The sequence below is a fragment of the Lapillicoccus sp. genome (assembly GCF_039935575.1).
In the GTDB taxonomy this organism is placed as follows: Bacteria; Actinomycetota; Actinomycetes; order Actinomycetales; family Dermatophilaceae; genus Lapillicoccus.
This window is the reverse complement of sequence record NZ_JBDTKA010000037.1, coordinates 1-57671: the sequence shown is the minus strand read 5'-3', so window position 1 is coordinate 57671 and position 57671 is coordinate 1. Positions and strand designations below refer to the sequence as shown.

At 69.5% G+C, this 57671-nt stretch carries 53 protein-coding genes and 2 pseudogenes (1 of these 55 running past the window's edge); 18 read left to right on the top strand and 37 right to left on the bottom strand.

All coding sequences use genetic code 11. The features are described from left to right. Positions 1-971 carry the 5' portion of a hypothetical protein gene (locus tag ABI385_RS04855; protein WP_348102612.1) on the bottom strand. 2440 nt of this gene lie to the left of the window's left edge, so 971 of the gene's 3411 nt are visible here — the first part of the coding sequence; the start codon lies at positions 969-971; its stop codon lies off the left edge, out of view. A gap of 195 nt (positions 972-1166) precedes the next feature. On the opposite strand from ABI385_RS04855, the gene ABI385_RS04850 reads away from it, so the two are divergent. The 3 genes from ABI385_RS04850 (at position 1167) to ABI385_RS04840 (ending at position 3798) form a co-directional block, all read left to right on the top strand. Further along, positions 1167-1925, top strand: coding sequence for a helix-turn-helix transcriptional regulator (locus tag ABI385_RS04850; RefSeq protein ID WP_348102611.1), 759 nt, complete (start codon positions 1167-1169; stop codon positions 1923-1925). Between the two features lie 73 nt (positions 1926-1998). Continuing rightward, the gene (locus ABI385_RS04845; RefSeq protein ID WP_348102610.1) at positions 1999-3330 is read left to right on the top strand and encodes a serine hydrolase domain-containing protein; all 1332 of its coding nucleotides are present in this window, start codon (positions 1999-2001) and stop codon (positions 3328-3330) included. A 6-nt stretch (positions 3331-3336) separates the two neighbouring features. After that, positions 3337-3798: a PPOX class F420-dependent oxidoreductase gene (locus ABI385_RS04840; protein WP_348102609.1), complete on the top strand. Its 462-nt coding sequence runs from the start codon at positions 3337-3339 to the stop codon at positions 3796-3798. Positions 3799-4212: 414 nt separating this feature from the next. Here the strand turns inward: ABI385_RS04840 and ABI385_RS04835 are convergent, their stop codons facing one another. From ABI385_RS04835 to ABI385_RS04825, 3 genes are all read right to left on the bottom strand, one after another. Then, positions 4213-4677 carry a hotdog fold thioesterase gene (locus ABI385_RS04835; protein WP_348102608.1) on the bottom strand — a complete coding sequence of 155 codons (465 nt, stop codon included), beginning with the start codon at positions 4675-4677 and terminating at the stop codon, positions 4213-4215. A 68-nt stretch (positions 4678-4745) separates the two neighbouring features. After that, entirely contained in the window at positions 4746-5942 is a 1197-nt protein-coding gene (locus ABI385_RS04830; RefSeq protein ID WP_348102607.1) for an AI-2E family transporter, read from the bottom strand. 36 nt (positions 5943-5978) lie between these two features. Beyond that, a complete protein-coding gene (locus tag ABI385_RS04825) occupies positions 5979-6164 on the bottom strand; it encodes a BldC family transcriptional regulator (RefSeq protein ID WP_348102606.1) in 186 nt (61 codons plus the stop codon). Positions 6165-6399: 235 nt separating this feature from the next. Here ABI385_RS04825 and ABI385_RS04820 point away from each other — a divergent pair, with 235 nt between their 5' ends. Both ABI385_RS04820 and ABI385_RS04815 read left to right on the top strand, forming a co-directional pair. After that, positions 6400-7527, top strand: a complete 1128-nt coding sequence (locus ABI385_RS04820; RefSeq protein WP_348102605.1) for a Glu/Leu/Phe/Val dehydrogenase dimerization domain-containing protein — start codon at positions 6400-6402, stop codon at positions 7525-7527. 135 nt (positions 7528-7662) lie between these two features. Next, positions 7663-7869 (top strand): DUF3073 domain-containing protein, encoded by a 207-nt coding sequence (locus ABI385_RS04815; RefSeq protein ID WP_348102604.1) that lies wholly within the window; start codon positions 7663-7665, stop codon positions 7867-7869. 109 nt (positions 7870-7978) lie between these two features. Here the strand turns inward: ABI385_RS04815 and purM are convergent, their stop codons facing one another. The 5 genes from purM to ABI385_RS04790 form a co-directional block, all read right to left on the bottom strand. After that, entirely contained in the window at positions 7979-9106 is a 1128-nt protein-coding gene (gene purM / locus ABI385_RS04810) for a phosphoribosylformylglycinamidine cyclo-ligase (RefSeq protein ID WP_348102603.1), read from the bottom strand. A 22-nt stretch (positions 9107-9128) separates the two neighbouring features. Then, entirely contained in the window at positions 9129-10772 is a 1644-nt protein-coding gene (purF, locus tag ABI385_RS04805) for an amidophosphoribosyltransferase (protein ID WP_348102602.1), read from the bottom strand. 103 nt (positions 10773-10875) lie between these two features. Continuing rightward, positions 10876-11088 (bottom strand): hypothetical protein, encoded by a 213-nt coding sequence (locus ABI385_RS04800; RefSeq protein ID WP_348102601.1) that lies wholly within the window; start codon positions 11086-11088, stop codon positions 10876-10878. 60 nt (positions 11089-11148) lie between these two features. Further along, complete coding sequence (locus ABI385_RS04795) at positions 11149-11523, bottom strand: sterol carrier family protein (RefSeq protein WP_348102600.1); 375 nt, start codon at positions 11521-11523, stop codon at positions 11149-11151. 21 nt (positions 11524-11544) lie between these two features. Then, complete coding sequence (locus ABI385_RS04790; RefSeq protein ID WP_348102599.1) at positions 11545-12420, bottom strand: LLM class flavin-dependent oxidoreductase; 876 nt, start codon at positions 12418-12420, stop codon at positions 11545-11547. 17 nt (positions 12421-12437) lie between these two features. Between ABI385_RS04790 and ABI385_RS04785 the strand changes: the two genes are divergently transcribed. After that, entirely contained in the window at positions 12438-13271 is an 834-nt protein-coding gene (locus ABI385_RS04785) for a fused MFS/spermidine synthase (RefSeq protein WP_348102598.1), read from the top strand. A 127-nt stretch (positions 13272-13398) separates the two neighbouring features. On the opposite strand, the gene ABI385_RS04780 is transcribed toward ABI385_RS04785, so the two are convergent. From ABI385_RS04780 to purD, 6 genes are all read right to left on the bottom strand, one after another. Further along, positions 13399-13953, bottom strand: a complete 555-nt coding sequence (locus ABI385_RS04780) for a hypothetical protein (RefSeq protein ID WP_348102597.1) — start codon at positions 13951-13953, stop codon at positions 13399-13401. 226 nt (positions 13954-14179) lie between these two features. Beyond that, complete coding sequence (gene purL / locus ABI385_RS04775) at positions 14180-16507, bottom strand: phosphoribosylformylglycinamidine synthase subunit PurL (protein ID WP_348102596.1); 2328 nt, start codon at positions 16505-16507, stop codon at positions 14180-14182. Then, on the bottom strand, positions 16504-17175 hold the full coding sequence (gene purQ / locus ABI385_RS04770; protein ID WP_348102595.1) for a phosphoribosylformylglycinamidine synthase subunit PurQ: 672 nt from the start codon (positions 17173-17175) through the stop codon (positions 16504-16506). Before purQ ends, purL begins: the two co-directional genes overlap by 4 nt. After that, positions 17172-17480: a phosphoribosylformylglycinamidine synthase subunit PurS gene (gene purS, locus ABI385_RS04765; RefSeq protein WP_348102594.1), complete on the bottom strand. Its 309-nt coding sequence runs from the start codon at positions 17478-17480 to the stop codon at positions 17172-17174. The genes purQ and purS overlap by 4 nt, the downstream gene beginning before the upstream one ends. 84 nt (positions 17481-17564) lie before the next feature. Continuing rightward, positions 17565-18509: a phosphoribosylaminoimidazolesuccinocarboxamide synthase gene (locus ABI385_RS04760; protein WP_348102593.1), complete on the bottom strand. Its 945-nt coding sequence runs from the start codon at positions 18507-18509 to the stop codon at positions 17565-17567. After that, entirely contained in the window at positions 18506-19798 is a 1293-nt protein-coding gene (purD, locus tag ABI385_RS04755) for a phosphoribosylamine--glycine ligase (protein WP_348102616.1), read from the bottom strand. Before purD ends, ABI385_RS04760 begins: the two co-directional genes overlap by 4 nt. Before the next feature lie 500 nt (positions 19799-20298). Between purD and ABI385_RS04750 the strand changes: the two genes are divergently transcribed. Further along, positions 20299-21333 carry a LuxR C-terminal-related transcriptional regulator gene (locus ABI385_RS04750; RefSeq protein ID WP_348102592.1) on the top strand — a complete coding sequence of 345 codons (1035 nt, stop codon included), beginning with the start codon at positions 20299-20301 and terminating at the stop codon, positions 21331-21333. 250 nt (positions 21334-21583) lie between these two features. Beyond that, positions 21584-23809 carry a UvrD-helicase domain-containing protein gene (locus ABI385_RS04745; protein ID WP_348102591.1) on the top strand — a complete coding sequence of 742 codons (2226 nt, stop codon included), beginning with the start codon at positions 21584-21586 and terminating at the stop codon, positions 23807-23809. Between the two features lie 57 nt (positions 23810-23866). Here the strand turns inward: ABI385_RS04745 and ABI385_RS04740 are convergent, their stop codons facing one another. From ABI385_RS04740 to ABI385_RS04710, 7 genes and pseudogenes are all read right to left on the bottom strand, one after another. After that, positions 23867-25174 carry a glycoside hydrolase family 32 protein gene (locus ABI385_RS04740; RefSeq protein ID WP_348102590.1) on the bottom strand — a complete coding sequence of 436 codons (1308 nt, stop codon included), beginning with the start codon at positions 25172-25174 and terminating at the stop codon, positions 23867-23869. Beyond that, positions 25171-26493: an adenylosuccinate synthase gene (locus tag ABI385_RS04735; protein WP_348102589.1), complete on the bottom strand. Its 1323-nt coding sequence runs from the start codon at positions 26491-26493 to the stop codon at positions 25171-25173. The genes ABI385_RS04740 and ABI385_RS04735 overlap by 4 nt, the downstream gene beginning before the upstream one ends. Positions 26494-26512: 19 nt before the next feature. Then, entirely contained in the window at positions 26513-27400 is an 888-nt protein-coding gene (locus ABI385_RS04730) for a hypothetical protein (RefSeq protein WP_348102588.1), read from the bottom strand. A gap of 249 nt (positions 27401-27649) precedes the next feature. Further along, positions 27650-27991, bottom strand: a pseudogene (locus tag ABI385_RS04725) (DUF3151 domain-containing protein). 71 nt (positions 27992-28062) lie between these two features. Then, positions 28063-29088, bottom strand: a complete 1026-nt coding sequence (fbaA, locus tag ABI385_RS04720; protein WP_348102587.1) for a class II fructose-bisphosphate aldolase — start codon at positions 29086-29088, stop codon at positions 28063-28065. 102 nt (positions 29089-29190) lie between these two features. Continuing rightward, positions 29191-30855, bottom strand: a complete 1665-nt coding sequence (locus ABI385_RS04715; protein ID WP_348102586.1) for an HAD family acid phosphatase — start codon at positions 30853-30855, stop codon at positions 29191-29193. Between the two features lie 143 nt (positions 30856-30998). Beyond that, positions 30999-31700: a TrmH family RNA methyltransferase gene (locus ABI385_RS04710; protein WP_348102585.1), complete on the bottom strand. Its 702-nt coding sequence runs from the start codon at positions 31698-31700 to the stop codon at positions 30999-31001. A 59-nt stretch (positions 31701-31759) separates the two neighbouring features. Between ABI385_RS04710 and ABI385_RS04705 the strand changes: the two genes are divergently transcribed. Next, positions 31760-32419: a VTT domain-containing protein gene (locus ABI385_RS04705; protein ID WP_348102615.1), complete on the top strand. Its 660-nt coding sequence runs from the start codon at positions 31760-31762 to the stop codon at positions 32417-32419. Positions 32420-32440: 21 nt separating this feature from the next. On the opposite strand, the gene ABI385_RS04700 is transcribed toward ABI385_RS04705, so the two are convergent. From ABI385_RS04700 to pyrE, 4 genes are all read right to left on the bottom strand, one after another. Beyond that, positions 32441-33370, bottom strand: coding sequence for a glycosyltransferase (locus tag ABI385_RS04700; RefSeq protein WP_348102584.1), 930 nt, complete (start codon positions 33368-33370; stop codon positions 32441-32443). Then, positions 33367-34668 (bottom strand): polysaccharide biosynthesis protein, encoded by a 1302-nt coding sequence (locus ABI385_RS04695; protein WP_348102583.1) that lies wholly within the window; start codon positions 34666-34668, stop codon positions 33367-33369. Before ABI385_RS04695 ends, ABI385_RS04700 begins: the two co-directional genes overlap by 4 nt. A gap of 34 nt (positions 34669-34702) precedes the next feature. Continuing rightward, entirely contained in the window at positions 34703-35362 is a 660-nt protein-coding gene (locus ABI385_RS04690) for a LemA family protein (protein WP_348102582.1), read from the bottom strand. Positions 35363-35460: 98 nt separating this feature from the next. Continuing rightward, a complete protein-coding gene (pyrE, locus tag ABI385_RS04685; RefSeq protein WP_407068225.1) occupies positions 35461-36072 on the bottom strand; it encodes an orotate phosphoribosyltransferase in 612 nt (203 codons plus the stop codon). On the opposite strand from pyrE, the gene ABI385_RS04680 reads away from it, so the two are divergent. Next, on the top strand, positions 36071-36730 hold the full coding sequence (locus ABI385_RS04680; RefSeq protein WP_348102581.1) for a pyridoxamine 5'-phosphate oxidase family protein: 660 nt from the start codon (positions 36071-36073) through the stop codon (positions 36728-36730). The two genes, pyrE and ABI385_RS04680, sit on opposite strands and share 2 nt — an antisense overlap. A 36-nt stretch (positions 36731-36766) precedes the next feature. Here ABI385_RS04680 and ABI385_RS04675 read toward each other — a convergent pair whose 3' ends face one another. Next, on the bottom strand, positions 36767-37492 hold the full coding sequence (locus ABI385_RS04675) for a 2-phosphosulfolactate phosphatase (protein ID WP_348102580.1): 726 nt from the start codon (positions 37490-37492) through the stop codon (positions 36767-36769). 293 nt (positions 37493-37785) lie between these two features. Between ABI385_RS04675 and ABI385_RS04670 the strand changes: the two genes are divergently transcribed. After that, positions 37786-38364, top strand: coding sequence for a PRC-barrel domain-containing protein (locus tag ABI385_RS04670; protein ID WP_348102579.1), 579 nt, complete (start codon positions 37786-37788; stop codon positions 38362-38364). After that, on the top strand, positions 38361-38813 hold the full coding sequence (locus ABI385_RS04665; RefSeq protein ID WP_348102578.1) for a PRC-barrel domain-containing protein: 453 nt from the start codon (positions 38361-38363) through the stop codon (positions 38811-38813). The genes ABI385_RS04670 and ABI385_RS04665 overlap by 4 nt, the downstream gene beginning before the upstream one ends. Before the next feature lie 30 nt (positions 38814-38843). Here the strand turns inward: ABI385_RS04665 and ABI385_RS04660 are convergent, their stop codons facing one another. Then, positions 38844-39620, bottom strand: coding sequence for an SDR family oxidoreductase (locus ABI385_RS04660; protein ID WP_348102577.1), 777 nt, complete (start codon positions 39618-39620; stop codon positions 38844-38846). A gap of 31 nt (positions 39621-39651) precedes the next feature. Here ABI385_RS04660 and ABI385_RS04655 point away from each other — a divergent pair, with 31 nt between their 5' ends. Then, positions 39652-40443 (top strand): exodeoxyribonuclease III, encoded by a 792-nt coding sequence (locus ABI385_RS04655; protein WP_348102576.1) that lies wholly within the window; start codon positions 39652-39654, stop codon positions 40441-40443. A 411-nt stretch (positions 40444-40854) separates the two neighbouring features. Further along, positions 40855-40992, top strand: a pseudogene (locus tag ABI385_RS18450) (SAM-dependent methyltransferase); the annotation flags it as partial. A 374-nt stretch (positions 40993-41366) separates the two neighbouring features. On the opposite strand, the gene ABI385_RS04645 reads toward ABI385_RS18450, so the two are convergent. Together ABI385_RS04645 and ABI385_RS04640 are read right to left on the bottom strand one after the other, a co-directional pair. Beyond that, complete coding sequence (locus ABI385_RS04645) at positions 41367-42593, bottom strand: AAA family ATPase (RefSeq protein ID WP_348102574.1); 1227 nt, start codon at positions 42591-42593, stop codon at positions 41367-41369. Between the two features lie 62 nt (positions 42594-42655). Continuing rightward, positions 42656-43750, bottom strand: coding sequence for a tetratricopeptide repeat protein (locus ABI385_RS04640; RefSeq protein ID WP_348102573.1), 1095 nt, complete (start codon positions 43748-43750; stop codon positions 42656-42658). 82 nt (positions 43751-43832) lie between these two features. On the opposite strand from ABI385_RS04640, the gene ABI385_RS04635 reads away from it, so the two are divergent. Both ABI385_RS04635 and ABI385_RS04630 read left to right on the top strand, forming a co-directional pair. Then, positions 43833-45965 (top strand): elongation factor G-like protein EF-G2, encoded by a 2133-nt coding sequence (locus tag ABI385_RS04635; RefSeq protein WP_348102572.1) that lies wholly within the window; start codon positions 43833-43835, stop codon positions 45963-45965. Positions 45966-46085: 120 nt separating this feature from the next. Further along, a complete protein-coding gene (locus ABI385_RS04630; RefSeq protein WP_348102571.1) occupies positions 46086-46922 on the top strand; it encodes a slipin family protein in 837 nt (278 codons plus the stop codon). Here ABI385_RS04630 and clpB read toward each other — a convergent pair. Further along, positions 46909-49488 (bottom strand): ATP-dependent chaperone ClpB, encoded by a 2580-nt coding sequence (gene clpB, locus ABI385_RS04625; RefSeq protein WP_348102570.1) that lies wholly within the window; start codon positions 49486-49488, stop codon positions 46909-46911. The genes ABI385_RS04630 and clpB overlap by 14 nt on opposite strands. A 96-nt stretch (positions 49489-49584) precedes the next feature. Between clpB and ABI385_RS04620 the strand changes: the two genes are divergently transcribed. Further along, a complete protein-coding gene (locus ABI385_RS04620; protein WP_348102569.1) occupies positions 49585-50052 on the top strand; it encodes a MarR family transcriptional regulator in 468 nt (155 codons plus the stop codon). A gap of 86 nt (positions 50053-50138) precedes the next feature. Here ABI385_RS04620 and ABI385_RS04615 read toward each other — a convergent pair whose 3' ends face one another. Further along, positions 50139-51521 carry a DHA2 family efflux MFS transporter permease subunit gene (locus ABI385_RS04615; protein ID WP_348102568.1) on the bottom strand — a complete coding sequence of 461 codons (1383 nt, stop codon included), beginning with the start codon at positions 51519-51521 and terminating at the stop codon, positions 50139-50141. Between the two features lie 157 nt (positions 51522-51678). On the opposite strand from ABI385_RS04615, the gene ABI385_RS04610 reads away from it, so the two are divergent. Next, positions 51679-52437, top strand: coding sequence for a TetR/AcrR family transcriptional regulator (locus tag ABI385_RS04610; RefSeq protein ID WP_348102567.1), 759 nt, complete (start codon positions 51679-51681; stop codon positions 52435-52437). Positions 52438-52469: 32 nt separating this feature from the next. On the opposite strand, the gene ABI385_RS04605 is transcribed toward ABI385_RS04610, so the two are convergent. From ABI385_RS04605 to ABI385_RS04585, 5 genes are all read right to left on the bottom strand, one after another. Continuing rightward, positions 52470-52943, bottom strand: a complete 474-nt coding sequence (locus tag ABI385_RS04605; protein ID WP_348102566.1) for a heat shock protein transcriptional repressor HspR — start codon at positions 52941-52943, stop codon at positions 52470-52472. 13 nt (positions 52944-52956) lie between these two features. After that, positions 52957-53991 (bottom strand): DnaJ C-terminal domain-containing protein, encoded by a 1035-nt coding sequence (locus ABI385_RS04600; RefSeq protein WP_348102565.1) that lies wholly within the window; start codon positions 53989-53991, stop codon positions 52957-52959. Positions 53992-54002: 11 nt separating this feature from the next. Continuing rightward, entirely contained in the window at positions 54003-54701 is a 699-nt protein-coding gene (locus tag ABI385_RS04595) for a nucleotide exchange factor GrpE (protein ID WP_348102564.1), read from the bottom strand. Beyond that, positions 54698-56626: a molecular chaperone DnaK gene (gene dnaK, locus ABI385_RS04590; RefSeq protein WP_348102563.1), complete on the bottom strand. Its 1929-nt coding sequence runs from the start codon at positions 56624-56626 to the stop codon at positions 54698-54700. Before dnaK ends, ABI385_RS04595 begins: the two co-directional genes overlap by 4 nt. 319 nt (positions 56627-56945) lie before the next feature. Beyond that, on the bottom strand, positions 56946-57347 hold the full coding sequence (locus tag ABI385_RS04585) for an SgcJ/EcaC family oxidoreductase (protein WP_348102562.1): 402 nt from the start codon (positions 57345-57347) through the stop codon (positions 56946-56948). Positions 57348-57671: the final 324 nt, after the last annotated feature.

The following is a 57671-nucleotide window of genomic DNA, read 5'->3' as shown; positions in this document are numbered from 1 at the left end:
AACGGGAAAAGGAACCCGGGATAGGCCACCCGAACGTATGCGTCGCGCCCCATTGCCGCGAGGTGCCGGTAGTCCGCGATGTAGAGCCCGACGTCGTCCCAGTGGCCGGACCAGTCGACCCACGCCCCGAGGCTGGACAGGGCGAGCTCCCGGACCTGGAGCGGCGTTGCAGCGCTGTCCTTCTCGCCGCCGTAGGTCTGCATGACGATCGCGCGGCGGTCCCTCGGGTCGAGCGACTGCGGTCCGATCACCCCCGGGTCGAGCGGGTTGCCGTGTTCGAAGTCCCTGGTGTAGACGGCGCGGACGATGCGCTGGGTGTCGTCTACCGGGGCGTCAGGGACGGCACCCCCATCAGCTCCGTCAGTTCCGTGACCGTCGGACGGGCGGACGGTGAGGTGGGTTCGCCACAGCTCGACCCGCGTACGGGCTGAGGCGTCGTCACCCGGCCCGACCGGATTGGTCCGGTGCTGGAAGGAGCCGCGCTCGCTGGGCGAGACGACCAGCCGGTAGGGCACTTCGATGGCCGTCTCGTCGTCCTTCGGCGGTTCCGGCCCGATCCCCGTGGGCGGTGGTGGGCCGGCCTGGTCGGGCGCCGGCGTGGCGTTGGCGGGCACGCGCAGCGGCAGGGTGTTAGCGGCCGCTAGAACACCTTCGAGCGAGTAGGGGATCCGGGTCCCCTTGGGCAGGTCGAGGACCACTCGGCTCGGACCGGCCGCGCGATGCCCGGACACGTTTGGCGTTGGCGCACCCGGCGTTTCGGCGTCCCATGCCCGTTCGCCGATGTGTTGGGTCGGGAAGTGCAGGATGAGCCGGGCGTCGGCCTCGGCGACGATCTCAGCTGCCCCGTCGACGGGCTCGAGGTGACAGTTCGGCGCCTCGAGCCGCAGGTCGACCATGTCGACCGGGCGCAGCAGTCTGGCGTCGATCGGCGGGGTGGCGCGTTCGCCGTCGTCGGGGCCGGGGGGAGCCATGGAGCCTCCGTCGCAGAGTGTTCCTCACAGGCTAGGGGCGTGGCGGCGCCGCGTCGTCGGGGAAAACCCCGATATCCCGCCACCCCAGGATCGTCCCAACTCAGCCCTTCGTGCGTCTGGCGCCCGTCGCGTCCAGTTGCCACGATGGGGGTTGCCGTCACCGGGCAGGGACGCGTCGAAGATGGGGGTGGGCCGGTGAGCAAGTCGGCGGCAGTCGCCGTGGTGTCCGAAGTCGGGCTGCTGCGCCAGGGGCTCGGGCTGCAGCTGCGGCTCGCCGGCGTCGAGGTCGTCCGCGAGTCGCCGTCTGTCGTACAGCTGTTGACTCACCTCGACGCCGGCGGGGCGCGGATCGACACCGCGGTTGTCGTCGACGTGAGGAGCGTCGACCCACCAGGCGAGGCGGCGAGCCTGAACGCGGCCGGTCCGCTGTTGGCTCGCGGCACGAACGTGGTGCTGATAGTCGGCTGCGACGGGACCCCGATCACCCGGACGACGGGCATCATGGCCGCGGTCGTCGCCCCCGACGCTGACCGCGGCGCGGCCCGGCTTGTGACCGTGTCTCTCGCCGAGATGCGCGACGTCCGGGACCTCACCCGGCTCGTACGAGCGTTGCCGAGGCACCCGCGATCCGTCACGACTGCACGACCGTTCACGAGGGCCGAGTTCACCATCCACGCCCTGATCGCCCAGGGCTACTCCAACGCGGGGATCGCGAGCCTGCTCGGCGTCAGCCGCAAGACGGTCGAGTGCCACGTCAGCAACGTCTTCGCCAAGCTCGACCTCGCTCGCGAGGACGGCACCTACAACCGACGTGTGTCCGCCGCGCTGCGGTGGTCGGCTGCCGACCACACAGGCACCGGGGCAGTCACGAGCACCCGCATCCCGGCCGGAGCCCCGGGTGACAGCTCGATGGTCTGGCCGCCGCGGTTGGCCCTGACGTCGAGACCCCTGTGATAGCAAGGTCCTACTCGCGCCGCGAGCAGGCCAGCCAGGTGTCCTGCCGACCCGAAACGGAGGACGACCGAGAATGCGCACGACCGCCCAGACCCTGCGTAGCTCCACAGCCACAACGACCACGACTCGGACCACACGCACCACTCGAGCGATCGCGGCACTCGCCGCCGTCACGGCTGCGACCGCGGTGTTCGCCGCGCAGACGGCTGCGGCGTCGGACATGTCTCCCTTGCGCACCGGCGACCCCACGGTTTTCCGCGCCGACCTGCAGGCCGTCGCCGCAGCCGGCGGCATCGGGGTCGGCGGCGCGGTGACCGGCAAGAACATCTCGTGGACCGGTGCCGCCGGCGTGCGCAACATCGACCAAGCGGTGAGCGCCCGACCGGGAGACACCGCCCGCATCGGCAGCGTCACCAAGACGATGGTGGCCACGCTGGTGATGCAGGAGGTCCAGGCCGGCCGATGGACGCTGCAGTCCACGGTTGCAGACGTACTGCCCGGCCTGCTGCCCGGCCACGGTGACGTCACCCTCGACGAGCTGCTCAGCCACCGCAGCGGGTTGCCCGACTTCTTCGTGCCGCTCCTGGCCGGGGTGACGACCGGTCCGCACCTCCTTTCCGTCGTCGACAAGCGGTACCGCGACCGCCAGCTGGTCGCGACCGCACTCACCCGGCCGTGGCTGTTCCCGCCCGGCAGCAGCTTCTCCTACTCCAACACCAACTACGTCATCCTCGGCCTGATGCTCCAAAAGCTCAACGGCACCGACCTCGCGACACTGCTCAAGAAACGCCTCTTCGACCGCGCTGGCATGGACTCGGCCACCTTTCAGACCACGAAGCCCTGGTCGACCCCGGCCCACCTCAGCGAGTACGCCGTCTTCGAGCGTCCGTATAACGTCGACCAGACGAACCCATCGATATTCTCCTCAGCAGGCGCGGTCGAGGCCACGCCCAAGGACCTCGACAAGTTCTACCGTGCGCTCTTCAACGGGCGGTTGCTCGCGCCCGACCTGGTACGCGAGATGGCTGCTCCCCGGTCGACCACACCACTGGCATACGGGCTCGGCATCTATGCGGTCGGCGACCCGTGTCCGGGACCGCACGGCGAGCAGCAGGCGCTCTACGGCCACGACGGGGCGACGTTCGGGACCCTGACGCTCGCGTTCACCTCGGCCGACGGCACCCGCCAGGCGGCCATCTCCTGGACGGGTCGTCCACTCACGACACTCGACAACCCCACGGCCAAGCCCGCCAACAACTTCCTCGTCGACGCCTTCTCGGCGAACTGCCCGGTCGCGGTTCCGACCCCGACCACACGGACGGCACCGAAGTCCACATCCAACCTGCTGCCGTCCCTCGAGTCGCTGACGCTTCCCGACGCGCAGCTCGCCCGACCGGCACACTGATCCCCCATGGCCAGACGCACCGCCACCACTGACCGGGTCGGTCGGGACGAGCTGCTGGAGTTCGCCCGACCACGCCACAACTTCGTGCTCGTCACCGCACGAAAGGACGGCTCACCGCAGCTGTCGCCGGTCACCGGCGGGGTCGACGAGTTGGGCCGGTTCGTGATCTCGAGCTATCCACAACGCGCCAAGTCCCGCAACGCGAGGCGCTACCCCCAGGTGTCGATCCTGGTGTTGTCGGACGACTTCGGCGACGCGTGGGTCCAGGTCGACGGAACGTGTGAGGTGCTCGACCTGCCGGAGGCACTCGACGCGTTCGTCGACTACTTCCGCTGCATCTCGGGTGAGCATCCCGACTGGGACGAGTACCGCCAGGCCATGCTCGACCAGGGCAAGTGCCTACTCCGGGTCACCCCGACGTCCTGGGGCCCCGTAGCGACGGGAGGGTTCCCGCCCGAGCTCACCTGACGCCGTCCGTTCCGTCTTCCCCCGACCCCCGGCGCCAGTGGCGTCAGCCGGAAGGACGTGACCTCGTGCTGGACGAGCGGGAGGGTGCCCAGCTGCGCGGCCGCTGCCTCCTGGCCTGGGCCTCGACGATGTGGGCGGTCGCGAACCCCGTCCTAGACCAGCTGCTGTTCTGGCGCCCGGTGCCCGGGTACCGCCCCTCTGACGACGCGTTCGCCCCCGCCACCCACATCGTCGCCACTCTCCGGCGAGAGCTGCGCAAGGCGGTGCGGAACGGCGAGCTCGGACGTGGTGCCGCCTCAGACGAGGCGATGGCGCTGCTGTCGACTCTGCACTTCGGGGACACCGCCGCGGACGGCTGGTCGGTCTGCGTCGTCTCACTCGTCAGGTCAGGGCCACCCATCGTCGAGTCATCCGTCATCCCGCGCGCTGGCCGGACTGGACCGGCGGCGCGTCTCTCAGCTGGCAGAGCAGCGTGCACGAGCAGACCCGACGGCCCTGGTCGTCGGTGAGGACGATGGCGATGCTGGCTGTGGTGCGGCCGGCCTGCATGACGGTCCCCACAGCGGTGACCATGCCGGACGAGGCGGGCCGGTGATGGATCGCGTTGATCGTCATGCCGACCGCGGCACGGCCCTCACCCGCGTACAGGACTGCCATCATCGAGCCGACCGACTCCGCGAGGACGACCGACGCCCCCCCGTGCAGGATGCCGTAGGGCTGGGTGTTGCCCTCGACGGGCATGGTGGCGACGACCCGGTCATAGCCGACCTCCGTGAACAGGATGCCCATCCGCGCCGCTAGCTCGCCGCCGTTGGCGTTCAGCTCGTCCGTGGTGATCCACGGAGACTCGGGTCGAGGGTCGGAGCGGGTGTCGGTCATGCGGCTCAGCGTGCCACGGCCCATCGGGTCCAGGGCTGAAGGGTGTCGGCCGGTGGCTTGTGGACAGCTCAGGCCGGGGCGTCTTTCGTTTCGCTCAAATCCGTACCGTTCTTGTCCTTCTTGCCCTTCGTGTCGACCTCTTCCACGGGCGGCTGGAGCGAGGCGAGCTCGGGCAGCAGCTCGTGCCGTTGGCTGAAGGTGTCGATGATGGAGAGGGCGACCGCGGCGATCGGGATGCCGATCAGTGCACCGATCGGGCCGAACAAGGCCGCGCCGGCGATGACGGAGCCGAGCGCGATGGCGGGATGGACGTTCATCGTGCGGCGGCTGACTCGCGGCGTAAAGATGTAGTTCTCGACCTGCTGGTAGATCGTGGCGAAGACGGCGATCCACAGGACGTTGAGCGGCTGACTGCTGACCAGCGCGAACAGGGCCGGCAGCGCCACCCCGATGTAGGTGCCGATCGTCGGGATGAACTGGCTGAGGATGCCCGCGAGCAGACCGAGCGGCAGCCAGAACGGGACGTTGATGAGCCAGAAGAACGCGATATGGAAGATGGCCGACAACCCGGCCAGGACCAGCTTGGAGACGACGTAGCCACCGGTCTTCTCGACCGAGATCTTCCACACGGTGACGAAGACCCGCTGGTAGCGCTGCGGCAGCCACGAGCCGATCGTCTGCCGAAGGCGAGGGCTGTCGGCAGAGAAGTAGTAGGCGAAGACGAGAATCGTCAGGCCGTCGAAGATGAGGACCCCGATCGAACCGAAGACGCCGAGCAGGCCACCGCCGTAGGAGCTCAGCAGCTGGCCGATCTTCTCTGGTGTCAGCTGCAGAGCGTTCTGGATGGAGCTCACGTCGAGGGTGGTGTGGAACGTCGAGTTCACCCAGCTCAGCGCCGAGCTGACGGTGGTGGGCAACGACTGACCCAGCTGGGAGACCTGGGCATAGAAGACGGCTCCGAAGACCTCGGCCATGCCGGCGAAGATGAGGAAAAGGACCAGCATGGTCAGGCCGGTGGCCAGTCCCCGCTTCATCCCGCGGTTGGTCATGAACAGCACGACCGGCTCCATGCCGATCGAGACCAGCCACGCGAGCAGCAGGATGAACAAGAACGAGCTGAGCGCGGTGAACGCCCACATGCCGACGAACAGGCCCACCACGAGAAGCAGCACGATCACGCCCGCGCGGCGGATGCCGCTGGGTGTGAAGGACACCCACATCGGGTGGTCCTTGTCGGTCCTGCCGACTCCTGCGTGGTCGGTCACGAATCGAAGACTAGTGGGGGCCCTCTGATGAGACACTCAGGAGGCGTTGAGGAGCTTGCTGACTTCGCTCTCGCGGTAACGGCGGTGACCACCGAGCGTCCGGATCGCGGTCAGCTTGCCCGCCTGTGCCCACCGCGTGACCGTCTTGGGGTCGACGCGGAACATCGCGGCCACCTCTGCCGGCGTCAGCAGCCTCTCGTGCTCATACGTCTGGATTGCCATGACTCACATTCCCGCCTGTGCCGAACCCCGGGTCTGGCCGCCGAACGGCGGGCCCAAGGGACGCTCCCTTGTCCTGAGAATTTACCGGCCGCAGACCTTTTGCGTCGGGGATTCGCTGGAATCGCTCCATCCGAAACTTCCGAGATGTCCCGGAATACGCTGGACCAGCGCTGACCAACGCGGACCAGCGCTTACCCGGCGCCACCCGCGCCTCAGCCCAGAGCGGAGACCACCCATGTCCTCGGCCGACCCCGTTAGCGAACTCCTCGACACGCACGAGCAGGTCGCCTTCTGGCACGACCGGGAGACCGGGCTGCGCGCCATCATCGCGCTCTACTCCACCGCGCTCGGGCCAGGCCTCGGCGGGACCCGCTTCCACCCGTATGCCTCGGCGGACGACGCGCTCGACGACGTCCTCAACCTCTCGCGTGGGATGGCATACAAGAACGCGATGGCGGGTCTGCCCCACGGCGGAGGCAAAGCCGTCATCATCGGCGACCCGACGACGGACAAGACACCGGAGCTGCTGCGCGCCTACGGCCGGTTCGTCGAGAGTCTCGGCGGGCGCTACGTCACCGCCTGCGACGTCGGCACCTACGTCGCAGACATGGACGTGGTCGCGCAGACGACCCGGTTCGCCACCGGCCGGTCCGAGGCGATGGGCGGGGCAGGCGACTCGAGCGTGCTCACGGCATACGGAGTGTTCCAGGGGATGCGCGCGAGCGCGGAGCACCTCTGGGGCCGACCGACGATGCGGGGTCGCCGGGTTGGTGTCGCCGGGGTCGGCAAGGTCGGCCACCGGCTCGTCGACCTGCTCGTCGAGGACGGCGCTGCCGTGGTGGTCACCGATGTCGTGCTGGCGGCCTCTAAGGCGGTCCTCACGGCCCACCCCGAGGTCGAGGTGGTCTCCGACGCGCTGGCTCTGAGCGGCCTGGACCTCGACGTCTACAGCCCGTGCGCCCTCGGCGGCGCGCTCGACGACGCGACGATCGACCGGCTGCAGGTGGGGGTCGTCTGCGGCGCCGCGAACAACCAGCTCGTCGACGTGTCGGACGAGGGAGGCTCCGCAGACCGGTTGCAGGCGCGCGGCATCCTCTACGTCCCGGACTTCGTCGTCAACAGCGGTGGCGTGATCCAGGTCGCCGACGAGCTGCACGGCTTCGACTTCGAGCGGGCCCGGGCGCGCACGGCCGGTATTTTCGCCACCACCCTCGAGGTGTTGCGCATGGCTACGGAGCACGGGACGACGCCGGCTGCGGCCGCGGACCACGTTGCCGAGCAGCGGATGGCAGCCGCGCGGCCCGGCGGCGTCTGGCTCCCGGACTCCGCGCCGCAGTTCAGCGCGGCCACAGCACGGCGATAGGTGGAACCGTCAGGCCTGGGGTAGCGTTAACCCCACGAAGACACACGATTCCCGGGGCCGCTCCGCGAAGGTCGAGGACCTATCGTCCGCGACGTGAGTGATGCCGCCCCGGCAGACGCATGAGGGGGTCACGTCATGGGGCGCGGCCGGGCGAAGGCCAAGCAGACGAAGGTCGCTCGGGAGCTGAAATACTTCTCTCCCAACACCGACTACAGCGCGCTTGAGCGAGAACTCCACGATTCCACGACGCGATACGAGCCACCCGAGCGTGGCCCCGCTGTCGACGACGAGGAAACCGATGATGACAGCGGGTACGGGAAGTGGGCCTCGGGCGAGCAGTGATGCGCGCCTCGGCCCCTGACTGACCTTCATGCGTCCCTCGTGGGCGTGGTAGCGGCGCTTCGACCTCACGGTCGACGCGCCGCTCGTCACCATGTCCAGGTACGCCGCGCTAGGCCGGCGGGTGCTCCCCGACGACCTGTACGGCTCCCCCGTCGACCCCCTTGACGCCCCGGACCACGTCACACCGGGGGGCGACGTTCGTGCTCGCCTCGTCGGTGACCTCGCCGATGACCCAGGCCGGTATGCCGCGCCGGCCCAGGTCGGCGATCACGATATCGACGTACTGCGCGGGGGTGAGGACGGCGAAGCCGATGCCCATGTTGAGCGTCCCTTCGAGGTCGAGCTGGGGGACCTGACCCAGCCGTCCGATCGTGGAGAACACTGCGGGGGGCGTCCAGCTGCCCCGGTCCACCCGAGCGAAGGCCCCCGGCGGGAGCACCCGCGCCAGGTTGGCCGCCAGGCCGCCGCCGGTGACGTGGCTGAGTGCGTGGACCTCGACACCGTCGGTGCGCAGCAGGCCGAGCAGGTCCGGGGCATACACACGGGTGGGCTCGAGCAGCTCCTCCCCCAGACTGCGCCCGAACTGCGGGACGTGTCGGTCGAGTCCCCAGCCAGCGCGCTCGACCACGCGGCGGACGAGGGAGTAGCCGTTGGCGTGCAGCCCGCTGGAGGCGAGGGCGACGACGACGTCGCCCGGGACCACGCGGTGGGGGCCGAGGAGGTCGGCGTACTCGACCACGCCCGTGGCGGCGCCGGCGACGTCGTACTCGTGGGGTTCGAGCAGCCCGGGGTGCTCGGCGGTCTCGCCGCCGACCAGCGCCACACCCGCCTGGGCGCAGGCGTCGGCAATGCCTGACACGATGGCCGCGATCCGTTCGGGGATGACCTTGCCGGTGGCGATGTAGTCGGTCATGAACAGCGGTTCGGCTCCGCACACGACGATGTCGTCGACGACCATGCCGACCAGGTCGAACCCGATCGTGTCGTGCCGGTCGAGGGCCTGGGCGATGGCGACCTTCGTGCCGACCCCGTCGGTCGAGGTGGCGAGGACCGGACGCGCCATCCGGGTCAGCGCAGACGCGTCGAACAGCCCGGCGAACCCCCCGAGGCCGCCGAGGACCTCCGGCCGCTGCGCACGGCGTACCGACTCTTTCATCAGGGCCACGGCCTTGTCGCCGGCCTCGACGTCGACCCCAGCGTCGGCATACGTGATGGGTGTGGCGGGCGGCTGGGTCACCTGCTCAGGCTATCGGCGGGAGTCAGGGGTGCTGCAGCGCGTTCCCACCGCCACTCGCGAGCCCGGCGGGGACACCTTCGGCGTCCCTGCCGATCTGGACCGCTACCGGGACGGCCTTGGGGCTCGCGTCGAGCGGCAGGACGTCGATGTTGGAGTCGTGCCCAGTGCGTACCGAGATGGGCAGCGTCTCCAGCACGTGCTTGCCGATCCGACCGTCCTCGGGGAGCGCGATCGGATAGCTCCCCGTGAAGCAGGCCGAGCAGAGCTCCGTCGGGGGTTGGTTGGTCGAGGCGATCATGCCCTCTTCGGAGATATAGCCGAGGGAGTCGGCGCCGATCGACGCCCTGATCTCCTCGACTCCGAGCCCGGTCGCGATCAGCTCGGCCCGCGTCGCGAAGTCGATGCCGTAGAAGCACGGCCACCGCACGGGCGGACTGGAGATCCGCACATGCACCTCCAGGGCGCCGGCCTCGCGCAACATGCGGACCTGGGCCCGCTGGGTGTTGCCGCGAACGATCGAGTCGTCCACGACGACCAGACGCTGGCCGCGGATGGCGTGCTCGAGTGCGTTGAGCTTGAGCCGGATGCCGAGCTGGCGCAGCGTCTGCGACGGCTGGATGAAGGTCCGCCCGACGTAGGCGTTCTTGACGAACCCCTGCCCGTACGCGATCCCGGACTCCTGCGAGTACCCCACCGCTGCAGGCACGCCGGACTCCGGCACCCCGATGACGAGGTCGGCGTCGACCGGGTGCTCGCGGGCCAGCTGGCGACCCATCTCGACCCGGGCCTCGTGGACGACGCGGCCACTGATCACCGCGTCGGGACGGGCGAGGTAGACGTACTCGAACACGCAGCCCTTGGGTTTGGCCTCGGCGAAGCGGTGGCTGCGCAGGCCGTTCTCGTCGATCGCGACGAGCTCACCGGGCTCGACCTCACGGACGACGCTCGCGCCGATGGTCTGCAGCGCCGCGGTCTCGGAGGCGACGACCCAGCCGCGCTCGAGCCGGCCCAGCGCCAACGGACGCACCCCGTGGGGATCGCGCGCGGCATACAACGTGTGCTCGTCCATGAAGACGAACGAGAAGGCGCCCTCGAGCCGGGGCAGGACCTCGAGCGCGCTCGCCTCGAGGGAGCGGTCGGGGTCGCCGGCCAGCAGGGTCGTGACGAGCGCCGTGTCCGAGGTGTTGCCGCGGCCCAGCTCGCCGCGCTTCCCGGCGGCGGCGCCCAGGCGCTCGGTCACCAGCTCGCGCAGGTCGACGGTGTTGATGAGGTTGCCGTTGTGGGCGAGGGCGACCGTGCTGTCGCCGATCCCGCCCAGCGTGGGCTGGGCGTTCTCCCAGGTCGAACCGCCGGTGGTGGAGTAACGGGTGTGGCCGATCGCGATATAGCCGCGCATCGAGCCGAGCGTCGCCTCGTCGAAGACCTGGCTGACCAGTCCCATGTCCTTGAAGACCAGGATCTTCTCGCCGTCGCTCGTCGCGATGCCGGCGGACTCCTGCCCGCGGTGCTGCAACGCATAGAGGCCGAAGTAGGTGAGCTTGGCGACCTCCTCGCCGGGCGCCCAGACACCGAAGACGCCGCAGGCGTCCTGCGGGCCGTGGTCCTTCGAGTCGGTGAGGTCGAGCTGGTCCGTCAGACGTCCGTCTCCGCGAGGCACGTACCTCATTCTCCCACAGCCGCGGGGAGGTCCGACCGCGCAGCGCCGGTCCGAGAGGCCCGCAGGCTCCATGGACCAGGCTGCCGGCCGAGGTCGCCGGTCAGCCCGCCGGTCAGCGGCGTTCGAGGAGTATCCCGGCCAGGCCACCGAGCAGGCCTCCGAGGAAACCGAACGAGACCGCGAGCAGGCCCAGCTGGGTCCCGCCGCTGTAGTCGGGGGCCGAGTCGCCGAAGACCGCGATTGCGGAGCCGACGATCAGCCCGACGACCGCGCCGGTGATGACAAAGCGCAGATAGCTGGGGTTGCGCGGGCCTGCCTTGCTCACCGGGTGAGCCTAAGCCACGGGGAGGATGCTCACCGGTCGAGGGTGGTCCGGTGCGGGTGCTCACAGCGGGGTGAGCGGCAGGATCGCGCCGAGGTCGGCACGCAGCCCAGAGGCGCGGACCGAGCCGCTGCACCGCGCCGCAGCCCACTCGAGCCGTCCGCTCACGAGACCGATCCAGGTCGCGGCGTCCGTCTCGAGGACGTTGGGCGGTGTACCCCGCTTGTGCATCGGGCCCTCTACGCACTGCACCGCCCCGAACGGGGGCACTCGAACCTCGACCGACCGCCCGGGATGGCGCGCCGCCAGCTCCTCCAGCGCATACCGCACCGCGGTCGCGACGACCGGACGAGGCACCTCGGTCAGGTCAGCTGCAGCGAGGCATACCTCGAGGGCGTCGTGACCGTCGGCGGGGTCGACGCGTCGGCGGGCGGGCACGCCAGGATCATCCCACGTCGGTCAGGGAAGCTCCGTACGCAGCCGTGGGATGACTTGCGTAGCAACGGTTTCGAGGGTCGTCTCCAACCCTCGGTAAGGGCTGTTCGGCCTGGGCCAGTGGGTGATGACGTCGGTGAAACCGAGCTCGGCGGCGCGGGTGACCATCTCGGCGAACAGGTCCGCGCTCTCAAGGGAGTAGTGCGGCGACGAGTCGAGGTTGAGATAGCTCGGGTATGCCTGCCCGTCTCGTCCGGCTGCGACGAGCGCTTCGTCGAGGATGCTGCGCGACACCGCCAGCCCGTCGAACCAGGCGTCGAGCGTGTCGGCCTTCGTCCCGGTGGTGACCCATCCGTCACCGTGCCGAGCCGCGAAGCGCAGCGAGCGCGGGCCGTTGGCCGCCACGAGGACGGGGACGTTGCGTACCCGCGGGAGGGTGCGAGCGTCTCGAGCCGAGAACCAGGTCCCGTCCTTCGTGACGTGGTCCTCGTCGCGCAGCTGGGTGAGCAGCAGGGTGAACTCCTGGAACCGGTCCACCCGCTCCTTGGTCGTGAGCTCGCCACCGGCGAGGAGACGCGAGTCGAGGTCACCACCGGTTCCGACACCGAGCAGGAACCGTCCTCCCGAGATGTCGTCGAGGGACTGGACGTCCCGGTGGAAGGCGACCGGGTGGCGGTAGTTGGGCGAGGACACGAACGTCCCGAGCCCGATCTGGTCGGTGACCAGCGCCGCCGCCGTCAGGGTCGGCGTGGTCCCGAACCACGGCGAGTCCGGCAGCCCGCCCCAGACGAGGTGGTCGTAGGTCCAGGCGTGGTCGAACCCGAGGTCCTCCGCCATCCGCCACAGTCGGGACGCCTCGGTCCACGGGTACTCGGGAAGGATCGTCAGGCCGAACCGCACGATGAGACCCTAGCCCCGTGGGGGACGCGACAGGGGGTTCGGGTGTCGCTCTCGTCACCGACGAGCGCGGGGGTGTCACGGTGGTGCAGGACGGGGTGCCGCAGTCCTACGTCCGGCTGGACGACCCCGAGCTGCTGGCGTTCGAGTACGTCCAGCACTTCGGGCTCGTGATCGACGCGCTGTCTCCGGGGCCGCTGGCGGTGACCCACGTCGGCGGCGGCGGGCTGACGCTGCCACGCTGGGTGGCGGTGACCCGGCCCGGGTCGCCCCAGATCGTGCTCGAACCCGACGCCGCACTGACCGAGGTGGTGCGGCGCGAGCTGCCGTTGCCGCGAGGTCACCGGATCCGGGTACGTCCCGTGGACGGGGTCTCGGGGGTGGCTGCCCTGCGGGACGCGAGCGCCGACGTCGTGGTCGTCGATGCCTACGAGAGGGGACGGGTCCCCGCCGAGCTCGTGAGCCCGACGTTCCTGACCGACGTCCGTCGGGTGCTTCGGCCCGACGGGGTGCTCCTGCTCAACATCGCGGACGAGCCACGACGACGGCACGTGGCACGGGTCATCGCGACGGTCCTGGAGAGCGGGTTCCCGGCTGCGCTGATGATCGCGACGTTCGAGGTGCTGAAGGGTCGCCGGTTCGGCAACACGGTCGTCGCGGCCTCACCGACCGCGCTGGACGTGGAGTCGATCAGTCGTGGCGTATCCCGGTTGCCGCTGCCGACCGGGATGCGGCAGGAGCCGTTCCTGCGCCGGTTCATCGCCGGGTCGAAACCGTTCACGGACAACGGTGCTGACACGGACGCCGTCCGGTCGCCCCAGCCCCCGGACCCGGGGACCTGGCGCGCCGTCTGACCGGCGCTCCGACCGGACTCAGAGGTCTGCGACTTCGCGAGGGTTCGGGGATCCCGAAAAGTCGGCAGCTTCAGAGTCCGGTATCGGGGATTCCCGGGAGGTCGCGTCGCCTGGGCCGGCACCTCGACTATCTGCTGGGACGTCGAAAAACGTCCCGTAGCTCACGGTCGGCTACTTCGCTGTTCTGACTCGGCACCTCGTCGCTCGCCGATCCGATCGGTGCTTCGGGCTCGACCACCGGACCCGCGTGCCACAACACCCAGGCGAGCAGCCCCAGCAGACCCGCGAGGGTGAGGCAGAGGACGGCCGGCGGCCCATCGGACAACATTTCCGTCGAAAGGTTTCGGGCGCTGGTGGGATCAGTCACGAGCTGGTAGATCCCCACGGCCAGGGTGACCGGGCCGGACAGCTCGATCATGGCGAAAAAGACGACAACCACGAATCCCGACCATCGCAGGCTTTCGGGGATGGGGTCACGCAGCCGCCTTCTGCACACGACGACCAGGGCGAACCCGGCCGTCGCGGCCAACATCCCCCAAGCTGACTCGCCACCCAGTCCGAAGGCCATCCACGACATCGCGCGGTCAACGAAACGGATGTAGTCAGCCGAGTTCTCGAAGAACGCGAACCACCCTCCGTGGACCATAAGCATCAAGGACGGCACCGTCAGAGTCAGCAGCACACGTGCCATCCAGACCGGTGCCAGCGACCGCGCCAGACTCCCGCTCTGTGACATCGTCGTCAGCGCCGCATCGCCACGCGCGGCCAACAAATCCAGGAGCCTGCAACACGCCTGGTACGAGGAGCCTCACCTGCCGCCGCCATCGCAGAATGATGGCAGAGGCGACCCAGGGGTGCCATCGTCGTCACCCTGACTGCCCGTCCCGACTCGGTGGGTCAGCGCGAGGTCAGCGGCCGAAGACCGCAGGCAGCGTGGCCGTATGCGTCGAACGCAGCGTCTCGAGGTCGATGGCGAACTGCCCGTGGACCTCCAACCCGTCGACCGAGTCGTCGACGACGCCGATCCGGACCGCACCGACGCCGGATCCCTCGACGAGTGCGAGGAAGTCGTCGTCCGACCCGGGCACCACCGACACCATGACGCGTCCCGCCGACTCGGAGAACAGCGCGACGAAGGCGTCGTCGTGGGCATCCTCGACCGAGACACGCGCGCCGACGCCGTGCCGTAGCACCGCCTCCGCCAGCGTCTGAGCGAGGCCGCCGTCGGACAGGTCGTGGGCGGCATCGAGCACACCGGTTTCGGAGGCTCTGACGAGGAGTTGTCCGAGGCGCATCTCGTGCTCGAGGTCGACGACGGGTGGGTGTCCGCCGAGGTGCCCGTGCACGACGTGCGCCCACTCCGACCCGTCCAGCTCGTCGCGCGTTTCGCCGATGAGGTAGACGGCCGACCCGTCGGTGCCGAACCCCGACCGCGTCCGAGTGGCGACGTCGTCCATCACGCCGAGGACCCCGATGACGGGCGTGGGATGGATGGCGACGTCGCCGGTCTGGTTGTAGAACGACACGTTGCCGCCGGTCACGGGGATACCCATGACGCGGCAGCCCTCGGCGACCCCCCGCACCGCCTCGCGGAACTGCCACATCACCCCGGAGTCCTCGGGCGACCCGAAGTTGAGACAGTCGGTGACCGCGAGCGGAGTCGCACCCGCGGTGGCGACGTTGCGGTAAGCCTCGGCGAGCGCCAGCTGGGAGCCGGCATATGGGTCGAGCTTGGCGAACCGGCCGTTGCAGTCCGTCGAGATCGCGACCCCACGCCCGGTCTCCTCGTCGACGCGCACGACACCGGCGTCGTCGGGCATGGCGAGCGCCGTGTTGCCGAGGACATAGCGGTCGTACTGCCGGGTGACCCAGGACTTGTCGCAGAGGTTCGGGCTACCGAGCATGGTGAGGAGCGTGGCCCTCAGCTCGGCACCCGTGCTCGGCCGGGCGAGAGCGCCAGCTCCGTTCTCCTGCAGCGTATTCAGGTATGCGGGTCGTGCCAGTGAGCGGTTGTAGACCGGTCCGTCGTGGGCCACGGAGCGAGGCGGCACGTCGACGATGACCTCGTCGTGCCAGGTGATGACCAGATGGTCGCCGTCGGTGACCTCGCCGATCACCGTCGCTTCGACGTCCCACCGGTCGGTGATCGCCAGGAAGGCGTCGAGGTGGTGGGGCTCGACGATGGCCATCATGCGTTCCTGCGACTCCGACATAAGGATCTCCTCGGGCCGCAGGCTGGCGTCGCGCAGCGGCACGAGGTCGAGTGCGACCTGCATACCGCCATCGCCGTTGGAGGCGAGCTCGCTTGTGGCGCAGGACAACCCGGCACCGCCGAGGTCCTGGATCCCGGCGACGACCTTAGCGGCGTAAAGGTCGAGACAGCACTCGATGAGCACCTTCTCGGCGAACGGGTCACCGACCTGGACCGCGGGACGTTTGGTCGGCCCGCCCTCCTGTGTCGCCGAGAACGCCTCGGAGGCGAGCACCGACACCCCGCCGATGCCGTCGCCGCCGGTCTTGGCGCCGAACAGGATGACCTTGTTGCCGGCACCCCGAGCCGACGCGAGGTGGATGTCCTCGATGCGCATCGCACCGACGCAGAGCGCGTTGACGAGCGGGTTGCCCTGGTAGCAGTCGTCGAAGACGACCTCGCCCCCGATGTTGGGCAGACCAAGACAGTTGCCATAACCGCCCACTCCCGCAACGATTCCAGGAAGCACTCGCTGCGTGTCGGGGTGGTGGAGGTTGCCGAACCGCAATGGGTCCATCACAGCGATCGGCCGCGCGCCCATCGACATGATGTCGCGGACGATGCCCCCGACTCCGGTGGCCGCACCTTGGTACGGCTCGACGTAGGACGGGTGGTTGTGACTCTCGATCTTGAACGTGACGGCCCACCCGTCACCGATGTCGACGACGCCCGCGTTCTCCCCGATGCCGACAAGCAGGCTTTCCCGCATCTCCTCGGTGGTGTTCTCGCCCCACAGTGAGAAGTGGATCTTGGACGACTTGTAGGAGCAGTGCTCGGACCACATCACGGAGTACATCGCCAGCTCGGCGGACGTCGGCCGCCGCCCGAGGATCTCGCGGATGTTGAAGTACTCGTCGTCCTCGAGCCCGAGCTCGGTCCAGGGCTGCCGGGTGTCGGGGTTGGCCGCTGCCTGGGCGACGGTGTCGAGGCCGGTCGCGGTGCTGATGTCTGTGCTGATGACCGAGTCGATGGAGGAGTCGGTCACGCTGACACCGTCTGCATGAGGATGGACTCGAACAGCGCGAGGCCGTCGGTCGTCGGTCCGAACCCCGGTTCGACGGCGTGCTCCGGATGGGGCATCAGGCCGACCACGTTGCCGCGCTCGTTGGTCACGCCGGCGATGGCGCGGTAGGACCCGTTCGGGTTGTCCCCGACGTAGCGGAACACCACGCGACCTTCGCCCTCGAGCCGGTCCAGGGTGTCCTCGTCGGCGACGAAGCCCCCCTCACCGTTCTTCAGCGGGACGACGATCTCCTGGCCGGCCGCATACTGCGAGGTCCACGCGGTCGTCGCGTTTTCTACTCGCAGCGTCTGGTCGACGCAGCTGAACTTGCGGTGGTCGTTGCGGATCAGCGCCCCCGGCAGCAGGTGGGACTCGCACAGGACCTGGAAACCGTTGCAGATCCCGAGCACCGGCAACCCGGCCTGGGCGGAGGGTACGAGGACCTCCATGACCGGGGCGAACCGGGCGATCGCGCCGCACCGCAGGTAGTCACCGTAGGAGAAGCCGCCGGGGAGGATGACCGCGTCGACTCCGTGCAAGTCGCGGTCACCGTGCCACAGCGAGACGGCCTCGGCTCCGACCGCACGCACCGCTCGGGCCGCGTCGCGGTCGTCCAGTGAACCCGGGAAGGTGACGACGCCGACCCTCACGAGCTTTCGCCCAGACGGTCGCCCGGCAGGTCGGTGTTCGGCGGGTCTACGCCTTCCTCCACGAGCTCCTGGACCGCCACGACGTCCTCGATGACCGGGTTCGAGAGCAGCGTCTCGGCCGCGGAGCGCGCCTGCGCGAGCTGCGTGTCGGTCACCGCCCCGTCGACCGTCAGGACGAACCGCTTGCCCTGACGGACGTCGGTGAACCCGTCGATCCCCAGCCGTGGCAGGGCGCCGGCGACGGCCTGTCCCTGCGGGTCGAGGATCTCGGGCTTGAGCATGACGTCGACGACGATGCGTCCCATGCAGGGGGCTCCTGGAGTCGGGGTGACGGGCTCGCGGTCAGGCGGCGTGACACCGCCCGATGGGGGCAAGGATATCGGTCGCGCTCAGCCGAACCGGCGGCCGGTCAGCCGTTCGTACGCCTCGACGTACTTCGCGCGGGTGCGTGCCACGACGTCCTCGGGCAGGGGCGGCGGCGGCTCGCCCGAACGGCGGTCCCAACCGCTGGCGGAGGAGGTCAGCCAGTCCCGGACGTACTGCTTGTCGAAGGACTCCTGTGGATGGCCCGGCTCCCAGGCGTCGGCCGGCCAGAACCGCGACGAGTCGGGCGTGAGCACCTCGTCGGCGAGCACGATGGCGGGTCCGGAGCCTGCAGAGCCGCTCGCGCTGTTCCTGTCGCCAGCCAGGTCGAGACCGAACTCCACCTTCGTGTCGGCGATGATAATGCCGCGCTCGACGGCGATCTCGTTGCCGCGAGCCAAGATCCGCCGGGTCATGACGTCGACCCGCTCCGCGACGCCCGCGCCTACGAGGTCGACGACCTCGTCGGTCGTCATCGGCAGGTCGTGCTCCCCCACAGGTGCCTTGGTGGTCGGCGTGAAGACCGTCTCGGCGAGTCGGTCGCCGTCGACCAGCCCGTTCGCCAGCGGGACCCCGGAGACCGAGCCCACCCGGGCATACTCCTCGAGCCCACCCCCGGTGAGATAGGCCCGCGCGATGCACTCGACCGGCACCATCTGGAGCCGCCGGACCAGCGTCGCCCGTCCGGCGACCTCGGCGGGGACGTCGAGCGAGACGACGTGGTTGGGCACCACGTCCTCGAGCTGCTCGAACCACCAGAGTGAGAGCTGGGTCAGCACCGCCCCCTTGTCGGGGATCGGGGTCGCGAGGATGTAGTCGAAGGCCGACAGCCGGTCGGACGCCACGAGCAGCAGCACGTCCTCGCGCGGGACACCTGAGCCGTCGAGCGGGGCATACAGGTCGCGCACCTTGCCGGAGTAGACCGGCGCGAAGCCCGGGAGCTCGGGCGCCTGTGACGGGGCAGCGGTCACGGGACGCTCACCGCGCCTTGCTGGGCGTCCAGCGCGATGTCGCTGCGGTGGTGCGAACCGGCGAGGTGGATCCGGTCGACGGCCCGGTATGCCGCGCGCCTCGCCTCGTCCAGAGTGGCCGCGGTGGCGACCACGTCGAGAACCCGGCCACCCGACGACACCAAGGTGCCCTGGGCGTCGAGCGCGGTGCCGGCGTGCAAGACGTAGACCTCACCGTCGCCCGCGTCGACCTCGACGGCGTCGTCGATGCCGGTCACGGGGTCACCGGTGTGCGGTGCGGCGGGATAGCCCGCCGACGCGACGACCACCGTGACGGCATACCCGGGGTCGACCCGAAGCGGTTCGACCTCGTCGAGCGTGCCGGTTGCTGCGGCGTGGAGCAGGTTGCCGAGCGGGGTACGGAGCCGGGCGAGCGCGACCTGGCCGTCGGGGTCGCCGAACCGGGCGTTGAACTCGACCACCTTCGGCCCGCGTGAGGTCAGCGCCAGACCGACGTAGAGCGTGCCGACGAACGGGGTCCCGCGGCGGCGCATCTCGTCGATCGTCGGCTGGGCCACCCGCTCGACGACATCCCTCTCGAACCCGTCGGGGACCCAGTCGAGGGGCGCGTAGGCGCCCATCCCCCCGGTGTTCGGACCTTCGTCGCCGTCGCCGACGCGCTTGAAGTCCTGCGCCGCCGGGAGCGCGAGCACCGTCGTACCGTCGGTGATGCAGAACACCGAGGCCTCCGGCCCGTCGAGGTACTCCTCGACCACCACTCGGCCACCCGACCTGGCCAGGCACGCGAGGGCGTGGGCGCGCGCCTCGGCGAGGTCGTCCGTCACGACGACGCCCTTGCCGGCAGCGAGCCCGTCCTCCTTGACGACGTGGGGGGCGCCCAGCGCGCCGAGAGCGTCGTCCACCTCCGCCGCGGTCGTGCAGACGTGCGCCATCGCCGTCGGCACCTCGGCCGCGGCCATCACCTCCTTGGCGAACGCCTTGCTGCCTTCGAGGGCGGCAGCGGCGGCCGAGGGTCCGAAGACTGGTATGCCCGCAGCCCGCAGCGCGTCCGCGACCCCGGCGACGAGGGGCGCCTCGGGGCCGACGACGACCAGGTCCACGTCGTAGCGCTGAGCCAGCTCGAGGACCGCGGCCGCGTCACAGACGTCGGTCAGGGGCTCGCAGCGGGCGACGGCGTTGATGCCAGGGTTGCCCGGCGCGGCGATGACCGCGGCGACGGTCTCGTCCCGGGACAACGCCCGCACGAGCGCGTGCTCGCGCGCTCCCGAGCCGACGACGAGGATCACCAGGGCGGGCACGGCGACCACTGTAGGGGCCGCTGCGGAGTTGCCGCGGCACCGGCTCAGCACACGGTCCTGCGCTTAGCACACGGTCCTGCGCTCAGCCCACGGTATGCGGTGTGCTGAGCGACGCCAGGTGTGCTGAGCGGGCCGGGTCGCGACGAAACGCGGGGCACGCTGTTATCCCGTGCTCCCGGTGGGTCCTGGGGCGACGCGATCCGCGAGGAGGGCCCTCGGGCCCGAAACGCGGGGCGCGGTGCTCCCGGGAGGCAGGGGGGACAATCACCCGGGAACACCGCGCGTCTCGCACCGCGCCGCTAAGGAGGGGGACCCGCAGCTGCGGAGCAGTGTCGATCGCAACCGACACCCCCACAATGGCAAATCCCCGGGCCGGAGTAAAGGCAGCGACTGGCGGAGTACGGTCAGTGTCGGTATTCCGCCACCCTTCCAGGCCCGATCCAGCCATCGCCGCGCCAGCGGCGCTCACAGCCGCCGCCGAGGAGAGACCGTTGTCCACTGTCCGCCAGTCCTCCGCGGGAGTCGGCCTGCCCGGCCCGTCTGTCCGGGACGTCCCGGGTCCCAGCTGGTCCGAGGCCAGCGCCGACGACCCGACCAGCGTCTACCTCGCGCTGATCCGGATGCCGAGCCCGACCCGCGAGCTGATGCTCGCGCAGGGCATCCCGGCGGCCCGCCTCGACCCGGCGTTGGACTCGCTGGTCGGCCGCGGCCTGATCGTCAGGGGCGACGACGGCTCGCTCGAGGTGCCGTCGCCGATATCGACGATGCCGCGACACGCGTTGGAGCTCGAGCGGCGGGCAAGCGCGGCCCGCGCGGCCGCGGACGAGCTGTCCCGGATCTACTACGCGGCTCGGGCCAGGGACCCGGGACCCCAGACCGGCGTACGCGTGCTGATGGACCTCGAGGACGTCGCCGCCGCGACCAGCGAGGCCGTGTCCCTCGCCCGCACGAGCGTCCGCTCGATGCGGGCGATGACCCGCCGATCCCGCGACCTGGTCCGCTCCCCGCTGGCGTCACACCGCGAGCCCAGTGTCGGCGCGGGTGGGCGGCCCGTGACCATGAAGACCGTCTGGGACGCCCGCGTGCTCGAGCTGCCCGGCGCGGTCGAAGCGCTCGAAGCCCGGGTCGACGGGGGTGAGGCGCAGCGGTTCCTGCCCGGCATACCCCTGTCGGTCGTGGTCGTCGACGACGCGACCTGCCTCCTCGAATGGTCCACGTGGGAAGGTGGTCCGCACGGGCTGATCGGCCACATCCAGGGCGCCGTGGCGGCGGCGGCAGCGATGTTCGACCAGTTCTGGGAGCTGGCGACCCCGATGGGTCGTCAGGACGGCGCCTCCGGACTGGATGCCCGAGACGCCACCGTGTTGCGACTCATGGCCGCGGGGGTGGCCGACGCCGCCATCGCCCGGCAGACCGGCTTCTCCCAGCGCACCATCGAACGCCGGGTACGAGCTCTGATGGAACGGCTGGGCGCCCAGACCCGCTTCCAGGCGGCGGTGCAGGCAGTCCACCGAGGGTGGCTCTGACCGGATGGAGAGCCGGCTAGAGGTATGACCGCTCGGGTGTCACGGTCCGCGAACGCCCCGACCTTGCCCGCAGCCCGGACGCCGTGACGAACGACCTTGGTCTCCGGACTAGACTTGCTCGTTCCTTCGCGGCCGCCACGTCAGTGGTCGACCACGTCCCCGACCCCAGGCGGAGTGTGTGACAGCGCCCAACTCAGCGTCCCCCTCAGCGTCCCCCTCAGCGTCCCCCTCAGAGGTTTCTGCCGCCGTCGTGGCCGAGGAGATCGCGACCGAGCAGAGCCACGTCGACCTCGTCTATGCCGAGCTGGCCAAGGCCGGCCAGCGGGCCGGTCTGGTCGAGGCCGACGGGCTCGCTCGTGGTCGCACCGAGCGGGTCGGCCAGGCTCGCGACGAGGAGCTGACCGGCCTCTTCGAGCGTGACGCCCTCGTGCTCCACGCGGTCCGTCGGCGTCACGCGCTGGAAAGCCAGTACGAGGGGCTCGTGTTCGGTCGTCTCGACATCGACCACGCACCTGCACCTGCACCCATAACGGACGCCGGCAACGGATCCCAACCCGATGTCCTCGGGTCCCGTTCCGGCGATGGCCACCCGGAGCGGGAGGTCCGCTACATCGGCCGCCTCGGCGTGCGCGACGACGACTACGAACCACTCGTCATCGACTGGAGGGCCCCGGCTGCCTCCCCGTTCTACCGTGCGACTCCTGTCGAGCCCCTCGGCGTACTGCGTCGAAGAGTGTTGCGCTGCAAGGGCTCCGACGTCGTGGGCATCGAGGACGACTTGATGGTCGCTGACGCGCCGGACGACCTGGTCGTCGTCGGTGACGGTGCTCTGATGGCTGCGCTGACGCGGGCGCGCGGACCGCGGATGCGCGACATCGTCGCGACCATCCAGCGGCACCAGGACGAGGCGATCCGGGCCTCGGCCCGCGGCATCACCGAGATCACCGGAGGCCCCGGCACCGGGAAGACCGTCGTCGCCCTCCACCGCGCCGCCTACCTGCTCTACTCCGACCGGCGCCGCTACGAGTCCGGCGGCATCCTCGTGGTCGGCCCGTCGGCGGCGTACACGTCGTACATCGAGCGTGTCCTGCCCTCCCTCGGTGAAGAGACCGTGACGCTGCGCTCGCTCGGCGACGTGGTCGACGCCGTGAGCACCGAACGGCTGGACTCCCCCGCCGCAGCAGCCGTCAAGGGCTCGCTGCTGATCCGCCAGGTCCTCTCGCGGGCCGCGCGGGACGCCGTCCCCGACGGTCCGCAGGAGCTGCGCGCCTTCGTCGCCGGGCATGCGATCCGGTTGCCCCGGCCGGTGCTCGACCAGGTCCGCAGCCGGGCCTTGCGACAGCACCAGCGCAACCTCGCCCGCGACGCTGCGGTGCAGCTGCTCGCCGAAGCGGCGTACCGGGAGAGCGGTCATCCCGAGCGGGAGGAGTTCGTCGACCGGTTCGTCGACCATCTCGACGTCGCCGTGTTCCTCGAGAGCTGGTGGCCGCAGCTCGACCCGCGCGAGGTGCTGCTGTGGCTGGCCGACAGCGAGCGCGTCGCCCGCTATACGACCGGGATCCTCGACGCCGACCAGACGACGGTCCTGAGAGAGTCGATGCAGGCGGCCCTGTCGACCGGCACCTGGTCGGTCGCCGACGCCGCGCTCGTCGACGACGTCTCGTCGCGGCTCGGCCCCGTCCAGGAGCCGCCGCGCGAGGAGCGTGACTTCTACGAGATCGAGGAGCTCGACGACTCCCAGGCATACGGCGTGACTGAAGTGCAACCCGTGCGGGCCGCGCGGGTCGACCAGGGCTACACGGTGACCCCGGCCGGCGCCCGCGACCGGCTGCTCGTGGGGCGCGTCGGCAGACCGGAGGAGTACGCCCACGTCCTCGTGGACGAGGCGCAGGACCTGTCGCCGATGCAGTGGCGGATGCTCGGGCGACGCGGCCGGTATGCCTCCTGGACGGTCGTCGGGGACGCCGCCCAGAGCTCATGGCCGGACGGCGCCGAGTCGCTGGTCGCCCGGGACGAGGCGTTCGGGACGCAGCCACGACGGCTGTTCCACATGGACACGAACTACCGCAACGCGCGCGAGATCTTCGACTACGCCGCCACGATGATCCGGCGCAGCGTCCCCGACGCCGACATCCCGGACGCGGTGCGTGAGACGGGTGTCGACCCCGTGGACGGGGCCCTCGGGGACGACGTGCGCGCGGCAGTCCAGGCTGCGGTCGACGACCTGCTCGACGAGGTCGAGGGTTCCGTGGCCGTCATCACCCCGGCCGTCCACGCGGCCCGCCTCGAGGGGCTCAGCGGCGTCGACGGCTCGGAGCGCGTCCTGGTCGTCGACCCGATGTCTACCAAGGGCCTGGAGTACGACGCGACCGTCATCGTCGACCCGGACGCGATCGTGGCCGAGTCACCCGGAGGTACACGGGTGCTCTATGTCGCCATGACGCGCGCTGCGCACCGGATGACCGTCCTGCGCTGACTCGAGTCGGTCTACGTGGGTTGCCCAGGGCCGCTCCTGCCCGTTTCGTCACCGAACTCACACGTTTGTCGGTTCTGGCGCCTCTGCTGCGCCTGAAACCGACAACAACATGAGTCCGGTCGGAGAGAACGTGAGTTCGGTCGAGCCGGTCGAGCCGGTCGAGTCGGTCGAGTCGGTGGAGTCGCCGGCCCAGCTGAGCGTCCACATCTGGGTCCCCGGGTCGCGGTAGGTGCGCGGCGGCCCGTCTACTGGGTAGACCTCGGCTACCTCGCCGTCGAGCCAGGCTTCGGCCCCAACGGGGACCTCGATGACGAGAGAGACCCCCGCCAGGATGACCCCCTGCGCGTCCTCACGACCCACCCGCAGGTATGCCTGCGCCGGCAGCGCGCCGTCCGCGGGGATCGCGTCGATCGGGCCGAACAGGGTCCGGACCGCCGGGTCCACACAGCTCACGAGACGGCCGCCGTCCAGACCGAGCCGTCTCGGCAAGGTGAGGCAGCCCGCCACGGCCTCCGGGGAGGCGGCCGCGTCCGCGCCGTCCTCGCGCACCCAGCCGAACAGCAGCGGCCCCCCGCCGGGCGCGTCCTGCAGGACCTGCGGGGCGTAGAAGGACGATCCGCCGTCGACCAGGCCGCCGGATGTCGTCACCAGCTCCGGCCGGCCGTCGACGTCGGTGCACAGCGAACCGACCGCGTAGACGACCCGATCCAGCACACCAGCCGCCCAGAGCGAGACCAGCAGCACCCACGAGCCGTCGACCTCGACCAGCTGCGGACACTCCCAGATGTCGGCAGGCGCGAGGGGGCCGAGAAGCGGGTCCTGCGAGGTCAGCCAGACCCGTTCGAACCGCCAGGAGTCGAGGTCGTCGCAGGACCACAGCAGGAGGCCCGGCCCGGACTCGAGCCAGGCCCCGAGCAGCGCCCATCGCCGACCCTCCCACGTGAAGACGAACGGGTCGCGCATCTCCCGCACCCCGCCCGGAGGAAGCCCCGCCACGACGGGAGCGGACCACGCGTCGAGAGCATCGTCGGAGGCATACCGGACGCAGATCGTCGTGTCCACCGCACTGGTGCGGACGCCCGTGTAGGCCACCGCCACCCGGTCGCCGTCGACCACGGCCACGCCGCTCCAACAGCCGCCTGCGTCAGGCCCGTCGGCAACCGGGGAGAACGCGACCAGGTGCTCGGTCCAGTCGACGAGGTCGGCGCTGCTGGCGTGGCCCCAGACGATCGAGTCGTGCCACGGGCCGCGCGGGTTGTGCTGGAAGAAGACGTGCCAGCGCCCCCGCCAGTGCACCACGCCGTTCGGGTCGTTCAGCCAACCGCGTCGCGGCCGGAGGTGGTACGCCGGTGGTGCACCGGTCACGCGGGTCCGGCGAATCCTCGGGCGGGCCGCATCTCGTGCCGCTCGATGATCGCGTCGCGCCCGGGCCCCACTCCGATGGCCGACACCCGCGCACCGACCAGCCACTCGACGCGCTCGACGTAGCGGCGGGCGTTCTCGGGCAGCTCGTCGTAGGACCGGCACGACGAGATGTCCTCCCACCAGCCGGGCAGCTCCTCGTAGACCGGGACCGCGTGGTGGAAGTCGCTCTGGTTCACCGGCATGGTGTTGTGCCGGACGCCGTCGACGTCATAGGCGACGCAGATCGGCACCGTGTCGAGACCGGTGAGCACGTCGAGCTTCGTGAGGACGAAGTCGGTCACCCCGTTGATCCGGGTGGCGTAGCGACCGATGACCGTGTCCATCCAGCCACAGCGGCGCGGGCGGCCCGTCGTGGTGCCGTACTCGGCACCGGTCTTGCGCAGGAACTGACCCCGCGCGTCGTCCAGCTCGGTGGGGAACGGGCCTTCGCCGACCCGGGTCGTGTATGCCTTCAGCACCGCGATGACCCCGTCGATCCTCGTCGGGGGGATGCCGGACCCGGTGCACGCACCGCCGGCGGTCGCATTGGACGACGTGACGAACGGGTAGGTGCCGAAGTCCACGTCCAGCAGCGTCGCCTGTCCCGCCTCGAGCAGGACGGTGTCGCCGCGGTCAAGGGCCTGCTCGAGCAGCAGCGACGTGTCCCGCACCATCGGGGCCAGCCGGTCGACGTAGGACCGCAGCTCGCCGATAACGTCCTCCGCCTGCACCGCGCGCCGGTTGTAGATTTTGGCGAGCAGCTGGTTCTTCACATCCAGGGCAGCCTCGACCTTCTGCCGCAGGATGTTCTCGTCGAACAGGTCCTGGATGCGGATGCCGGTCCGGGACATCTTGTCGGCGTAAGTCGGGCCGATGCCACGTCCGGTGGTGCCGATCTTGCGCGCCCCGAGGAACCGCTCGGTCACCCGGTCGAGGACCCGGTTGTAGGGCGTGATCACGTGGGCGCTCGCGCTGACGACCAGCTTGGAGGTGTCCACGCCACGGCCCTCGAGCCCGTCGATCTCCTGGAACAGCACCCCGAGGTCGATGACCACCCCGTTGCCGATCACCGGCGTACAGGTCGGGGTGAGGATGCCGCTCGGGAGGAGGTGGAGCGCATACTTCTCGGCTGCCGCGCCCGACCCGATGACGATCGTGTGGCCGGCGTTGTTGCCGCCGTTGAACTTCACGACGTAGTCGAGGCTGCTGCCTAGCAGGTCGGTGGCCTTGCCCTTGCCCTCGTCGCCCCACTGCGCACCGACCAGAACGATCGCCGGCATCCGCGCCTCCCTGCTTGCGTCATCCGCGGCCGCGCGGAACGCGGCGCGGCGACAGGGTATCCGCTTCCAGCCGCCCCGACGCCACTGCCTGCGCACCGAGCTGGAACCGGGTGTCGGCGAAAAGGTCGTCCATGAGCCGGGCCACCCGTCGGCGCACGGTCCGCAGGCTCCAGCCGAGGTAGCGCCCGATTGCCTCGTCCTTGAGACCGCGTCCGAGCAGCTCCAGGAGGTGGTCGTCGTCGCTGCGGTCCGAGGACCGCGCCGTCGGCATGGGAGCGGCCCTGGCCCAGAGCTCGTCGAACAGCAGGACGAACGCCTGCACGATCATGGGGTGGCGGACGACGACGTAGTCCGCCTCCGGGTCGCCCCAGGACTCCACCGCCACGACCGCGGAGTCACCATAGATCGCGAACTCACTGGGCACCCCGGCCAGGATCCGCTGCTGCTCCCCTGCCGCGGCCCAGTCCGCCGCCCACTGTCGCCCCTGCGGTTGCTCCAAGATCGACGCGTCGTAGAGGGTGCGCTGCACGTGGCCCGCGCGGATCGAGTCCTTGGCGTGCGCGGCGTAGTCCGGGGACAGGCCGGACCCCACGGAGGTGGAGATCAGGGCGTTGCGCACCGGACCGGTGGTCTCGTCGGTGAGCACCCGCAGCAGGGCGGGTGCCACCTCGACGGTGATCGGGGCGACCGCGGGCATCTCGTCCGACACCGTCACGGCGTGCAGGCGGACCAGCGCGTTGCGCATCTCCGCCAGTTCGGCGCGGCGGCGGGCCAGCCGGTCTTCCTCACGGGTGAGGACCCGCGAGATGGTCTCGCGGGGATCCTCATCGAGGAGCGTCGAGCGGGGGACCGTGGTGGCCGGACTGGGGTCGCCGACAGCCGATCCGCCGCCCGCAGAGTGAGACACTTTGGCATCTTACGGCCATTGGCATCGTCTGACCACCGCCACAGCGAACGGCAGTGATTGGATGACATCGGTCGCTCGGAGCCTTCTGGGGATGGCGCCGAACGATGCGGACCACCTTCGATGCGGTCCGCTGCCCACAAGGGGGGCAGGTGCCGGGGGATGGACAATCGGGGGTCCATTCCCCGGTCCACCCCGCCCTCATCCGGCCTGAGCCCCGCGGTCGAGGTCCGGGTCAGACGTTGGGGCGTCTCAGACGCCGAGCGCCTGCGCAGCCTCGCGAGAAGAGTCGCGCAGGAACGTGCCCGTCCGAGCTTCCTCGTCGTGCTCACCGATGGCCCGGGCCGCGCGGTGCAGCGCCCCGAGCGCTCGAAGGAACCCGCGGTTGGGTTCGTGCGACCACGGCACCGGCCCCTGACCTCGCCAGCCCGCCCGGCGCAGAGCGTCCAGGCCGCGGTGGTAACCGGTGCGTGCATAGGCGTAGGCCTCGACCGGCCGGTCGCGATCGAGAGCCTGTTCGGCGAGCACCGCCCAGGCCAACGACTACGTGGGGTATGCGGCGGCCGTCGCGGCAGCTTCCTCACCGGCGGCCATGGCCGCCGCCGCCGGGTCGACCGGCAGCCGCGTCTCGGGGATGCCCAGCAGGCTGCCGTCCGGGGTGAGGCTCACGCGTGGGTACCGGCGGCGCGCAGGTTCTGGCAGGCCTCGAGGACGCGTGCGGCCATGCCGGCCTCGGCCTCCTTGCCCCAGGCGCGCGGGTCGTACTGTTTCTTGCTGCCGACCTCGCCGTCGAGCTTGAAGACGCCCTCGTAGTTGCTAAGCATGTATCCCGCGACCGGACGCGTGAACGCATACTGCGTGTCGGTGTCGACGTTCATCTTGACCACTCCGTAGTCCACCGCCTCGGAGATCTCCTCGGGCGTCGAGCCGGAACCGCCGTGGAAGACCAGGTGGAAGGGCTTGTCGTCCGGGGTCGAGAACTGTGCGTGCACGGCGTCCTGAGCTTCCTTGAGCACCGACGGACGCAGCTTGACGTTGCCCGGCTTGTAGACGCCGTGCACGTTGCCGAAGGTCAGCGCCGTCATGTAGTAGCCCTTGTCCCCGGTGCCCAGCGCGGTCGCCGTCGCGATGGCGTCCTCGGGGGTCGAATAGAGCTTGTCGTTGATCTCCTGGGCCACGCCGTCCTCCTCGCCGCCGACAACGCCGATCTCGACCTCGAGGACGACCTTGGCCGTCTGACAGAGGTCCAGCAGCTCGCGCGCGATCTGGAGGTTCTCCTCGAGCGGGACCGCCGAGCCGTCCCACATGTGCGACTGGAAGTAGGGCAGCCCACCGCTCTTGACGCGCTCCGTGGAGGCCGCGAGGAGGGGCCGGACGAACCCGTCGAGCTTGTTCTTCGGGCAGTGGTCGGTGTGCAGTGCGATGTTGACGGGGTAGTTCTTGGCGACCTCGTGGGCGTAGGCAGCGAGAGCCAGCGAACCGGCGACCATGTCCTTGACCGAGGACCCGGAGAGGTAGTCCGCGCCGCCCGTGGACACCTGGACGATGCCGTCGCTGCCGGCGTCGGCGAACCCCTTGAGCGCGGCGTTCAGCGTCTGCGAGGACGACACGTTGATCGCGGGATAGGCGAAGGAACCGGCCTTCGCACGGTCGAGCATGTCGGCGTAGACCTCGGGCGTGGCGATCGGCATGGGTCAGGCACTCCTTCATGGAACGGCTCGGGGGGCGCAACGGCTGCGCCCCGCCATCCTTCCACGGGGACGACGGGGCGCAGCGAGCTGTCCTGCAGTTACCTACGGCAGGTAGTAGGTCGGGTTCGGCAGCTTGATCGTGCGGTCGGCGTGATAACCGAGCAAGTCGCTGAACTGGTCTCCGAAGTTCGCGACGATGTCGTAGTTGCCGCCGGCCTTGGCCTCGATGTGGGCCCGGGTCTGCGACTTGTACTCGATCGTCGTGCACTTGACCGCAGCGCAGGTGATGTATGCCGGCTGCTGCGAGGTCCCCACGCCCGTCCACTTCGTGTAGAAGTTCGCTGCGGTGAACGCCGGGTAACCGACCCTGGCGAGATTGGCCAGCGTCGCGGCCTTCTGGTCGTCGTTGCGGCCGGTCAGACCGATCACCGTGCAGCCGGCCAGCTGCGCGACGCGGGCCAGGCTGACCATGTGGGGGGTCGCCGGGAAACGCTCGTCCTGTACCCAGACGTTCTGGAGCACGGGGTCGAAGTTGAAGTGCATCGCCGCGACCTCCATGTCATAGGTCCACAGTGTCGTGTCGTCGGTGTCGAGGATGACCGCGGGGTTCTTGTGGTTCAGGCGACCGACGAAGCAGTCGAAGGCCACCCGCGGGATCTCGCTCCGCACGATCGACGCCATCTCGGTGATGTAGGGAGAGGCCGTCTTGTCGGCGATGCCGGTCCCGGGGTCCCCGTAGTAGGTCGAGATCGTCTTCTTGACCGAGTCGATGTTGGGGATCCCCTCGCCGCTCTGCACAGCGCCACTGGAGCCGTCCGGCTTCATCCAGAAGTGCGACCGCGGGGCCAGCTTGGGCTCGGAGACACCCGGCAGGTTGGTCGACGGGAGGTAGTAGGTGGGGTTAGGCAGCTTGACCGTCTTGCCGGCAAACCCGCCCTGCAGGTCGCTCCACTGGTCACCGACGTTGAGAGCGATCGTGTAGCCGAGGTCGTTCTCGATGTGCTTGCGGGTCGACGCCTTGTACTCGACCGTCGTGCACTTGACGGCCGCGCAGGTGACGTAGGCCGGCTGCTGGGAGGCGCCGACGCCCGTCCACTTGGTGTAGAAGTTGCCGGCAGTGAAGGCGTCGTAGCCGACCTTCGAGAGGTTGGCGACCGTGGCCGCCTTCTGGTCGTCGTTGCGGCCGGTCAGCCCGAACACCGTGTATCCCATGGCCGCGGCCGTGTTGGCGAACTGGACCATCGACGGCGTGGCGGGGAAGAGCTGCTCTTGCACCCAGGTGTTCTGGAGCACGGGGTCGAAGTTGAAGTGCATCGCCGCGACCTCCATGTCATAGGTCATCAACGTGGTGTCGTCGGTGTCGAGGACGATCGCCGGCTTCTGGCCCTTGCTGACGGCCTGGTCATAGGCGGCCTTCAGCCCGGCGGTCTGGGTGGCCGCGATGGAGGCCATCTCGGTGATGTACGGCGAGCTCGTCATGTTCGCGTGACCCGTGCCCGGATCGCCGTAGTAGGTGTAGACCGTCTTCTTGTCCGAGTCGATGTTGGGGATCCCAGCGCCCCCCTGCGTCGCACCACTCGACCCGTCCGCGGCCATGGTGAACTCGATGCGCGGTCGGAGTGGGGTGGCGGTCGCGGTGGTGGGACCGGGGTTCGCTGCGTCGAGCGCCGAGGCTGACGTGGAGGTGGCTACGAGGCCGGTGAGCGTGAGGACGGTTGCCGCGAGCGCGATGCTGAGCCGACGGACAGGGGTTCGGGCTGGACGCATGGGGTCTCCACAGGTTCGGGGGGTTGACAACGCCAGAACGTACTCCCCTGTCCGCGTTGGGGATACCGCCTGACCCAGGGTGTTCGGGCTGGGCCTGAGTCACCGCTGTTGAGTGGTCCTCAACGACCGGGATGGACGTTTGGTCAGCCCGAATCGACAGGCTGCCCGAAGACGTGCTGCCGGACCCAGGTATGCATCGCGACGGCGGCTGCGGCGCCGGCGTTGATCGAGCGGGTCGAACCGAACTGGGTGATGTGCAGGACGACGTCGCAGGCGTCCCTCATCTCTGCGCTCAGCCCCGGCCCCTCCTGACCGAAGACGAGGACGCACTCACGCGGCAGGAACGCGGTCTCGATGGGCTGCGACCCGGGCAGGTTGTCGATGCCGATCAGCGGTATGCGGGGCTCGGCTTCCCCCGGTCCCGCCATCGCCGCGGTCGAAGCCGTCGCAGCCGTCGCAGCCCAGGAGACGAGGTCGGCGACGCTCGCATGGTGCAGCTCGTGCTGGTAGCGGTCCGTGACCATCGCTCCCCGGCGGTTCCAGCGACGCTTGCCGACGATGTGGAACGCCTTGACGTTGAAGGCGTTGGCAGTTCTGATGACGGAGCCGATGTTGAAGTCGTGGCCCCAGTTCTCGACCGCTACGTGCAGGTCGTGCCGCCGGGCATCCAGGTCCGCGACAATCGCGTCGTGCCGCCAGTAGCGGAAGCGGTCCTCGACGTTGCGGCGGTCGCCGTCCCGGAGTAGGTCGGGGTCGAGACGGTCGTCAGCCGGGTGTGGTGAGTCGGGGCCGGCATACGGGCCGACTCCCACCTCACGAGCCTGCGGATGATCGCTGTCGGGCACGCTCGAACGGTAGTCGTGACAACCGAGGGACAGGCGGACCGCATACCGTGGTCCCCGTGATGCACTCCCTCGGTCCGGACTGGATGGACCCGAACTTCCTGCTCGACCGCTACGGCACCGCGCTGATCTGGGTCAGCCTGGCCATCGTGTTCATCGAGTGCGGGTTGCTCTTCCCGATCCTGCCCGGGGACTCGCTGCTGTTCGCGATCGGGCTCTTCATCGCGACCGGCAAGCTCCCGATCAACCTCGGACTGGCGTTGGTGCTGCTGTTCGTCGCGGCGTTCCTCGGCAACGTGTCGGGCTACGAGATCGGCCGCGCCGTCGGTCCGTCGCTCTACAACCGAGACGGCCGGTTCATCAAGAGGAAGTACTTCGACCAGACACACGCCTTCTTCGAGAAGCACGGGAACAAGGCGCTGGTCATCGGCCGGTTCGTCCCGGTCGTGCGGACCTTCGTCACAGTCGTCGCGGGGGTCGGCCGGATGGAGCGGCGACGCTTCTTTGTCTGGTCGGCGGTGGGCGCGGCACTGTGGGTTGCTGCCGTCACCCTGCTCGGGTACTTCCTGGGTCAGGCGTTCCCGGTGCTTCAGGACAAGCTCGACGTGGCGGTTCTCCTGGTCGTCGCGGTGTCCCTGGTGCCCGTGGCGTTCGAGTGGTGGCGGCACCGGCGACAGCTGGCCCAGGCGCTGGCGGACGAGCTGGACGAGTCGACGAGCTGACCCGCCGACCCCGAGCGGGTCTCAGGGCCTCGCGCCATAACGCCCCCGGACGCCGTCCCGCACTCCCTCGAGAGCTGCGCGGACCAGCTGCCCACGGTCGGGGCTGAAGGTCAGGCGCAGCAGGTGGGCGCGAGCCTCCTCGGCGAGCCGGCGAGCGACCCAGCGCGGCTCGCTACGGGCATACCGGCGGGTGAGCACCGTGCCGTTTCGGGCCATGTAGTACACGCGATCGGGGGAGTGCTGGTTGTAGGAGAGGGGCTGCCCACGCAGCGTGACCCGCCGGCCACCGAGGGTGACCGGCAGCCGGTCGCCCTGACCGTGGCCGAGCTCGCATCCGGGCGCGATCACGGGCACCAGGCCGGAGGTGAGGCAGCGGGCCGTGAGCTCGGAGTCGACCCCGTCGATCACGAATCCCTCGTCCAGGAGCCCGATCGCGCGGAACGTCGCCGTCGGCACCAGCAGCCCGGACTGCATGGGGTCGAACGCGACGGCATGTCCGTGGAGGCGTCCCGCGGTCGGCGCCGGGTGTCCGCTGTAGGAGGCTGGGGCGACCGCAGACACCGGTATGCCTCGACGCCCCGCCTCCTGCCAGGTCGCGACCGCAGCGGCGACATAACCCGGTGGGACGCGGGAGTCCTGGTCGAGGGTGAGCACCGCGTCGGCCTGGTCGCTGAGGGCCATCGCGATCCCGGCGTTGAGGGCGGCGGCCACTCCCGCGTTGGCCTGCCGGACCAGCGTGACGCGGTCGCGCAGCCCCTCGACGACCTCGAGACCGGTGCGCGACCCGTCGTCGACCAACACGACGCGACCCACCTGAGCCACTACGTCGGAGACGAGGTCGACCAGCCCGGGTCCAGGGTCGTGGACCGCGACCACGGCGACTACCGCTGCCCGATCAACCCCGCTGCCCCCGCCAACGCCCCCCGCGACGCCCCCCTCGACCCCGCTCACCCCTCCTCCCGACCGGACTCTGATGTCTGCGAGTTCTCGTCCGCCGCGACCTTCGGAACTCGTGAGCTTGTGAGTCCGGTCGAGGCGAGGGCGCGCAGGGCCGGTCCGAGCAGACCGACGAACAGCAGCGCCTCACTCACCGCCATCCCGAGCGCGATCCCGGCGACCCAGCCGGAGGCGGCCGCCGCTCCCATCAGCGCGAGCCCGACGACAGCCGAGGCGAGCGTCCATCCGAACACCAGGCGTACCCGCCCGGTCGGCAGTAACACGTTGCGGATCGCGGGGCTGCTCGCGCTGAGGAACAGGAACGCCACCCCGTAGTAGACGCAGACGTCACGCGGGGCCTGCACCGCCGACCCGAACAACAGCCCTGTCGCCCACGGACCAAGTGTCGCGAAAGCGACCGCTCCGACGACGCCCAGCCCGAGATGAGCCGACCAGGCCGCGCGATGCCGAGGTCGACGGTCGACGGGCTGCTCGGAGTCCTCCTCCAACGTCCACCCCTGGAACGCGTTGCCCAGGGCCGTCACCGTGAACAGGGCGAAACGGTAGAGCGAGTCGGCGGAGGCGAACCGGGACGACACCTCGGCGCGCAGCGCCACTGTGGCGATCGGCACCGGCGTCGAGGCATACGCAGTCGCCGCGAGGTTGATGCCGGCCGTGCCCAGGTGCAGCCGCAGGTCGCCCAGCGACCGGGCCACCGGCCACGGCGAGACCAGCGCACCACGGGCGCCGGGGACGTGCCGACGCCGGAACGCGCTCAGCGAACCGGCCACCGCCACGGCGAGCAGCACGGGGTACACCCACACCAGCGACGTCAGCCAGACGAGCGCGGCGGCCGCCACCGCGGCGGCGACGCGTGGCAGCGTGTCGTACCAGAACAGCAACCAGGGGTTGCCGACACCGATGCCGAACCACGACGGCGACAGCCCGAGCAGGGTCGTCGCGGCGGCCATCGCGGCCGCGTCGACGCGATGTCCCGTCGTGGCGACCAGGGCGCTCACGACGACCGCGACGGGCACGACCACGATCAAGAGGAGATAGCGGGTCCGGAGACTGACGGCATACACCTCGGTCCTCGCCTCGACATCCCCGGCGCGAGCCGCCAGGACCGGTCCGATGACGTTCCACCCCCAGAACACCACGGTGGCACCGATCGTGCCGATCGCTTGTCCCGCAACGAAGCTGGACCATCCGGCCGGACCGGACACCCGGGCCACGACGGGCAGCAGGAGGAACGGCGTGACCAGCGAGAGCAGCGGCAGCAGCGTGAAACCGGTCAGCCGCCGCAGCACCATGGGAGCTCGCGCCGGAGTCTGTAGGTCCCGCCCGTCAGCTCTGGGGCGGGGCGTCCTGCGGGCCGGCGGTCGGCTGGGCGGGGGGCAGCTGCGACTGGGACTGCGCCTGGCCGAGCGACGGCGCAGCCGGTGCACTCGACCCGAAGCTCACCTGCGGCGCCTGCCGCTCGATGCCCTCGGCCTCGAAGTACTCCGCCTTGCCGACGTTCGCGATGCCCGCGATGAAGTTGGTGGGGAGGGTCTCGACCTTGGTGTTGAGGTTGCGCACGTTGGCGTTGTAGTAGCGACGGGCGCTCGCGATGCGGTCCTCCGTGGACGACAGCTCCTGCTGCAGCGCCATGAAGTTCTGGTTGGCCTTCAGGTCCGGGTATGCCTCGGACACCGCCTGCAGCTTGACCAGCGCCTGCGAGAGCGCCGCCTCGGACTTGGCCGAGTCCGCCGGCCCTTGGCCCGGCGACATCGCCTGCGCGCGGGCCTGGGTGACCTCGTCGAGGGTGCCGCGCTCGTGCGAGGCATAGCCCTTCACTGTCTCGACGAGGTTGCCGATCAGGTCGTGCCGCCGTTTGAGCTCGACGTCGATCTGGGCCCAGGACTCCTGCACGACGTTGCGCAGCTTGATCAGGCTGTTGTACATCGCGCCGAAGATCACGCCCAGCAGCACGACGACGACGATGATGACGATGAGCGCGGGCATGGCGTGGTCTCCCCTTGTACGCCGAGTGTGGACAGGCCCGATCCTAGCCGTCGGCCGGGTGCCCACGGCCGGGACGAGCTGGAACGAGCTGGGCACGCTCAGGCCAGGCCGAGGTCCTCGAGGCTGTAGACGAACCGGTATGCCACGCCCTCCGCCTCGATCTTCTCGTCGGCTCCGGTAGCCCGGTCGGCGATCGTGGCCACCGCGACCACCTCCGCGCCGACTTCGCGGGCTGCCTGGAGCGCCGCGATCGGGGACACGCCTGTCGTGGTGGTGTCCTCGACCACGAGGACCCGACGACCGGCGATCGACGGACCTTCGATCTGCTGCTGCAGGCCGTGGGCCTTGCCCTCCTTGCGGACCACGAAGGCATCGAGCCGCTCGCCGGCGGCCGCTGCCGCGTGGAGCATCGACGTCGCCACGGGGTCGGCGCCGAGGGTCAGGCCACCGACGGCGTCGTAGTCGAGGTCGCGCGTCAGGTCGCGCATGACGATACCGACGAGCGGGGCAGCCTCGCCGTCGAGCGAGATGCGGCGCAGGTCCACGTAGTAGTCGGCTTCCTTGCCGGACGACAAGGTGACCTTGCCGCGCACGATGGCCTTGTCCTTGACGATCTCGAGGAGGCGGGCACGGGCTTCGGCTGCAGTGGTCACGCCGCCGATTCTACGGAGGCCCCACTCCGGTCCGTCGGGCCCGTAGCCTCGACGCATGACGAGCATCATCACCACCGAGGATGAGCTTCGGGCGATCGTCGGCTCACCGATCCCGCGCGTCGCCGAGAAGGTGCTCACCCGTCTCGGCGAGGTGCACCGAGACTGGATTGCCGCGTCCCGATTCGTCGCCCTGGCGACCTCGTCGTCCGACGGCCGTTGCGACGTCTCGCCCAAGGGCGACCCGGCCGGGTTCGTCCACGTGCTCGACGACCGCACGGTCGTCGTCCCCGAACGACCGGGCAACCGCCGCGTCGACGGCTACCTCAACGTGCTGGCCAACCCCCACGTTGGGCTGCTGTTCCTCATCCCTGGGCGCACGGACACGTTGCGGGTCAACGGTTCCGCTCGGGTCGTCGGTGACGCGCCCTGGTTCGACGACCTGGTCGTCAAGGGCACAAAGGGCACAAAGAGCACAAAGAGCACAAAGAGCACAAAGGGCACACGGCCGATCCTCGCGCTGGAGGTGTCGGTCGAGGAGGTGTTCTTCCACTGCAGCAAGGCGTTCCTGCGCGGTGCCCTGTGGCAGCCGGAGACCTGGGACCCCGAAGCAGTTCCGTCCCGTGCCCAGATCGCCCATCTCCTCGAACGGCCCGACGAGACGATCGAGGACCTCGAGAAGTATTACGGCCCGCACTACGCCGAGAACCTCTACTGATCCGCCGCGTGGAGTCCTGACCACGTCCCGGTGTGGTCAAGACTCCACCGGGCGTGCAGTCAAGCGGTCCCCCGCCAGGATCGGGACGGAAACGCTCGAGTCGAGCTCGGCCGCGATGGTGACGTCCGACGCATACCCTCCGTCGGCCAGCTCGACGCCGCTGGCACACGCACGCAGGGCAGCCTCGAGGCGACTTTCCACCAGCCTGTATGCCGCTGCGGCGGCTTGCGCCTCGTCGCTCAGCTCCGCGCCCGCTTCCTGCAGAGCTGCGGCCACCCCACCCGCGCCCCAGAGATCCTCGATCGCGGGACGCAACGAGCCGTCCGGCCACCGCTCGCCGGCTGGCACCAACAGGACGTCGGCAACCCGCGTCGCGAGATAGTCCGCGACGGCCAGCCGGTTGCGCAGGCTGGCGACGACCACGTCGGCGCCGCTCTCGGCGAGGACCGCGCAGATCGTCGACCCGTTCGGTGACGGGAGGACGACGCGGGTCAGCCCGGTGACCGTCCGGAACGACGCAGGCGACAGGCTGACGTCACCGGCACGGGCATCGCGTCGGCTGACCGCCAACATCGCCGCTCGCTCGCGCGCGTAGGCGGCAGCCGTCTCCACGGCCCAGCGGTGCGGCAGCACGTCGATGCCGAGGTCGGCAGCCACCGTCACCGTGGTGGAGAAGGAGAGCACATCCACAACGACAGCGACGTCGGCATGGGGGGCGAGCGCGGCGGCGCCGGTAGGACCCCACGCGAGACTGATGTTCATCCGTGTCCTCCTGGGATATGAGTGGTCACCGGCCACTATCGTTGGCCCGTCGGTCAACGGCCGCAACGGCCGCAACGGCCTCAGTGGAGGAGACACACGATGCAATGGTGGGGCTGGTTGATCGTCGTGGTCGTCGCGCTGGCGGTCATCGTCGGAGTTGTCCTTGCGATTCAGAGCCGACGGCGTAGCGGTGGGGTGATCGTCGACCGCGGCAAGGGCTCGGGACCCGGCTCGGCTAGCTCGGGCAGTTCTGGCGGCTCGGCTAGCTCGGGCGGCACGCCGGGGGGCGACGCGTGAGCACCCTGATGCGGACCAGTGAGATCGCCAAGCGCCCGGTCGTCGACATGGCGGGCGACGATATCGCCCAGGTCAAGGACATCGTGTACGCGCCGGGTGGCGGCACGGTGAACGGCTTCACCCTCGCCGGCCGGGGCCTGTTCTCCGGGCCGATGAAGACGGCGCTCGCGTGGTCGTCCGTGACGGCCCTGGGCAAGGACGCAGTGATGGTTGCCTCACCTGGCTCGCTGGGCGAGCTGCCCGCCGACACCTCGACGAGGGGCCAGGGCCATGGGGACATCCTCGGCTCACGAGTGCTCACCGACGCCGGCACGGATCTCGGCGTGGTCGTCGACGTCATCGTCGAGGTGGGTGCCGGAGGTGAGCCCTGCACGGTCGTCGGTTACGAGATCAAGGCGTCCGAGGCGCTGGGTTCGGCCGGCACGACGATGCTCATCCCGCTGCCCGACACCATGGCGGCCTCTGGCCAGCACCTCATCGTGCCCGCGAGCGCGACCGACTTCGTGCAGCAGGACCTGGCCGGCTTCGGCGCGTCGATCGACGACTTCCGTCGCCAGCTGAGGGGGACGACATGACATCGTTCGAGGATGCCAAAGGCCGCAAGGTCGTCGACCTCGTCTCCGCCGAGACGGTCGGCAAGGTCAAGGACTTCGTCGTGGACCCCGCAACCCGGTCGGTCGTTGCGCTGATCCTGAAGAAGACCAAGTCCGGCGACACCCTGACCTGGGCAGACCTGGCGGGCTTCGGCCCGGACGCGGTGACGGTCCAGGGTGTCGACACCATCACGGAGGCGACCGGCCCGGTGGATGCACTGCTGGGCAAGGACCACCAGCTGATGGGCAAGCGCGTCCTGTCGACCGACGGCGTCGAGCTGGGCCAGGTCTCCGATGTCGAGTTCGACCCGGACAACGGTGCGGTGACGAGCGTGCTGCTCGAGGACGGGCCGCCCGGGTCGCCTCGGTCGGTCGAGGGTGGTCGGCTGGTCGGTGTCGGCTCCTACGCTGTGGTGGTCCAGGCCGAGTAGCGGCCGGCTGGCGCCTGGGCGGCGGCGGCGTCAGCCTTTGGTACGACGGCGTCGGTGCAGGGTCGCCGACGCGTTGCGAACCAGTCCGCGCGGTGTCGCGCTCATCAGGCCGACGAGCGTCTTGTACTGGGCGCCCGGCACCGACACCACCTTGCCCACGGCGGCGTCGTCGAGCGCCTGCCGCACCATCGCCGGCGCCTCCAGCCACATGAACTCGGGCAAGTGCGACATGTTCAGCTTGCCGCGGTCGTGGAACTCGGTATGCGTGAACCCCGGGCACAGCGCCATCACGGTGACGCCCGACCCGTGCAGCTCCTGGGCCAGGCCTTCTGAGAAGAACCGCACCCACGCCTTGGCGGCCGAGTAGGTGCCCATCGCGGCATACGAGGCGACCGACGACACGTTGATGATCCCGCCGCGTCCCCGCGCCTTCATCGATCGGGCGGCGGCATGGGTGAGGACGAGGACGGCGGTGCACATCAGGTCGAGCGCGTTCTCCTCCTGCTCGACCTCGTTGGCGAGAAACCCCTTGCGCTGTCCGTATCCGGCATTGTTGACGAGCAGGTCGATCGGCCGGGCCGCGTCCGAGAGGCGCTGCGCCACCTTCTCCATCTGGGTGCGGTCGGACAGGTCCGCGACGAGCACCTCGGCGCGCACCCGATAGGCCCGCCGCAGCTCGTCGGAGACGTTCTCCAACCGGACCCGGTCGCGAGCCACGAGCACGACGTCGTGGCCGCGTTCGGCCAGCTGGCGAGCGAACTCGTGGCCGATCCCCGCGCTCGCGCCGGTCACCAGTGCTGTCGTCATGGGCGTCACACTAGGCCGCTAGGTTGACTCGGTGCGCATCGCGACCTGGAACGTCAACTCCATCCGTTCGCGGATCGACCGGATCGAGGCCTGGCTCCAGCGGTCCGACGTCGACGTGCTGGCGATCCAGGAGACCAAGGCCCGCGAGGACCAGTTCCCCCGCGACCGCATCGAGGCGCTCGGCTACGAGGTCGCGCACGTCGGGTTCAACCAGTGGAACGGCGTGGCCATCTGCTCCCGGGTCGGCCTCGCCGACGTGGAGATCGGGTTCGACGCAATGCCCGGCTGGGGTGAGCCGATCGAGAGCGAGGCCAGGGCGGTCGGCGCGACCGTCGGAGGCATCCGGCTCTGGTCGCTCTACGTGCCCAACGGGCGCAACCTCGACGACCCGCACATGGCATACAAGCTCGACTGGCTAGCCCACCTCGCAACCGCCGCGCAGGGGTGGCTCGACGCTGACCCGCAGGCCCAGATCGCCTTGGCCGGCGACTGGAACATCGCGCCGCGCGACGAGGACGTCTGGAGCATGGAGTTCTACGTCGACAAGTCACACGTCTCCCCTGGTGAGCGGTCGGCGTTCCAGGGTGTCGTCGATGCTGGATATTCCGACGTCGTGCGCCCGCACGCCCCGGGGCCGGGCACCTACACCTACTGGGACTACCAGCAGCTGCGGTTCGCCAAAAAGCGGGGCATGCGGATCGACTTCGTCCTCGCCTCACCCGTGCTGGCGGCCCGGGTCGAGGGGGCGGCGATCGACCGTGAGGAACGCAAGGGAAAGGGCGCCTCGGACCACGCGCCGGTGGTGGTCGAGCTGGCCGACTGAGCCCAGTTGGACTGCTGGCGGGCGTAGCATCGCGCCATGCCGCCAGCGCGTCGGGAAGCAGATATCCCTCGCAGGAGGTCCGGTTCTGCCGCGCCCCAGACGGCGTGCGGATCGCGTATGCGATCCATGGCTGCGGCCCGCCGCTCCTCGTCTCGACGTGCTGGCTCAGTCACCTCCAGTTCGACTGCAAGAGCCCCGTATGGCGACACTTCCTCGACGATATCGGCCGGTTCGCCACGATCATCCGGTTCGACGAGCGCGGTCATGGGCTGTCCGACTGGGGCGTCACCGACCACTCGCTCGAGTCGCGGATCGGTGACCTGGAGGCGGTGGTCGACGACGCCGGCCTCGGGGAGGGACGCCAGCCGTTCGCGCTGATGGCGATGGCTCAGGGCGGACCGGTGCGCGGAGCTGCTCGAGACCGGCCGACAGCGAGCCGAGGCGGAGGACCTCGACCTGACCTGGCGCGAGCTCGACGCCGAGCACCTGACCTGCGACGACGGCGAACACGACGTGGTCATCTCGTGTGTCGGCGTGATGTTCGCGCCGTTCCATCAGCCGGTCGCGGACCAGCTCGCCCGGGTGACCCGGTCCGCAGGGACGATCGCGCTCGCGAACTGGACACCGAGGACCACGTGCGCGAGCTGTTCGGCGACCGCGTCAGCGAGCTGCGCGCCACGAAGGAGCTGCTACGGGTGGACCGGTTCTCCAGCGGCGCCGAGTTCCGCGACTTCTTCAAGGCGACCTACGGACCGACGATCGCGGCGTACCGCAACGTCGCCGACGACCCCGAGCGGATCGCCTCGCTCGACCGCGAGATCGCCGAGGTCGCCGATCGATTCGGCGCATCGACCGGCGTCATGGAGTGGGAGTACCTCCTCGTGGTGGCTACCCGCGTCTGACCACATGCGGGTTCGGCGGGGTCAGAGCTTGCGGTGCTTGCGCATCCACTCCCGCAGCTCGTTGTACGTCCCGTCCTCGTTGGCGAACTGGACCACGTTACGGGCGGAGTCGAACCACGGACCGGTCGACGGGCGTACCTCCTGCAGTGCGGCCTCGAGGTCACCCATCCCGATCATCCGGGCCTTGCCGGTGCGTACGCCGTCGAGCAGCGCGTGCTCTGAGGCGGTTTCGCAGACGTGCGCGATGTCCGCCCCCGAATAACCCTCGGTCGCCCTGGCGAGACGCCGCAGGTCGATCCCTTCGACAGGGCGGTGCCGCAGGTGGTGTCGGAAGATCGACTCGCGCGCCTCGGCGTCCGGCGGGAGAACGAGCAGCGTCCGGTCGAGGCGGCCGGGGCGGCGCATCGCCGGGTCGACGTCCCACGGCTGGTTCGTCGCGGCGATGACAAACACGCCCTCGTTGGAAGTGACGGCCCCGTCGAGCTCGGTCAGCAGTTGGTTGACGGCAGTGCGCATGCCCGAGTTGCGGGTCATGCTCCGCTTCTGGCCGAGGGCGTCCACCTCGTCGAGGAACAGCACGCAGGGGGCGTTGTCGCGAGCGAGACGGAACACGTCCTGGATGTTGCGTTCAGATGTGCCGACGTACATGTCGAGGACGTCGGCCAGCCCGACGTTCACGAAGTGCGCCCCCATCTCACCGGCGACCGCCCTGCCGATGAACGTCTTGCCACAACCGGGTGGTCCGTAGAGCAGCATGCCGCCGCGCAGGCTCTTGCCGTAGAGCTTGCGCAGCTCGGGGTTGCGCATCGGCGCGAGGAACGCAGCGTTGAGCCGCTCCTTGACCTGCGTCATGCCCCCCACGTCGGCGAGGGTGACCGTCGAGCTCTCGACGTCCCACGCGGATGCGGACGGGTCGGAGGCGGCCCCCTCGTCGACGAACATCGGCTCAGGCGCGACATCCGAGATGTCGGACTCGGCCTGCCCCCAGTCGAACCCCTTGCCGGTATGCGTCGGCACGTCGCCTTCGGCGGGCGCCGGTTGCGCTGACGGGACGCCCATCGCTCGAGACATCAGCACCCGAGCCTCGGCGTTCGACGGATCATGTTGCAGCGCAACCGCACAGTGGCTCACCGCGGCGTCCTGCTGACCGTCGGTCATCAACAGCTCGGCCAGGTGCAGGCGCAGCGTCACGTCGTCGGGCGCGGCGTCCACGGCCCGGGTGAGGGCATCGAGAAGCGGGTTGCTCACGGCGTCAGGTTACGGGCACGACGAACGGAAACACGCCGGCGACCGTTCACCGGCACCGGCTCTCAGCGACGACGGTTACGCAGGTATGTGACCCAGCTCAGTACTGCCCCGAAAGCCATGGGGACCCCGCCGGCGAAGAACAGCCCGAGCGCCCACCCGATCGGTGCCACCGCGGCCGTGAAGAAGAGCACCGAGGTGAGCAGCAGGCATCCGCCCCACGCGGCGCACAGCTTCTGTCGCCGCCCGAACCCGCGTACGAATCCGGCGCGCATCGACGCGGGCACCTGTCGTTGCAGCCGCCTGCCGATGACCGCGACCACCGCGACGCCGACCACCCCCAGGAGCACGAGCAGCCATCTCGACGGTCGCATGTGCTGGGCCACGATGACCCGGCTGCCGGCGAACCACACGAGGAACAACACCCAGTGGAAGCGCCCGACCAGGCCGATCAGCACCTGGTCCATGTTCCGCTGCATCACGTCGACCCCGGGCGCCGAACGGACCGAGCTCGACAGGTGACCGGCCGCGGAGACCAGCCGGCCGCGAGCCATCTGGATCCGAGCCATCTCGTTGAGGGCGACGGGGTTGCCCGGCTCGAGCTGGAGGGCCCGGGTGACATGCTCCTGCGCGAGCGAGAGGTCGGCCTTGCTCGGCCGGCGCCCCTCGGGCATGACCACGTCGGACACCGCCAGGTGACTCTGGGCACTCGTCGGGTCGAGGTGGACGGCATACCGAGCCGCTTGCAAGCCGTTCGTGCGGTCGTTCAGCTCGCAGGCGCTGCGAGCGACCTGGATGTGCGCGCCGGGATCGGACGGCGCGAGCCGGGTGGCGTGGACGGCGGCCCGGTATGCCTCCTGCGGTTGGCCGGCGCCCCGCAGCGCGAGCGACATCAGCTTGTGGACCCGGACCGACTCAGGATCGGCCGCGCGAGCGGCCCGCAGATAGCTCAGCGCCTCGGGTTCACGGTCGAGCTCGATCAGCGCGACCGCCGCCTGGACCAACAGCCCTTCGTCGTGGGGGTTGGCCGCGATCTGCGGACCTACTGCGGTGAGGGCCTCGGCATACCGGCCGAGGTCGTTGAGGGTCGCTGCCCGCTGCTCGACGAGGAGCGCCCGCGGCACCTCGGGTAGGCGATCGACTGGCTTGCCTTTAGACACCAACTCAGCCTACGGGCGGGCCGTGGGAGGTGCGCCTGGCTGATGCCTTGTGCGGTCCCTCCCGCCTTGCCAAGGTGGGGTGGTGAGCAAAGGCGCTACGAAGCCCGAATCGTCCCCCGCGCCGCAGCCCCGGACTCCTGAGGACATCCGCAACGTCGTCCTCGTAGGCCCGGGCGGCGCCGGCAAGTCCACGTTGTTCGACTATCTGGTCGCGGCTCGCGTCCCCGGAAGGCGTCCTCGCGACGGTGACCGTGAACGCTCGGTCGGACTGTCGGTCGCATCGTTCGAGAGCAACGGCCTGACGGTGAATCTCGTCGATACGCCTGGATTTCCGGACTTCGTCGGCGAGCTGAGGGCCGGACTGCGCGCGGCCGATGCCGCGATCTTCGTCATCTCCGCCGCGGACGACATCGACGGTGCGACCGCATTGCTCTGGCAGGAGCTGGCTGCGGTCGGGGTCCCGCGCGCGATCGCCGTCAGCAAGCTCGACCTGCCCCGGTCCAGCTATGACGACACGATCGCGCGGTGCCAACGGGTGTTCGGCGACGCGCAGGCGCTCTATCTTCCTGTCCAAGGCACGGAGAAGGTGGTCACGGCGGCCATGGGCCTGCTCAGCCAACGGACTTTCGACCCCTCCGGCGGCCAGCGCGTCGAGCGCGACCCCACCGCCGACGAGGCTGACGCGATCGAGGCGCGACGCGGTCCACTGATCGAGGCGATCATCGAGGAGTCCGAGGACGACACGCTGCTCGACCGCTACCTGGAGGGCGAGCAGATCTCGACCGAGACCGTCATCGACGCCCTCAAGGCCGCGGTGGCCAAAGCGACGTTCTTCCCGCTGCTGCCGATCTCGCCGGCAACGGGTGTCGGCGTCGAGGAGACGCTCGAGGTTATCGAGCAGTGCTTCCCCTCCCCGGTCAACCGGCCGGCTCCACGGGCATACACACCAGCCGGCGCGACGATCGGCGACGTCCGGTGCGACCCCGCCGGGCCACTAGTCGCCGAGGTGATCCGCACGACCAGCGACCCCTATGTCGGCCGACTCTCGTTGGTGCGGATCTTCTCCGGGACCCTCCAGCCCGACGACGTCGTGCACGTGTCGGGCCATCTCGGTGAGTTCGTCGAGCGGCAGGGCGGCAACCATCTCGAAGGCCACGGGGACCACGACGCCGACGAGAGGGTCGGGCCGCTCAGCTCCCCGCTGGACGACGTCACCAGGACCACCGGCCGCGCCATCGCGGGCCAGCTGGTCCTGGTCAGCAAGCTCAACCACGCGGAGACCTCCGACACTCTGTCGGCCAAGGACCGACCAGCCCTCGTCGAGCCGTGGGTCCTACCGGAACCGTTGCTGCCAGTAGCGATTCACGCCGCGAACAAGAGGGACGAGGACAAGCTCGCCACCGCCCTGCAGCGTGTCGTCGCCGAGGACGTGACGATGCGGATGGAGCACAACCCCGAGACGCACCAGGTGGTCCTGTGGACGATGGGGCAAGCTCACGTCGACGACATCCTCGACCGGCTGCGCGAGCGCCACGGCGTCGAGGTGGAGGCGGAGCAGCTCCGGACCGCGCTACGCGAGACCTTCGTCCGCAGGTGCACGGTCCAGGGGCGGCACGTCAAGCAGTCCGGCGGACACGGCCAGTACGCCGTCTGTCACCTCGAGATCGAGCCGCTGGACCGCGGGGCGGGCGTCGAGTTCGTCGACAAGGTGGTCGGCGGGTCGATCCCGCGACAGTTCATCCCCTCGGTGGAGAAGGGTGCGCGGGCGCAGCTCGAGAAAGGCGTCCTGTCGGGATACCCCGTGGTGGACGTCCGCGTGACGCTCTACGACGGCAAGGCCCACTCGGTGGACTCGTCGGACCTGGCCTTCCAGACGGCGGCGGCGATCGCTCTCAAGGACGCCGCCAACGAGGCGACCGTCTCGCTGCTCGAACCCATCGACGCGGTCGACATCATCGTTGACAACGACCACCTCGGCGCGGTGATGTCCGACCTGCGCGGCCGCCGCGGGCACGTGCTGGGCACCGAGCCCGTCGAGGTGGGCGGCCGTACCGTCGTCCACGCCGAGGTGCCGCAGGTGGAGCTGTCGCGCTACCCGGTCGACCTTCGGTCGGTGTCGCACGGGACGGGCACGTTCACCAGGACTCTGCTGCGCTACGACTACATGCCGGCCGACATCGCCAAGGCACAGGCGGTCAGTTCCTCGGGTGCCTGACTGAATGCCTGACTGACTGACGGCATACGGACGTACAGTGAGAGCAGCGGAGACCCACCCAGGCCTCGACACCCCCGCCGCCGCCGGCCCCCCGCCTACGTCACACCCTGGCAGGCCACCATGCTCGTAACGCTCCTCGTCATTCTTCTCGTCGTCGTCGTCCTCGCGCTCGTCGGGGCCGGCTCCTCCCTCCGGGTCGTCCAGCAGTACGAGGAGGGGGTCGTCTTCCGCCTCGGCAAAGTCCAGGACCCGCCGCGTGGCCCGGGTCTGACCATGCTCGTCCCCTTCGTCGACCGGATGCGCAAGGTCAACCGTCAGGTGATGACCCTGAGTGTCCCTGCCCAGGACTGCATCACTCGCGACAACGTGTCGGTCCGGGTCGACGCGGTCGTCTACTTCCGGGTCGTCGACACCGTCAAGGCTGCCGTGAACGTGCAGAACTACCAGTTCGCCATCTCGCAGCTGGCCCAGACGTCACTGCGCTCGGTCATCGGCAAGGCCGACCTCGACGACCTTCTTTCCAACCGAGAGAAGCTGGGGACCGAGCTGACCGAGATCATCGACGCACCCTCCGAACAGCCCTGGGGCGTCAAGGTGGAGCGGGTCGAGGTCAAGGACGTCACTCTGCCTGAGTCGATGAAACGCTCGATGTCCCGGCAGGCCGAGGCCGAGCGCGAACGGCGAGCGCGGGTCATCTCGGCCGACGGTGAGTTCCAGGCGTCGAAGAAGCTCGCGCAGGCTGCGGCGACAATGTCGGCAGACCCCGCCGCTCTGCAGCTGCGTCTTCTCCAGACCGTCGCCGAGGTGGCGGCCGAGAAGAACAGCACCCTGGTCATGCCGTTCCCCGTGGAGCTGCTCCGGTTCCTCGAACGGGCGACGGACCACCGAGTCCACGACCTGCAGCCAGGGTTGCCGGGGCACATCGAGCCCGAGGACACCCCCGTCAGCGCAGAGTGAGCGTGTCGGCGTCGGCGTCGACGTCGACCACCGCCATCCCGCCGTCGCGGACGTCGCCGGACAACAGCGCCCGAGCCAGCCGGTCACCGATCTCGCGTTGGATGAGCCGACGCAACGGCCGAGCGCCGTATGCCGGGTCGTAGCCGGTCAACGCCAGCCACTCGCGCGCGGCGTCGCTCACCTCCAGGGTGATCCGACGGTCGTGCAGGCGGGTGGCCAGCAGCTGGACCTGCAGGTCCACGATGTGGGCCAGGTCCTCGGTGGTAAGCGGGTCGAACACGACGACCTCGTCCAGCCGGTTGAGGAACTCGGGCTTGAACGCGGCGCGCACGACGCCGAGCACCGCCTCCTTCTTGAGCTCCGCGCTCAGCAGCGGGTCGACCAGGAACTGCGACCCCAGGTTGGAGGTCATCACGAGGATGACGTTGCGGAAGTCCACCGTGCGACCCTGGCCGTCCGTCAGGCGCCCGTCGTCCAGCACTTGCAGAAGCACGTCGAACGTCTCCGGGTGCGCCTTCTCCACCTCGTCGAGCAGCACCACCGAGTACGGCCGACGGCGGACTGCCTCGGTGAGCTGGCCACCCTCCTCGTACCCGACGTATCCAGGGGGCGCGCCAATCAGCCGTGCGACCGCGTGCCGCTCCGCATACTCCGACATGTCGATGCGGACCATGGCCCGCTCGTCGTCGAAGAGGAAGTCGGCCAGCGACTTGGCGAGCTCGGTCTTGCCGACACCCGTCGGGCCGAGGAAGAGGAACGAACCCGTCGGCCGGTCGGGGTCGGCGATCCCGGAGCGCGAGCGCCGGACGGCGTCCGACACAGCACGGACGGCGTCCATCTGGCCGATCAACCGCGCGCCGAGGTGCTGTTCCATGTGCAGCAGCTTTTCGGTCTCGCCCTCGAGCAACCGCCCGGCAGGTATGCCGGTCCACGCCGAGATCACGTCGGCGATGTCGTCGGCTCCGACCTCGTCCTTGACCATGACATCGGTGCTCAACGAGGCGTCCTCCCCGTTTTCGCCGGGGGCCCAGTCGCGAGTTGCCTGCTCGAGCTCCCTTTCGACGGAAGGGATCTCGCCGTAGAGAAGCGCCGATGCGCCACCGAGGTCACCCTCGCGCTGTAGGCGCTCGGCCTGGCTGCGCAGCTCGTCGAGGCGGCTCTTGAGGTCGCCCACCCGGTTGAGCCCGGCCTTCTCCGCTTCCCACCGCGCGTTGAGCGCGTCGAGCTGCTCGGAGCGGTCGGCGAGGTCGCGGCGCAGGCGGTCGAGCCGCTCGCGCGATGCGTCGTCGGTCTCGGCCGCAAGGTGCAGCTCCTCCATCTTCAGCCGGTCGACGGCACGTCGGAGCTCGTCGATCTCGACCGGGCTGGAGTCGATCTCCATGCGCAGTCGCGAGGCAGCCTCGTCGATGAGGTCGATGGCCTTGTCGGGCAGCTGGCGGCCGGAGATGTAGCGGTCGGACAGCGACGCGGCCGCCACCAGCGCCGCGTCGGCGATCGCCACCTTGTGGTGCGCCTCGTAGCGTTCCTTGAGCCCGCGCAGGATGGCAATGGTGTCCTCGACGCTCGGCTCGCCGACGTAGACCGGTTGGAAGCGCCGTTCCAGCGCGGCGTCCTTCTCGATGTGCTTGCGGTACTCGTCGAGCGTCGTGGCCCCGACCAGCCGCAGCTCGCCGCGGGCCAGCATCGGCTTGAGCATGTTGCCGGCGTCCATGGTTCCCTCGCCGGTCGCGCCGGCCCCGACGACCGTGTGCAGCTCGTCGATGAACGTGATGACCCGGCCTTCGGAGCCAGTGATCTCCTCGAGCACGGCCTTGAGCCGTTCCTCGAACTCGCCGCGGTACTTCGCGCCGGCCACCATCGCCCCGAGGTCGAGGCTGATCAGGCTCTTGCCGCGCAGGCTCTCCGGCACGTCGCCCGCGACGATGCGCTGAGCGAGACCCTCGACGACCGCGGTCTTGCCGACACCGGGCTCGCCGATGAGGACCGGGTTGTTCTTGGTCCGCCGGCTGAGCACCTGGACGACGCGCCTGATCTCCGAGTCACGGCCGATCACCGGGTCGAGCCGGCCGTCGCGCGCGGCGGCGGTCAGGTCGGTGCCGTACTTGCTCAGCGCGTCGAACGTCGCCTCCGGGCGCTCGGAGTCGACCCGGCGCCCGCCGCGAAGCTGCGGGATCGCTGCCTCGATCGCGGCCGCGTCGAGCCTGAAGTCGCCGGTGCGCGCGAGGGCCAGCAGCAGATGGTCGGTGGAGACGAAGGTGTCGCCCATGGCGGCCATCAAGGACCGGGCGCTCTCGAGGACTGCCAGCGCGCCGCGGGAGAGCTGTGGCGTGGACACCGAGGAACCCGACACGGACGGGAGCGCCGCCAGCAGCCGGTCCGCAGCCGCAACCGCCCCGCCGATCGAGGCACCCGCCGCCTCGAGCAGCGCTGGAGTCGTCGTGTCGCCCTGTTCGGCGAGGGCCTTCAGCAGGTGGGCGGGTTCGGTGTGCGGGTGTCCGTGGGCTGCGGCGTCACGCACCGCCGCGGACAGGGCCTCGTTGGCCTTCGTCGTCAGCTGCAAGTCCATCTGTGGGGCTCTCCTTCGATCTGCGGGTCTCATCAGGTCAACCAACATCAAAGTTGAGTCTATTCCGCTCAGGTTTGGTGCGGCTACCGTTCTGCCATGACGTCTGGCATGACGGACCACCACCGTGGCGAGACCGCTGATCTCGAGCGCGAGCTGACCCGGTTCATGCGCCGTTCGCGAGCCAACTCCGCGGCGATCGCCGCCGAGGTCCATCCGAAGCTCGACGTGGCCTCGTACATCGTCCTGGTCACCATCGCCGAGCTCGAGGAGAGCCTCGACCAGGGGGTCCGTGCCGCCGACGTGGCCGAACGCCTAGGGCTGCACAAGTCCACGATGAGCCGCACCATCACGGTGCTCGAACGCCTCACACTGGTCACCCGGGAGCCGTCGGCGACCGACGCCAGGGCCCGCATCCTCGCCATCACACCTAGCGGTCACGAGTCCTACCGGGCAGCGATCGGCGCCCGGCGCGAGCGGATGGCCGGCATCCTCCAGCGTTGGTCGGCCGCGGATGTCGGCCAGCTTGCTCGGCTGCTCGCCCAGCTCAACGACGACTTCTCCTGACCCGAGCCGGCCCAGGGCCGGGCACCACCGGCATACCCGGCGTCAGTCCGTCTCTGTCTGAGGACGACCGACAGGCACGAGCCGGCTCAGCCGTGGTCCTCCTGCGCCACGCGAGGCAACAGGAAGACCAGGCCAAACGTGACGGCATACAGGACGACAGCAAGAACGAGGACCAGCTGCGTGGCCGCGCCGAAGTCGCCGGTGTCCGCTTGCTGGAAGAAGACCGTGCCCAGCGCGGCCACGCCGATGGCGGCGGAGAACTGCTGCACCGCGTTGAGCAGCCCGGAACCGGTGCCCACCTCCGCCTCGGTCACGTCGCCGAGGATGTACCCGAAGAGGGGCACGAACACCAGACCAGCCCCGAGCCCGGATACGAGCAGCGCCGGGACGAGCGTCCACGAGGTGAGGGTGCTCCCGTAGTGGCCGATGGTCCACCAGAGCCCGAGCATGCCGGCGGCCGAGGTGCCGACGCCGAGGTGCAGGGTGACGCGGCCGAGCTTCTCGGCCAGGAACGCCCCCGACAGACCGGCGCCGATGGCGGTCGCAATCGCCCACGGGATGAGGGAGAGACCGGAGTGCAACGGCGTCCAGCCCTGCCCGAGCTGCATGAACAGGTTGAAGGCAAGGGTGAACCCGGTGAGTGCGGTGAAGAAGGCGGCGATGACGAGCAGACCCACGACGAAGCTGCGGTTCGCGAACAGCGACGGCTCGATGACCGGGTGCTTGCTGCGTCGCTCGGAGAGCGCGAAGGCGGCGATGACGACGAGCGAGCCCACCATCAGCACCCAGGTCCATGCCGGCCAGCCGAGCTCACGGCCCTGGACGAGGGGCACGATGAGCATCGCCGAGGCGAGCGTCAGCAGGGTGACACCGCCGATGTCGACCTTGGCGTCACGCTGCTCGCCGGTCTCCTTCGGCAGGGTGAGCCAGGACAGGACGAAGGCGGCCATACCGATCGGCACGTTGATCAGGAAGATCGAACGCCACTGGCTGCCAAAGAGGTTGGCGTTGATCAGGAGGCCCGCGACGATCGGGCCGACGACTCCCGCGAGGCCCATCACCGGGCCAAAGGGGATGAACGCCTTGTTGAGGTCCTGCGGGGGGAAGACGACCTTCACCAGGGCCAGGCCCTGCGGGATCATCACCGCCCCGAAGAGCCCCTGCAGGACGCGCGCAGCGATCAGCCAGCCGACACCTGGAGCCAGGCCGCAGGCGAGCGAAGAGAGGGTGAAGCCAGCCATGCCGACGAGGAACATCCGCCGGCGGCCGAGAAGGTCACCGAGGCGGCCGGAGGTCACGAGGCCGAGAGCGAAGGCGGTCGTGTATGCCGCGAGCACCCACTGCAGCGTCGCGTCACCACCGCCGAGGTCGGCGCGGATGGAGGGGCCGGCGAGGTTGGCCACGGTGGAGTCGACAAGGTCCATGACGTCGGCGACGAGTACGACCGTCAGGACCATCCAGGGGCTCACGAGCAGGCCAGCTCGGGCTGCGGTGGACGACCCGGTGGACAACCCCGCTGACGACCCGGTGGACGACTGAGTAGAGGACTCACTGGACGAACGATGTTCGATGCTCACGAACAGTGTTCTACTCACGAACGGTGTTCGTGTCAAGTAGAGTCGAACCGTGGGCGTCGAGCGCAAGGTCGAACGGCGCATCGACCGAATGCGCACCAACGCCGACCGCTGGGAACACAGACTCGACAAGAAGCGCCCCATCAGCCGCGAGCGCATCATCGACGAGGCCCTCAAAATCGTTGCAGCAGAGGGGTTCGACGCACTCACGATGCGACGGGTGGCCGCGGCCATCAACACTGGACCGGCGTCCCTCTACGCCCACGTCCAGGACAAGGCGCACCTGGACGAGCTGCTCATCGGCCGGTTGTGCAGCGCGGTCACGATCCCGGTGCCGGACTCCAACCGATGGCAGCAGCAGATGCTCGACTTCGTCAGCGACCTGCGCGACAGGTACCTCGCCTATCCCGGCCTCTCCCGCGCGGGGTTGGCGGTCGTCCCCACCAACCTCGAAACCCTACGGATCAGCGAGGGGTTGCTGGCGATCCTCATCGCCGGCGACGTCCCGCCCCAGCGGGCCGCCTGGGCCATCGACACCCTCGCCCTCTACGTCGCGGCGTACTGCCTGGAGGTGTCGCTGTGGATGGGGGACGCGACCACGGACGACCCCTGGGAGTTCGAGACCGACTTCCGGGCTGCCTTCGACGCCTTGCCCGCCGACGAGTTCCCGATGACGAAGAAGTATGCGTCAGAGCTCGTTGCCGGGGAGGGCCACGACCGGTTCGACTTCGCGGTGACGACGTTGCTCAGCGGCCTCGGGGGCCGACCGGCCGGCACCAAACCGGGAGGGTCGACGGCCGTGGCCACCTGACCGACCCGTCTCGCCCAACTCTGGGGTCGGCGCTAGCGAGAGGCGAACGGGTCCCAACGGACCAGCGCCTGCGTCCCCGAGGCGAACCGCGGGGACCGCTGACCCGGGCGGACCGCCACGATCTCACCCTGCCGCCCGGCCGCGAAGATCCGGCTCGCTACCTGTGCGACCGATCGGTCATGCTCAGCGACGAGGTCGTCGGTCAGCTCGCTCACCCGTGCGCGCAGCGCGACGACCTGATTCTCCAGCTCGAGGATCCGCTGGATGCCGGCGAGGGAGACACCCTCCTCCTGGGAGAGCCGTTGGACCTCGCGCAACAGCGCGACGTCGCGTCCGGAGTAGCGCCGCCCGCCGCCGCGAGTTCGAGAGGGCGACACCAGCCCGAGCCGGTCGTACTGCCGCAGGGTCTGGGCATGCATACCGGCGAGCTGGGCCGCCACCGAGATGACGAACACGGGGGTGTCGTCGTCCGGGCCGAAGCTCGACCGGTTCGCTCGCGTCGTCATGTGGGTGCCCGCCTCAGTCGCGGGCTCGCTCGACGAGCTCGGCCCGCGGGTCGGCTTCCTGCTCGTCGTCGCGCATCCGCTCCAGGGCCTCGCGGGCGGCGTCCGTCAACCGCTGGGGTACGACCACCTGGATCTTGGCCATCAGGTCGCCCGGCTTTGCGTCGCGCACCACGCCCTTGCCCTTGACGCGCAGCACGCGACCGCTGGGGGTGCCCGGTGCGATACGGACGCGAACTAAGGACCCGTCGAGCGTCGGCACGGACACGGTCGCCCCGAGGGCTGCCTCGGCAAAGGTGACCGGCAGGTCGATCGTGAGATTGTCGCCGTCCCGCCCGAAGACCGGGTGCTTGGCGACGGTGACCGTGAGGATCAGATCACCGGGTTCGGCACCCGCGTCTCCACGAGAACCCTTGCCGCGCAACCGGATTTTCTGTCCGTCGCGCACGCCGGCGGGGATGCGCGTCGTGATGCGGCCACCGTCGGCGTCCTGCAGCGTCACGGTCGATCCGGACACCGCGTCGCGGAACGACAACGTCGTGCGGGCCTGGACGTCCGCGCCTTTGCGTGGTCCGCGCGGCGCGCCGAACGTGTCGTACCCACCGAACGAACCACCCGGGTATGCGCGGCCGCCACTTTGCCCGAAGAGCCCGCTGAGCAGGTCGTCGAGCTCTGGCTGCCCTCCGCCACCAGTCGCATACCGGGTTCGGCCGCCGGCGCTGCCGGGCTGTCCCTGGTTGAACATCCCGGAGAACACGTCTTCGAACCCGCCACCAGCGCCACCCGAACCACCCGCGGTGAAGCGGGCGCCGCCACGGGCCATGGTGCGAATCTGGTCGTACTGCTGGCGTTCCTCGGGATCGGACAGCACGGAGTAGGCCTCACCGACCTCTTTGAACCTCGCCTCAGACTTGGGGTCGTTGGCGTTCTGGTCCGGGTGGTACTTGCGGGCGAGCTTGCGGTACGCCTTCTTGATGGCGGCCTGGTCGGCGTCTTTCGCCACACCCAGCGCCGCATAGAAGTCCTTGTCAAACCAGTCCTGGCTTGCCATCGGACCTCCTCTCAGACCGGGTCGGCTACGGACACCCTGGCAGGACGGATGACGCGGTCACCCATCCGGTAGCCGGGCTGGAGAACCTGCACCACGGTGGTCGTGGTCGCGTCCTTCGGAAGCTCGACGGTGCTCGCGTCGACGTGCATCAAGGCCTCGTGCACATTCGGGTCGAACGGCTCGCCCTTGGCGCCGAGCGGCGTCACGCCGAACCGCGCTAGCACGCCCTCGAGCTTGTCGGCGGTCCGGGCGAACGGGCCTCCGTCGAGGTCACCATGCTCGCGAGCGAGGTGGATGTCGTCGAGCACAGGGAGCATCGCCTCGACGACCTGGGTGATGCCCTGGTCGCGAGCAACGTCGCGGTCGCGGTCGACGCGGCGCTTGTAGTTGATGTACTCGGCCTGCAGACGCCGCAGGTCGTCGAGGTGCTCGGCCGCCCGACGCGTGTCGGGGTGGACGTCGCCCTCGATCGGATCAGAACCCATGTCTCCCAATGACTCCGGGCTGTCCGGGATCTCGGGGATGAACACGTCGTACTCGTCGCCTCCGCCGGGCTCCGTCGACGCCGCGGCACCGTGGGCGCTCTGCCCGGCGTGGCCGACATGCTCGGTATGCGTGTCGTCACCACCGTGGGGGGCCGAGTCGTGGGCCGACCAGGCGGGTCCGGTCGGCTCGTCGCCGACCGGTCCCGCCTGCTCGTCACGCGTCACTTGTGATCCTGCGGGTCCTGCGCGGAGTCCGAGCCCTCGTCCACGACCTCGGCGTCGACGATGTCCTCGTCGGTCGAGCCCGAACCGGAGGCGTCCTGCTGACCGTCGGAGTCCTGCGGGCCCTCCGAACCCTGTGCGGTCTCGCTCGCGGCGGACGCGGCATACATCGCCTGACCCATCTTCTGCGAAACCTCGCTCAGGTGCGCCGTCTTGGCCTTGATGTCCTCGACGTCCGTGCCGGGCGCCTCACGGGTACCGACCGCGGTCTTGAGCTCGGCGAGCGCCGCCTGCGTCTCGGACCGCTCGGCCTCGGGGATCTTGTCCCCGCTGTCGGTCAGGAACTTCTCCGTGGAGTAGAGCAGCTGGTCGGCGGTGTTCCGGGCGTCGATCTCCTCGACGCGGCGCTTGTCCTCCTCGGCGTGAACCTCGGCCTCCTTGACCATCCGCTCGATCTCCTCCTTGGGCAGTGCGGACCCGCCGGAGATCGTCATGGACTGCTCCTTGCCGGTGCCCTGGTCCTTGGCGGACACGTGCACGATGCCGTTGGCGTCGATGTCGAAGGTGACCTCGATCTTGGGCACGTTGCGCGGGGACGGCGCGATGCCGGTCAGCTCGAACGTCCCGAGCGGCTTGTTGTGCTGCGCGATGTCGCGCTCACCCTGGAAGACCTGGATGAGGACGGAGGGCTGGTTGTCGTCGGCCGTCGTGAAGATCTCGCTGCGCTTGATCGGGATGGCTGTGTTCCGCTCGATGAGCTTGGTGAACCGGCCGTGCTGTGTCTCGATCCCGAGGCTCAATGGCGTGACGTCGATGAGCAGGATGTCCTTGCGCTCGCCCTTGAGGACACCGGACTGCAGGCTCGCGCCGACGGCGACGACCTCGTCGGGGTTGACCCCCTTGTTGGGGTCCTGGCCGCCGGTGAGCTCCTTCACGATCGAGGTGACCGCAGGCATACGGGTCGAGCCACCGACGAGCACGACGTGGTCGATGTCGGAGACCTTGATGCCCGCGTCGGCGATGACCTTCTGGAACGGGCCCTTGGTCCGCTCGAGCAGGTCCTGCGTCAGCCGCTCGAACTCGGAGCGCGAGAGCTGTTCGTCGAGGTGGATCGGTCCGTTCTCGGACATCGAGAGGTACTGCAGGTTGATGTTGGTGTTCGTCGAGGAGCTGAGCTCCTTCTTGGCCTGCTCCGCGGCGTCCCGCAGACGCTGCATGGCGATCTTGTCCTTGGACAGGTCGACGCCGCTGCTGTTCTTCACGGTCGTGAGCAGGTGCTGGACGATGCGCTCGTCCCAGTCGTCGCCACCGAGCTTGTTGTCGCCGTTGGTCGCGCGCACCTGGATGGTGGAGAACCCGTCCTCGGGGTCCTTGCCAACCTCGAGGAGGGACACGTCGAAGGTGCCACCACCGAGGTCGAAGACGAGGATGAGCTCGTCCTCCCTGCCCTTGTCGAGGCCGTATGCCAGCGCGGCCGCGGTGGGCTCGTTGATGATGCGCAGGACGTTGAGACCCGCGATCTCGCCGGCCTCCTTGGTGGCCTGGCGCTCGTGGTCGTCGAAGTACGCTGGCACCGTGATCACGGCGTCGCTGACGGGCTCGCCCAGGTAGGACTCCGCGTCACGCTTGAGCTTCTGCAGGATGCGGGCGCTGATCTCCTGCGCGGTGTACTTCTTGCCGTCGATCTCGGGCGACTTCCAGTCGGTGCCCATGTGGCGCTTGACCGAGCGAATCGTCCGGTCGACGTTGGTCACGGCCTGGCGCTTGGCGATCTCGCCGACAAGCACCTCACCGTTCTTGCTGAAGGCGACCACCGACGGGGTGGTGCGGCCACCCTCGGCGTTCGCGATGATCGTCGGCTCCCCGCCCTCGAGGACGGCGACAGCCGAGTTGGTGGTGCCGAGGTCGATTCCGACCGCACGTGCCATGGTGACTCTCCTGTTGTTGCTGGGCATCTGGTCCGACAGCCAATCTGCCGGGCGGCGGGTCCGGTTGTCCAAAACCAGGCTCCGCAAAGTTGCGTACACCACACTCAACTCTGGGGTATGCGCCCTTGTTCCCGACGTCGGGCATCATCGCTTGTGGTGGGGGGGAGGTCGTGGCCGGTGAAGGCTTGCTGGAGGCTGAGGCGCTGTACGTCAGCGCGGACAGCGACGCGGCAGGAGCCTGGAGGCCGACGGCGGCATCGTCGATCGGAGGTCCCGACGGCGGCATGAGCGGTCGATTTCGACAGGGGTCGGGAGGACGCTAGGCGAGCATCTGGGCGCGGTCAATGCGCCCTTCTGAGACGTGGTAGACGATGAGGGCGTGCATGGCCGGGGGCATGCCTTCGAAGTTGATGCCACTGGCGTCTTCTTCGTCAACAACCCAGTCCCCGGCGCTGATGCGAGTGCCGATCTCGACGTGCAGATCAGGGCTCTGCGCGAACAGCTGACCATAGACACTCGCGATTGCGTCGCGCCCGGTCATCATCACCGATCCGTCTGGGCCGATCACGGTGGCGCTCTCGCTGTAGCAGTTGGCAAAAGCCTCGGCATCGCGGGCGTTGTAGGCATCGACCTGGGCTTGGATGACATCTGCTATGGAAGTCATAACCCATTGGAGCACGAATGCCCGCTCGTCGTCAGAACCACGCGCCCACTGCGGCATGACCGGGCGAGCGTAGCCGCCCTCAGAGCGGCAGATCCGGACGATAGTTGCCGCCCGTGCCAGCATCCGCACCCGGCGCGGCGTTGGCCGATGCCGACCTCGTCGACCGGCACGGGCTCCTGCTGGGCAAGCCTGACTATTGGCTCATCGAGCCCGCTCAATTCATCAGCCAACTCTTGCCGTTGACCACGTGGGCACTTGGGTCAGTTGTACGTTCGCCGGACGGGCACGCTGGTCACCCGGTCGCCGCCCTCCCTGTCAGGCTGTGGTGAGACACCCCGGAGCCCCCGGGTCCACCGTGGAGGGTGGTGACAGGAGACAGTT

Excerpts from the sequence above, each read along its gene's own strand:
- ABI385_RS04845 (WP_348102610.1), top strand. The coding sequence starts at position 1,999 with ATGCGCACGACCGCCCAGACCCTGCGTAGCTCCACAGCCACAACGACC.
- ABI385_RS04840 (WP_348102609.1), top strand. The coding sequence starts at position 3,337 with ATGGCCAGACGCACCGCCACCACTGACCGGGTCGGTCGGGACGAGCTG.
- ABI385_RS04835 (WP_348102608.1), bottom strand. The coding sequence starts at position 4,677 with ATGACCGACACCCGCTCCGACCCTCGACCCGAGTCTCCGTGGATCACC.
- ABI385_RS04825 (WP_348102606.1), bottom strand. The coding sequence starts at position 6,164 with ATGGCAATCCAGACGTATGAGCACGAGAGGCTGCTGACGCCGGCAGAG.
- ABI385_RS04820 (WP_348102605.1), top strand. The coding sequence starts at position 6,400 with ATGTCCTCGGCCGACCCCGTTAGCGAACTCCTCGACACGCACGAGCAG.
- ABI385_RS04815 (WP_348102604.1), top strand. The coding sequence starts at position 7,663 with ATGGGGCGCGGCCGGGCGAAGGCCAAGCAGACGAAGGTCGCTCGGGAG.
- purF (WP_348102602.1), bottom strand. The coding sequence starts at position 10,772 with ATGAGGTACGTGCCTCGCGGAGACGGACGTCTGACGGACCAGCTCGAC.
- purS (WP_348102594.1), bottom strand. The coding sequence starts at position 17,480 with ATGGGACGCATCGTCGTCGACGTCATGCTCAAGCCCGAGATCCTCGAC.
- ABI385_RS04735 (WP_348102589.1), bottom strand. The coding sequence starts at position 26,493 with ATGCCGGCGATCGTTCTGGTCGGTGCGCAGTGGGGCGACGAGGGCAAG.
- fbaA (WP_348102587.1), bottom strand. The coding sequence starts at position 29,088 with ATGCCGATCGCCACGCCCGAGGTCTACGCCGACATGCTCGACCGTGCG.
- ABI385_RS04715 (WP_348102586.1), bottom strand. The coding sequence starts at position 30,855 with ATGCGTCCAGCCCGAACCCCTGTCCGTCGGCTCAGCATCGCGCTCGCG.
- ABI385_RS04705 (WP_348102615.1), top strand. The coding sequence starts at position 31,760 with ATGCACTCCCTCGGTCCGGACTGGATGGACCCGAACTTCCTGCTCGAC.
- ABI385_RS04695 (WP_348102583.1), bottom strand. The coding sequence starts at position 34,668 with ATGGTGCTGCGGCGGCTGACCGGTTTCACGCTGCTGCCGCTGCTCTCG.
- ABI385_RS04690 (WP_348102582.1), bottom strand. The coding sequence starts at position 35,362 with ATGCCCGCGCTCATCGTCATCATCGTCGTCGTCGTGCTGCTGGGCGTG.
- ABI385_RS04680 (WP_348102581.1), top strand. The coding sequence starts at position 36,071 with ATGACGAGCATCATCACCACCGAGGATGAGCTTCGGGCGATCGTCGGC.
- pyrE (WP_407068225.1), bottom strand. The coding sequence starts at position 36,072 with ATGCGTCGAGGCTACGGGCCCGACGGACCGGAGTGGGGCCTCCGTAGA.
- ABI385_RS04675 (WP_348102580.1), bottom strand. The coding sequence starts at position 37,492 with ATGAACATCAGTCTCGCGTGGGGTCCTACCGGCGCCGCCGCGCTCGCC.
- ABI385_RS04665 (WP_348102578.1), top strand. The coding sequence starts at position 38,361 with ATGACATCGTTCGAGGATGCCAAAGGCCGCAAGGTCGTCGACCTCGTC.
- ABI385_RS04660 (WP_348102577.1), bottom strand. The coding sequence starts at position 39,620 with ATGACGACAGCACTGGTGACCGGCGCGAGCGCGGGGATCGGCCACGAG.
- ABI385_RS04630 (WP_348102571.1), top strand. The coding sequence starts at position 46,086 with ATGCTCGTAACGCTCCTCGTCATTCTTCTCGTCGTCGTCGTCCTCGCG.
- clpB (WP_348102570.1), bottom strand. The coding sequence starts at position 49,488 with ATGGACTTGCAGCTGACGACGAAGGCCAACGAGGCCCTGTCCGCGGCG.
- ABI385_RS04620 (WP_348102569.1), top strand. The coding sequence starts at position 49,585 with ATGACGTCTGGCATGACGGACCACCACCGTGGCGAGACCGCTGATCTC.
- ABI385_RS04605 (WP_348102566.1), bottom strand. The coding sequence starts at position 52,943 with ATGACGACGCGAGCGAACCGGTCGAGCTTCGGCCCGGACGACGACACC.
- ABI385_RS04600 (WP_348102565.1), bottom strand. The coding sequence starts at position 53,991 with ATGGCAAGCCAGGACTGGTTTGACAAGGACTTCTATGCGGCGCTGGGT.
- dnaK (WP_348102563.1), bottom strand. The coding sequence starts at position 56,626 with ATGGCACGTGCGGTCGGAATCGACCTCGGCACCACCAACTCGGCTGTC.
- ABI385_RS04585 (WP_348102562.1), bottom strand. The coding sequence starts at position 57,347 with ATGCCGCAGTGGGCGCGTGGTTCTGACGACGAGCGGGCATTCGTGCTC.